This window comes from Bradyrhizobium sp. HKCCYLRH3073, assembly GCF_051167995.1.
GTDB lineage: Bacteria > Pseudomonadota > Alphaproteobacteria > Rhizobiales > Xanthobacteraceae > Bradyrhizobium.
This window is the reverse complement of sequence record NZ_JBNPUD010000027.1, coordinates 1-42,148: the sequence shown is the minus strand read 5'-3', so window position 1 is coordinate 42,148 and position 42,148 is coordinate 1. Positions and strand designations below refer to the sequence as shown.

Annotated in this window: 40 protein-coding genes, 1 pseudogene and 1 riboswitch; of the genes and pseudogenes, 25 read left to right on the top strand and 16 right to left on the bottom strand. The window is 65.5% G+C overall.

Annotation, left to right across the window (positions count from 1 at the left end):
- Window positions 1–164 precede the first annotated feature (164 nt).
- The 9 genes from ACQR1X_RS32125 to ACQR1X_RS32085 all read right to left on the bottom strand — a co-directional run bounded on the left by ACQR1X_RS32125 (window position 165) and on the right by ACQR1X_RS32085 (window position 10,165).
- A complete protein-coding gene (locus ACQR1X_RS32125; RefSeq protein WP_434900327.1) occupies window positions 165–1,202 on the bottom strand; it encodes an amino acid ABC transporter substrate-binding protein in 1,038 nt (345 codons plus the stop codon).
- A 66-nt stretch (window positions 1,203–1,268) separates the two neighbouring features.
- On the bottom strand, window positions 1,269–1,862 hold the full coding sequence (locus ACQR1X_RS32120) for a L,D-transpeptidase (protein ID WP_315717095.1): 594 nt from the start codon (window positions 1,860–1,862) through the stop codon (window positions 1,269–1,271).
- Between the two features lie 111 nt (window positions 1,863–1,973).
- Window positions 1,974–2,099 (bottom strand): DUF2474 family protein, encoded by a 126-nt coding sequence (locus ACQR1X_RS32115; RefSeq protein ID WP_315801641.1) that lies wholly within the window; start codon window positions 2,097–2,099, stop codon window positions 1,974–1,976.
- Window positions 2,099–3,109: a cytochrome d ubiquinol oxidase subunit II gene (cydB, locus tag ACQR1X_RS32110; protein ID WP_434891645.1), complete on the bottom strand. Its 1,011-nt coding sequence runs from the start codon at window positions 3,107–3,109 to the stop codon at window positions 2,099–2,101. The genes ACQR1X_RS32115 and cydB overlap by 1 nt, the downstream gene beginning before the upstream one ends.
- On the bottom strand, window positions 3,106–4,512 hold the full coding sequence (locus ACQR1X_RS32105; RefSeq protein ID WP_315801639.1) for a cytochrome ubiquinol oxidase subunit I: 1,407 nt from the start codon (window positions 4,510–4,512) through the stop codon (window positions 3,106–3,108). The genes cydB and ACQR1X_RS32105 overlap by 4 nt, the downstream gene beginning before the upstream one ends.
- 369 nt (window positions 4,513–4,881) lie before the next feature.
- A complete protein-coding gene (locus tag ACQR1X_RS32100) occupies window positions 4,882–5,493 on the bottom strand; it encodes a sigma-70 family RNA polymerase sigma factor (RefSeq protein WP_315801638.1) in 612 nt (203 codons plus the stop codon).
- 231 nt (window positions 5,494–5,724) lie between these two features.
- Window positions 5,725–6,468: a response regulator gene (locus ACQR1X_RS32095; RefSeq protein WP_315801637.1), complete on the bottom strand. Its 744-nt coding sequence runs from the start codon at window positions 6,466–6,468 to the stop codon at window positions 5,725–5,727.
- Complete coding sequence (locus ACQR1X_RS32090) at window positions 6,465–8,210, bottom strand: ATP-binding response regulator (RefSeq protein WP_316182052.1); 1,746 nt, start codon at window positions 8,208–8,210, stop codon at window positions 6,465–6,467. Before ACQR1X_RS32090 ends, ACQR1X_RS32095 begins: the two co-directional genes overlap by 4 nt.
- Window positions 8,180–10,165, bottom strand: a complete 1,986-nt coding sequence (locus ACQR1X_RS32085; RefSeq protein ID WP_434900328.1) for an ATP-binding protein — start codon at window positions 10,163–10,165, stop codon at window positions 8,180–8,182. The genes ACQR1X_RS32090 and ACQR1X_RS32085 overlap by 31 nt, the downstream gene beginning before the upstream one ends.
- 518 nt (window positions 10,166–10,683) lie before the next feature.
- Between ACQR1X_RS32085 and ugpB the strand changes: the two genes are divergently transcribed.
- The 10 genes from ugpB (at window position 10,684) to ACQR1X_RS32035 (ending at window position 21,648) form a co-directional block, all read left to right on the top strand.
- On the top strand, window positions 10,684–12,009 hold the full coding sequence (gene ugpB, locus ACQR1X_RS32080; RefSeq protein ID WP_434900326.1) for a sn-glycerol-3-phosphate ABC transporter substrate-binding protein UgpB: 1,326 nt from the start codon (window positions 10,684–10,686) through the stop codon (window positions 12,007–12,009).
- Window positions 12,010–12,036: 27 nt separating this feature from the next.
- Window positions 12,037–12,990 (top strand): aminoglycoside phosphotransferase family protein, encoded by a 954-nt coding sequence (locus ACQR1X_RS32075; protein ID WP_434900325.1) that lies wholly within the window; start codon window positions 12,037–12,039, stop codon window positions 12,988–12,990.
- A 213-nt stretch (window positions 12,991–13,203) separates the two neighbouring features.
- A complete protein-coding gene (locus ACQR1X_RS32070) occupies window positions 13,204–14,826 on the top strand; it encodes an ABC transporter substrate-binding protein (protein WP_434900324.1) in 1,623 nt (540 codons plus the stop codon).
- Between the two features lie 196 nt (window positions 14,827–15,022).
- Window positions 15,023–16,036, top strand: coding sequence for an ABC transporter permease (locus tag ACQR1X_RS32065; protein WP_434900323.1), 1,014 nt, complete (start codon window positions 15,023–15,025; stop codon window positions 16,034–16,036).
- Complete coding sequence (locus ACQR1X_RS32060) at window positions 16,033–16,932, top strand: ABC transporter permease (RefSeq protein WP_315801631.1); 900 nt, start codon at window positions 16,033–16,035, stop codon at window positions 16,930–16,932. The genes ACQR1X_RS32065 and ACQR1X_RS32060 overlap by 4 nt, the downstream gene beginning before the upstream one ends.
- A gap of 177 nt (window positions 16,933–17,109) precedes the next feature.
- Window positions 17,110–18,924, top strand: a complete 1,815-nt coding sequence (locus ACQR1X_RS32055) for a dipeptide ABC transporter ATP-binding protein (RefSeq protein WP_434900322.1) — start codon at window positions 17,110–17,112, stop codon at window positions 18,922–18,924.
- Window positions 18,925–18,950: 26 nt separating this feature from the next.
- Window positions 18,951–19,130, top strand: a complete 180-nt coding sequence (locus tag ACQR1X_RS32050; protein WP_315801629.1) for a DUF4089 domain-containing protein — start codon at window positions 18,951–18,953, stop codon at window positions 19,128–19,130.
- Window positions 19,131–19,140: 10 nt separating this feature from the next.
- Window positions 19,141–20,541, top strand: coding sequence for an AtzE family amidohydrolase (locus ACQR1X_RS32045; RefSeq protein WP_434900321.1), 1,401 nt, complete (start codon window positions 19,141–19,143; stop codon window positions 20,539–20,541).
- Complete coding sequence (gene hpxZ, locus ACQR1X_RS32040; protein ID WP_315801627.1) at window positions 20,522–20,914, top strand: oxalurate catabolism protein HpxZ; 393 nt, start codon at window positions 20,522–20,524, stop codon at window positions 20,912–20,914. Before ACQR1X_RS32045 ends, hpxZ begins: the two co-directional genes overlap by 20 nt.
- 2 nt (window positions 20,915–20,916) lie before the next feature.
- Window positions 20,917–21,648 (top strand): GntR family transcriptional regulator, encoded by a 732-nt coding sequence (locus ACQR1X_RS32035; RefSeq protein ID WP_315801626.1) that lies wholly within the window; start codon window positions 20,917–20,919, stop codon window positions 21,646–21,648.
- A 175-nt stretch (window positions 21,649–21,823) separates the two neighbouring features.
- Here the strand turns inward: ACQR1X_RS32035 and atzF are convergent, their stop codons facing one another.
- The 3 genes from atzF to ACQR1X_RS32020 all read right to left on the bottom strand — a co-directional run bounded on the left by atzF (window position 21,824) and on the right by ACQR1X_RS32020 (window position 25,214).
- Entirely contained in the window at window positions 21,824–23,611 is a 1,788-nt protein-coding gene (gene atzF, locus ACQR1X_RS32030; RefSeq protein WP_434900320.1) for an allophanate hydrolase, read from the bottom strand.
- 247 nt (window positions 23,612–23,858) lie between these two features.
- Complete coding sequence (locus ACQR1X_RS32025) at window positions 23,859–24,401, bottom strand: DUF805 domain-containing protein (RefSeq protein WP_434900319.1); 543 nt, start codon at window positions 24,399–24,401, stop codon at window positions 23,859–23,861.
- A 306-nt stretch (window positions 24,402–24,707) separates the two neighbouring features.
- Complete coding sequence (locus ACQR1X_RS32020) at window positions 24,708–25,214, bottom strand: MarR family winged helix-turn-helix transcriptional regulator (RefSeq protein ID WP_434900318.1); 507 nt, start codon at window positions 25,212–25,214, stop codon at window positions 24,708–24,710.
- Window positions 25,215–25,291: 77 nt separating this feature from the next.
- On the opposite strand from ACQR1X_RS32020, the gene ACQR1X_RS32015 reads away from it, so the two are divergent.
- The 9 genes from ACQR1X_RS32015 (at window position 25,292) to ACQR1X_RS31975 (ending at window position 33,391) form a co-directional block, all read left to right on the top strand.
- Window positions 25,292–26,527 (top strand): cytochrome P450, encoded by a 1,236-nt coding sequence (locus ACQR1X_RS32015; RefSeq protein ID WP_434900317.1) that lies wholly within the window; start codon window positions 25,292–25,294, stop codon window positions 26,525–26,527.
- Between the two features lie 8 nt (window positions 26,528–26,535).
- Complete coding sequence (locus ACQR1X_RS32010) at window positions 26,536–26,859, top strand: 2Fe-2S iron-sulfur cluster-binding protein (RefSeq protein ID WP_315801621.1); 324 nt, start codon at window positions 26,536–26,538, stop codon at window positions 26,857–26,859.
- A 46-nt stretch (window positions 26,860–26,905) separates the two neighbouring features.
- The gene (locus ACQR1X_RS32005; RefSeq protein ID WP_315801620.1) at window positions 26,906–28,126 is read left to right on the top strand and encodes an ABC transporter substrate-binding protein; all 1,221 of its coding nucleotides are present in this window, start codon (window positions 26,906–26,908) and stop codon (window positions 28,124–28,126) included.
- Window positions 28,127–28,389: 263 nt separating this feature from the next.
- Complete coding sequence (locus ACQR1X_RS32000) at window positions 28,390–29,559, top strand: ABC transporter substrate-binding protein (RefSeq protein ID WP_434900316.1); 1,170 nt, start codon at window positions 28,390–28,392, stop codon at window positions 29,557–29,559.
- Window positions 29,560–29,704: 145 nt separating this feature from the next.
- Entirely contained in the window at window positions 29,705–30,622 is a 918-nt protein-coding gene (locus ACQR1X_RS31995) for a branched-chain amino acid ABC transporter permease (protein ID WP_315801618.1), read from the top strand.
- Window positions 30,619–31,566 (top strand): branched-chain amino acid ABC transporter permease, encoded by a 948-nt coding sequence (locus tag ACQR1X_RS31990; protein ID WP_434874030.1) that lies wholly within the window; start codon window positions 30,619–30,621, stop codon window positions 31,564–31,566. The genes ACQR1X_RS31995 and ACQR1X_RS31990 overlap by 4 nt, the downstream gene beginning before the upstream one ends.
- Window positions 31,559–32,329, top strand: coding sequence for an ABC transporter ATP-binding protein (locus tag ACQR1X_RS31985; RefSeq protein WP_434838128.1), 771 nt, complete (start codon window positions 31,559–31,561; stop codon window positions 32,327–32,329). Before ACQR1X_RS31990 ends, ACQR1X_RS31985 begins: the two co-directional genes overlap by 8 nt.
- A 16-nt stretch (window positions 32,330–32,345) precedes the next feature.
- On the top strand, window positions 32,346–33,050 hold the full coding sequence (locus ACQR1X_RS31980; protein ID WP_315801771.1) for an ABC transporter ATP-binding protein: 705 nt from the start codon (window positions 32,346–32,348) through the stop codon (window positions 33,048–33,050).
- A gap of 188 nt (window positions 33,051–33,238) precedes the next feature.
- The gene (locus tag ACQR1X_RS31975; RefSeq protein WP_434900315.1) at window positions 33,239–33,391 is read left to right on the top strand and encodes a transporter; all 153 of its coding nucleotides are present in this window, start codon (window positions 33,239–33,241) and stop codon (window positions 33,389–33,391) included.
- A 10-nt stretch (window positions 33,392–33,401) separates the two neighbouring features.
- Here ACQR1X_RS31975 and ACQR1X_RS31970 read toward each other — a convergent pair whose 3' ends face one another.
- The gene (locus ACQR1X_RS31970; RefSeq protein ID WP_434900314.1) at window positions 33,402–33,737 is read right to left on the bottom strand and encodes a hypothetical protein; all 336 of its coding nucleotides are present in this window, start codon (window positions 33,735–33,737) and stop codon (window positions 33,402–33,404) included.
- Between the two features lie 219 nt (window positions 33,738–33,956).
- Window positions 33,957–34,058, top strand: a riboswitch (guanidine-I (ykkC/yxkD leader).
- Between the two features lie 74 nt (window positions 34,059–34,132).
- Between ACQR1X_RS31970 and ACQR1X_RS31965 the strand changes: the two genes are divergently transcribed.
- The 5 genes and pseudogenes from ACQR1X_RS31965 to ACQR1X_RS31945 form a co-directional block, all read left to right on the top strand.
- Window positions 34,133–35,203 carry a putative urea ABC transporter substrate-binding protein gene (locus ACQR1X_RS31965; protein ID WP_434882503.1) on the top strand — a complete coding sequence of 357 codons (1,071 nt, stop codon included), beginning with the start codon at window positions 34,133–34,135 and terminating at the stop codon, window positions 35,201–35,203.
- A gap of 146 nt (window positions 35,204–35,349) precedes the next feature.
- Window positions 35,350–36,171 (top strand): ABC transporter permease, encoded by an 822-nt coding sequence (locus tag ACQR1X_RS31960; RefSeq protein WP_434900313.1) that lies wholly within the window; start codon window positions 35,350–35,352, stop codon window positions 36,169–36,171.
- Complete coding sequence (locus ACQR1X_RS31955; RefSeq protein WP_315801611.1) at window positions 36,171–36,944, top strand: ABC transporter ATP-binding protein; 774 nt, start codon at window positions 36,171–36,173, stop codon at window positions 36,942–36,944. The genes ACQR1X_RS31960 and ACQR1X_RS31955 overlap by 1 nt, the downstream gene beginning before the upstream one ends.
- 40 nt (window positions 36,945–36,984) lie before the next feature.
- Window positions 36,985–38,190 (top strand): arginase family protein, encoded by a 1,206-nt coding sequence (locus ACQR1X_RS31950; protein ID WP_315801610.1) that lies wholly within the window; start codon window positions 36,985–36,987, stop codon window positions 38,188–38,190.
- Window positions 38,191–38,333: 143 nt separating this feature from the next.
- Window positions 38,334–38,702, top strand: a pseudogene (locus ACQR1X_RS31945) (hypothetical protein); the annotation flags it as partial.
- Window positions 38,703–38,704: 2 nt separating this feature from the next.
- Here the strand turns inward: ACQR1X_RS31945 and ACQR1X_RS31940 are convergent.
- From ACQR1X_RS31940 to ACQR1X_RS31930, 3 genes are all read right to left on the bottom strand, one after another.
- Window positions 38,705–38,962, bottom strand: coding sequence for a hypothetical protein (locus ACQR1X_RS31940; protein ID WP_434900312.1), 258 nt, complete (start codon window positions 38,960–38,962; stop codon window positions 38,705–38,707).
- A gap of 4 nt (window positions 38,963–38,966) precedes the next feature.
- Window positions 38,967–39,317: a PilZ domain-containing protein gene (locus tag ACQR1X_RS31935; RefSeq protein ID WP_315801608.1), complete on the bottom strand. Its 351-nt coding sequence runs from the start codon at window positions 39,315–39,317 to the stop codon at window positions 38,967–38,969.
- Window positions 39,318–39,444: 127 nt separating this feature from the next.
- On the bottom strand, window positions 39,445–40,365 hold the full coding sequence (locus ACQR1X_RS31930; RefSeq protein WP_316218744.1) for a helix-turn-helix transcriptional regulator: 921 nt from the start codon (window positions 40,363–40,365) through the stop codon (window positions 39,445–39,447).
- Between the two features lie 109 nt (window positions 40,366–40,474).
- On the opposite strand from ACQR1X_RS31930, the gene ACQR1X_RS31925 reads away from it, so the two are divergent.
- Window positions 40,475–42,013 carry a benzoate-CoA ligase family protein gene (locus ACQR1X_RS31925; protein ID WP_434900311.1) on the top strand — a complete coding sequence of 513 codons (1,539 nt, stop codon included), beginning with the start codon at window positions 40,475–40,477 and terminating at the stop codon, window positions 42,011–42,013.
- The last annotated feature ends 135 nt before the right edge of the window (window positions 42,014–42,148 follow it).

Here is a 42,148-nt window from a genome sequence, read left to right as displayed (position 1 = left end):
AGCGATCGATTTGCGTGACCCCAAAAGTGTCAACCATGTCCCCGAACAGGTGTAAGCTATGTCTCCGGGCTAAACACAAGCGAAGCAATCCAGAGTCTCTCTGACGATCCTGGATCGCTTCGTCGCGTTGCTCCTCGCGATGACGGCGAGGGGGGCGGAAACTCCTACCTGATCGGCGGCGCGTACTGGACGCCGCCGGCGTTCCAGAGCTGGTTCATGCCGCGCGGGATCTTCAGCTTGGACTCGCTGCCGACATTGCGCTCATAGACCTCGCCGTAATTGCCGACGTGACGGATCACGCGCGCCGCCCAATCCTTCGTCAGCCCGAGGTCCCCGCCGTAGCTGCCCTCGTTGCCGACCAGCCGCATCACGTCCGGCTTCTTCGACTTCAGCGCCTCGTCGATGTTCTTGGAGGTGACGCCGAGCTCCTCGGCATTGATCATCGCGTACAGCGTCCACTTGACGATCATCATCCAGTCGTCGTCGCGCTGGCGCACCACGGGCGCGAGCGGCTCCTTGGAGATCAGGTCGGGCAGGATGTCGTGATCGCCGGGCTTCGACAGCGTCAGTCGCAGCGCGTAGAGCTGCGAGACGTCGGCGGTGAAGGTGTCGCACTTGCCGCTGTCATACGCCTTGATGACGTCGTCGAGCTTCGAAAACTTCACCTCCTCATACTTCATGTTGTTGGTGCGGAAATAGTCGCCGAGGTTGAGCGCGTTGGTGGTGGAATCCTGCACGCAGACCTTGCTGCCGTTGAGGTCGAGCGCCGTCTCCAGCTTGCGCGACCGCGGCACCATGAAGCCCTGGCCGTCGTAATAGGCGACTGCGGGGAAATACAGGTCGTAGTTCTGCTCGCGCGCCATCGACCAGGTGGTGTTGCGCGAGAGGATGTCGACCTTGCGGCTCTGCAGCTCCTTGAAGCGCTCACTGGCGTCGAGCGGCACGAACTTCGCCTTCTTCGGATCGTCGAAGATCGCGGCGGCCACGGCGCGGCAGAAGTCGACGTCGAAGCCGCTCCAATTGCCCTTGTCATCGGGAATCGAGAAGCCGGGCAGGCCGGCATTGACGCCGCACAGCACCTCGCCGCGGCGGATGGTCCGCTTCAGCGTGCGGGTGTCGTACATCTCATAGGTGACGGCGAGCGCCGCGACGAGGACGGCGACGGCGAGCCCGATCAGCAGGCCGCCTCGGAAAGTGCGCATGGTCAATCTCTTTCAAAAAATGTCAGGACGAAGCGATGGCTGAATGTCGGGCGGCGGGCGCCGCCGTCACAGTTCCGGCTTCTGCCGCACCACGACCTTGGTGCCGACCGGCACGCGGTCGAACAGGTCGGCGACATCGGCATTCACCAGGCGGAAGCAGCCCGAGGAAATCTTGCTGCCGATCGTCCAGGGCTGGTTGGTGCCGTGGATGCGGTACACGGTGGTGCCCAGATACATCGCGCGCGCGCCCAAGGGGTTGCCGGGGCCGCCGGCCATGAAGCGCGGCAGATAGGGCTGGCGCTGGATCATCTCCGGCGGCGGCGTCCAATCCGGCCACTCGGCCTTCTTGGTGATCGACAGCAGCCCCTGCCACTGGAAGCCGTCACGGCCGACGCCGATGCCGTAGCGGATGGCACGTCCGCCCGGCTGCACGAGATAGAGGTGGCGTTCGGCGGTGGACACGATGATGGTGCCCGGCGGCTCGGTGGTGCGGAAATAGACCACCTGCTTGCGCCATTCGGGATCGAGCTCGTAGCCGTCATCGGCGACGAGGCCGGGCTGATCGCCGGGGTCCTCGGACTGGGCAAAACTATGCGATGTGGACAGTGCCAGCGCAATGATGGCGCTGGCCGCACACAGCAGGCGACGGAAACTCGGCATTCAAAGCTCTCCTCGACGGACCCCTGCGAAGCTTGCCCGATCAAATCCACCCGCCAAATTTCAGGAGCATATTCGCAGCAAAGTCAAGGTGAGCGCAGGGCGCACCCGCTGTCATCCGAGCTTCATCCAGAGCCGCAGCAGGAAGGCCACCGCGCCGACGGTCGCCACGCCGGCGAGCCACAGCGCAACGAACCAGGCGAGGCGCTTCGCGAGTGGGGCAGGCTGCTCGGAGGGCATCAATGATAGCCGCTGTCGTGCCCGACCTTGCCGCGAAACACCCAATAGGCCCAGCCGGTGTAGCCGAGGATCAGCGGCACCAGCACCAGCACGCCCGGCAGCATGATCAATTGGCTGCGTTCGGGTGCTGCCGCCTGCCAGATCGTGATGCTCTGCGGCACGACGTAGGGATACATGCTGATGCCGAGGCCGGCGTAGGACAGCAAGAACAGCGCGAGCGCGAGAAAGAACGGCCAGCCATCGCGCTTCTGGGCGAGGTTCTTCATCATCAGCACGGTGACGCCAATGACGGCGAGCGGCACCGGCGCGGTGAGAATGATCGCCGGCCACCTGAACCAGCGGTCCGAATATTGAATGGTGAGCAGCGGCGTCCACAGGCTGACGGCGGCAATGGCGAGCAGCATCGCGAACAGCAGGACCCAGCTGATGCGGTAGGCCTTGTCGCGCAGGTCGCCCTCGGTCTTGAGGATCAGCCAGGTGGCGCCGAGCAGCGCATAGCCGATCACGAGCGAGACGCCGGTGAGCAGGCTGAACGGCGTCAGCCAGTCCCACCAGCCGCCGGCATAGTTACGCCCCTCGACATGCACGCCCTGCAGGATGGCGCCGAGCGCGATGCCCTGCGCCAGTGTCGCGACCCAGGAGCCGCCGGCAAAGGCGATGTCCCACAGATTGCGCTGGGCGCGGGTGCGCCAGCGGAATTCGAAGGCGACGCCGCGGAAGATCAGGCCGACCAGCATCGCGATCAGCGGCGCATACAGCGCGGGCATCAGGATCGCATAAGCGAGCGGGAACGCGGCCATCAGGCCACCGCCGCCGAGCACCAGCCAGGTCTCGTTGCCGTCCCACACCGGCGCCACGGTGTTGGTGATGACGTCGCGGTCCTGCCTGCCGGGAAACAGCGGGAACAGGATGCCCAAGCCGAGATCGAAGCCGTCCATCACGACGTAGATGAACACGGCGAGCGCGATGATGAACGCCCAGAGGGTGGCGAGATCGACGGTGACGCTCATGATCCGACGGCTCCCTGCACGACACCGGCGGCCGGCGTGATGCCGGCGGTGCGGACCGGCTGCTCGCTGCTCGGGCCCGGCTCGCCGGGATGCGGCGGCTCAGCCATCAGGCGCAGGATGTACATCACGCCGGCGGCAAAGATGATGAAATACACGACGATGAAGGCGAGCAGCGACGTGCCGACGGCCGGGGCGGCGAGCGGCGACACGGAATCCGCGGTGCGCAGCAGCCCGTACACCGTGAACGGCTGGCGGCCGGTCTCGGTGGTGATCCAGCCGGCCATGACGGCAATGAACCCCGCCGGTCCCATCGCAATCGCGAAGCGGTGCAGGCCGCGGTTGATGTACAGCCGGCCGCGCCAGCGCTCCCACAGGCTGAACCCGCCGAGCGCCAACATCAGCAGGCCCAGGCCGACCATGATGCGGAACGACCAGAACGTGATCGGCACCGGCGGCCAGTCCTGCCGCGGCACGGTGTCGAGCCCGGCCATCGGAGCGTCGATCTGGTGCTTGAGGATCAGCGAGCCGAACTTGGGGATGCCGAGCGCCCATTTCAGCTCGCCCTTGGCCTGGTCGGGCCAGCCGAACAGGTACAGCGGCGCGCCGTCCTTGTGGCTCTCGAAATGGCCTTCCATGGCCATGATCTTCACCGGCTGGTGCTCGAGCGTGTTGAGCCCATGCTGATCGCCGACCAGGATCTGCAGCGGCGCCACCAGGGCGGCCATCCACATCGCCATCGAGAACATCACGCGCGGGCCCGGCAGGTGCGGATTGCGCAGCAGATGCCAGGCGCCGACGGCGCCGACCACGAGCGAGGTGGTCAGATAGGCCGCGAGCACCATGTGCACGAGGCGATAGGGGAAGGACGGGTTGAAGATGACTGCGAGCCAGTCGACCGAGACGAACTGGCCGTCGGCGTTGACGGCATAGCCGGCCGGCGTCTGCATCCAGGAGTTGGCCGAGAGGATCCAGAATGCCGAGATCAGCGTGCCCACTGCGACCATCAGGGTGGCGAGGAAATGCAGCTTCGGGCCGACGCGCTTCAGGCCGAACAGCATGACGCCGAGGAAGCCGGCCTCGAGGAAGAAGGCGGTCAGCACCTCATAGGCCATCAGCGGGCCGATCACCGGGCCGACCTTGTCGGAATACACCGACCAGTTGGTGCCGAACTGGTAGGACATCACGATGCCGGAGACGACACCCATGGCAAACGCGATGGCGAAGATCTTGAGCCAGTAATTGAAGACGTTGAGATAGACGTCGCGTCCGGTCCACAGCCACAGCGCCTCGAGCACGGCGAGGTAGGACGCGAGCCCGATCGAGAAGGCGGGGAAGATGATGTGGAAGGTGACCGTGAAGGCGAACTGCGCGCGCGCCAGCTCAACCGCATCCAAACCGAACATCAGCACCGTCCGTCATTGCCACGGGGCTTGTAGCATCGCCCCATGACGGAAGATTGCACCGGCAACGCACGATATCAAATGGTCAAATCGCCCTATTGGCGGCGTGAGCGATCCCAAACGACGAAGACCCGGCAGGGGCATCCGCCGGGTCTTCGGAGCAACCTTGGAAGGTGGAGGTAACCTTGAATTTGCTCGCTCCAAACCGAGATCAGCTGGGGGACTGAGGCTCGGCTGATGGATAACGTTCTAGCGGCCGAAATTTTCCAGGTGATTTCGCCGATTGTTTCAATTGTTTCGTTCGGCAATTTTCTCGATGTCGTCGTCACGGGAACCCGCCGGGACCTTGGTCCCGACGAGAATGAAGGTGAATCAGGCGGCGAGGCTGTGCACGCCGGCGCCGCGCAGCAGTTCGGCGAGGTGCTTGCGGGCGTAGAACATGCGGGTCTTCACCGTGCTCTGCGGGATGCCGATGATCTGGCCGACCTCCTCCACGGACTTCTCGTGGTAGTAGATCAGGGTGATGATCTCGCGATGCGCCGGCGACAGCTTGGCGACGCAGGCGCGCAGGATGGCGCTGGTCGTCGAACGCTCGAGCGACGTTTCCGGGGTGTCGGAGTCGTCGGCGATCTCGCGCACCTCGTCCTGGTCGATGTCCTCGAAGCGGCGCTGGCGCAGTGCGGTCAGCGCCTTGAAGCGGGCGATCGAGAGCAGCCAGGTCGACACCTGCGAGCGGCCCTCGAACTGCTTGGCGGTGCGCCAGACGTCCAGGAACACCTGGCTGACGAGGTCCTCGGCGATCGTGGTGTCGCGCACGATGCGCAGGATGAAGCGATAGACCCGCACATTGTGGCGCGCATAAAGCGTGTGCATCGCGGTGCGATCGCCATCGGCAATGCTCTCCAGGAGCATGTCGTCCGTGGTCGCCTGGGCTGCGATGATGCCCTGGCTGGCTGCGGAATTGATGGCAACGACGTTCTGCATGGCACTCTCCCGTTCCGCCGCCCCCTTGCGGCGTTTCGACGGGATGGATTGTTAAGGAGCGCCCGTTTCGGGACGTCTGCACGAAAACAGGAAAATGGTTTCGTGCGCCTGCGGAAATGTTTCGTCGCGCCGCACATCGCGAAACAGTCGTGGCGGAATTGTGCCTTATTCCAATTTGCGGAACGAAATGCGGGCGAACAGGTCGCTACGGCTGCCGCCGGCTGGCCCGCTTCAGGCCTTGTCGCCGGCCGGGGAGAACAGGTAGCCGCCGCCGCGAATGGTCCGGATCACGGCCGGTTTGGTCGGATCGGGCTCGATCTTGCGGCGGATCCGCATGATTCGCAGGTCCACGGCGCGGTCGAAGGCCTCGGCATCGCGGGCATTGGCGAGCTCCAGCAGCCGCTCGCGCGACAGCACCCGCTTCGGGTTGGCGGCGAACACTTTGAGCAGGCCGTACTCGGAAGCCGTCAGCGGATGCTCGTTGCCTTCGTCGTCGCGCAGCGCCTGGGCATCGAGATCCAGCCATTTGGTGCCGAACCGCACCAATTGCGGGTTTTTGGCCTGGGCCGGAGCGGTCTCCGTGACGGCCGCCGCAGCCTTGGCTGGACCGCTGCGTCGCAGCACGGAGCGGATCCGGGCCATCAATTCACGCAATTCGCACGGCTTGGCGACGTAATCGTCGGCCCCGAGCTCGAGCCCGACCACGCGGTCGATCGGGCTGGCGGTGGCCGTCAGCATGATCACGGGGATGTTGGTGCGGCCCTTGAGATCGCGGATGATCGACAGTCCGTCCTCTTCGGGCATGTTGAGGTCGAGCACGACGAGATCGGCCGGGCCGGTTTCGATGGCGCTGCGCAGGCTCTTGCCGCCATCGCACAAGGTCACGGTGAAGCCGTGCATCTTGAGGTAATCACCCACCATTTCGCGGGCGGGCGCCTCGTCGTCGACGATGATGATGTGCTGGCTCTGACTCATGACAATTCGGCCGCCGGCAGTGTGATGGTGAAGGTCGATCCGGATCCCGGCCCTTCGCTCCTGGCCGTCACCTCGCCACCATGCATGTCGACGATGCGTTTGACAATCGACAGGCCGAGCCCGGTCGAGCTCTCGCCCGCGGTCGGTTTGGCCGACAGCCGCTGGAACCGGCCGAACAGCCGGCCGAGATCCTCCGGCGAGAGGCCAGCGCCCTGGTCGGTGATGCCGATGATGGTGTTGTCGCCATCGTCCGAGGCATTCACGATGATCCTGCCGCCGATCGGGCTGTACTTGATGGCGTTGCTCAAGAGATTGTCGATCGCTTCGCGGATCCGGTCGATGTCGCACATCGTCGACAGCAGCGTCGGCGCCGAGACCTCGATGACCTGTTGCTTGTTGAGGGCGAGCGGCTGGTTGGCCTCGACCACCTCGTGGATCAGGGCTGTGATGTCGACCGGCTCGCGGCGGATGGTGATGTCGAAGGCGTCGGCCATCGCATCCGAGATCAGATGGTCGACCATCGAGGTCAGCCGCTTGGCGGCATCACGGATATGTCCGACCTGGCTGGTGATGCCCTCGGCGGATGCACCGGTTGCGATCAACTCGGTCAGCATTTCCGTGCGGCCGAGAATGACGCCCAGCGGATTCTTCAGGTCATGGGCGACGGTGCCGAGAATCTCGTTCTTGAAGCCGTTGGCGCGCTGCAGCCGCAGCCATTGCGCCGACAGCCGCCGGTTGGCCTGCATCAGCGCGCGGGTGCGCTGGGCGACGCGGTCCTCGAGCTGGGTGTTGGCCTCATGCAGCTGCTGATAGAGGATCACGTTGTCGAAGGCGATCGACAGCCGGCTGGAGAAGATCTCGACCAGCGAGCGGTCGGTCTCGGACAGCGGCCGCTCCGCCTGCAGCAGCACCACGACCTCGCGCCCCGAGCCGGTGCGGACATAGAGCACGGTGCGATGGTCGGCGAATTCGTTGCTGCGCTGCCTGAAGGCGGCCTCGACCATGTCGCGCAGGTCGGGATCGAGCGAGCGCGAGGTGACGGCGCCGGAGAAGCGGCTGTAGCAGCCGGAGCCGGCCAGCACCGAGAAATCCTCGGTCTGGCTGCCGTCGTCGCGCAGCACCAGGATCCCGGCGCAATCGACGTTGAGCAGCGACGCGATCTGGGTCAGCACGCCCTCGGCCAGCCGCTGCATCGACTTGAAATCATACAGCGTCGAGGCGGCGTCGATGATGATCTCCAGGCCGCGCCTTGTCTGCACCATGCGCTCGAGCTGCTGGTAGCTGCGCAGCGCTGCCGTCAGCGAGGTGAACAGCTTGTCGGCGGTGAGCTCGGTCTTGGCCTTGTAGTCGTTGATGTCGTACTGGACGATGACGCGCCGCTCCGGCGCCTGGCCGGGCTGTCCGGTCCGCAGGATGATGCGGACGGTCTCGTTCTTGATCTCGTTGCGGATGTATTCGACGAGCTCGAGCCCGGCGACGTCGGTCTCCATGATGACGTCGAGCAGCACCGCTGCGACGTCGGTGTGCTCCCGCATCAGGGCGCGGCCCTCGGCCGCCGAATAGGCGGAGAGGATTTCCAGCCCCTGGCCGTTCAGGCTGTAGTCCGACAGCGCAAAGCGGGTGCCTTCGTGCACGGCATGGTCGTCGTCGATGACGGCGATCTTCCATTTCCGGGCCGAACGGTCGTCCTCGTCGAAACCGGTATCCTCGATCAGTTGGAGGACATCGTCCTGTTCGGCCATTGCGTCGTTCCGTCACCCATTGCTGTCTCGGCGCCGCCCTTGGCGACCCGCGGCATGATAATCCGAAAGGTGGTGCCTTGTCCCTCGCGGGATTCCAGCATCATGCGGCCGCCAAGCTGCTGCGTCACCAGATTGTAGACGATATGCAGCCCGAGCCCCGTTCCCCCTTCGTTGCGGCGTGTCGTGAAGAACGGATCGAAGGCCTGGCGCTGCACGTCGGGGGTCATGCCGGCCCCGTTATCGGCGAAAATGATCTCGATGTCATCCGCGCCGCGCGGCCGCGCCGTGATCGAGATGGTGCCCGCGCGGCCGTCGGCAAAGGCATGGTTGACGGCGTTGAGGAACAGGTTGGTGAGAATCTGACCGTAGAACCCGGGATAGCCGTCGATGAAGAGCCCTTCGGGGACGTCGACCGCCAGCGTGATCGGCGCGCGCTTGAGCACCGGCTTGAGGCTGGTGATGATCTGATCGGTCGCCTCGCTCAGGACGAAGGTCCGTCGCTCCGCATGGGAGCGGTCGACCGCGACCTGCTTGAACGACTGGATCAACTCGCCGGCGCGCTGCAGATTGGCCACCAGCTGCTCGGACGCATCGCGCGAGGTGCGCACGAACTCCTCCAGCTGCGACCGGCGCAGGCCGCCTTCGGGCGACCGCAGCGCCGCCTCGAACATCTCGACCCGGCGCGCGAAGCTGGAGGCCACCGTCAGACTGATGCCGATCGGATTGTTCACCTCGTGGGCGACGCCGGCGACGAGCCCGCCCAGCGCCGCCAGCCGCTCGGCATCGATCAGGTTGCGCTGTGCGGCGCTGAGTTCGAGCAGCGCGCTCTCGGCCTCTTCCTTCGCGGCGCGGAGCTCGTCCTCGGTCTTGCGCTTGGCGATCGCGTTCTCGCGGAAGGTCTCGACGGCGCGGGCCATCGCGCCGACCTCGTCGCGCGCCTCGGTGCCTTGGACCTCGCGGTCGTAGTCGCCCAGCATGATCGCGCGCATCGAGGCCATGATCTGCTGCAGCGGCAGCCGGATCGACAAGGCGATCAGCACGCCGGCGGACAGGATGACTCCCAGGAAGATCACCGCGATCGAGAGGACGCGGCGGGAGATGTCCTTCAACGTCCGATCGAACGTCGCCTGCGCCTTCTGCTCGTGCTGGCGCATCTTCACCGACAGGCCGTCGATGGCGCCGATGGTCTCGGCCTGGCTCGCATCGATGGTGTTGCGCAGCAGCTCGGTGCGGTTGGTGAGCTGATCGGTGAGCTTGGAGAATCCCGCGCGCAGCGCCGCGGTCCGGGCCGACAGCCGCTGCAGCGCCAGGCGCTGCAGATCATTGTCCGCAAGGCTCGACATCACCGGAATGGTCTTCTCGATCGTCTCCGTGTTGCGGCGCGCGTCGTCGGCGGAGGCGGGCGCGAGCGACAGATAGTAGGAATTGGCCGCGACCAGCATGGCGGTGAACGCCTCGCGCGATTTGCCGAGCGAGGGCCAGATCTGCGCGTCGCGATGGCCGGTCGCACCTTCGATCACCGAATACAGCCCGGCGATGTCGCGGGCTGGGCCGAGGACCTCGTCCTCATAGGTCTTGGAGATGGTCGCCTGCAGGCTGCGCAGCTCGCCGAAGCCGTCCAGAAAGCGCACGGTGACGCGCTCCAGCTCCTCGACCGACCCCGACAGCATCGGGTCGGTCGAGGCGCGCGTCGTCAGCGTCCCGAGCACGGCCTCGCGCAGCAGCAGGATCTCGGCGAACAGCTCCGGGCTCGGCTGATTGATGTAGCGATGGATGAGGTTATGCAGCCGGCTGGTCTCGCTTTCGAGCAGGGCCAGGACCTTGTCGGATTCGCGGACCTGGCGGACGTCGTCCCAGGCCGTGCCGAGCACCGTCGCGCCATTCCAGATCAGCGCCGCCAGAACGATGACGACCGCCGAGTTCAGCGCGGCGATCGAGAGGATGCGCCAGCGGATCGGAACCGCCCGCAGCGCGCGCACGATTCGTGCCCGCCCCAGGACCGCCAGGCTGAGCGGCCGCGCGACGGATTTCCGCTGCTCGGATCGCGCCACGATCGCTACCTCGGACCGGGCTTACGGAACCGGCCTGCGCGCGATCCGCCGCGGGCACCCGGATTTGTATGCTGCGGCGCATTTAACCGCGCCGCGGAGTACGGGAGGCGTAAAAGGGACGAGCGGTACCGCGCGCCCGCCTCAGCGCGCATCAGCACCGGCGTGACGTCCACTCTCGAGATCGACGAAAGATGGGCGCGGTACACAGGCAACACTTTCCCCTTGATGATGAGGTCGGCCCGGATGTGAAAAGGTTCAATGCTCTCCCGAACAGGTGCTATAAGTCCATTCTGACGTCAAAGCGATACGCGTCAATGGTTTGTTGATAGTTTGTTGCAGCTCTGGGTTGCTGGGCCCCATTTTCGGTCCGATTGCGATCTCAGCCCAGGCAGATTCATCCATGGAATTGGAGTTGGCTCCCGGTGACGGTCCTCTGGCGTTCTGTTTCGTCTGCAATCCTGCTCTGGACGGTTGTTTGTGCAAGCACGGCCCAGGCCGCGACCGAGGTCGTGTGGTGGCATGCGATGTCGGGCGAGCTCGGCAGGCAGGTCGACAGGCTGGCCGCCGACTTCAATGCTTCGCAGTCCGACTATCGCATCGTGCCGAGCTACAAGGGCAGCTATACGGAGACCGTGACGGCGGCCATCTTCGCGTTCCGCTCGCGCAGCCAGCCGGCCATCGTGCAAGTCAACGAGATCGCGACCGCGACGATGACGGCGGCCAAGGGCGCGATCTACCCGGTCTACGAGCTGATGCGCGACGAGCAGGAGAGCTTTTCGCCGTCGGCCTATCTGCCCGCCATCGCCGGCACCTATGCCGACGCCGACGGCAACATGCTGTCGTTTCCGTTCAACGCCTCCACGCCCATCCTCTACTACAACAAGGATCAGTTTCGCGCGGCCGGGCTCGATCCGGGCGCGGCGCCAAAGACCTGGCCCGAGCTCGGCAAGGCCGCCCGGCGGCTGCGCGACAATGGCGTTGCCTGCGGCTTCACGACGTCGTGGCCGGCCTGGATCAACGTGGAGAATTTCTCCGCCTTCCACAATCTGCCGATCGCCACGCGGGCCAACGGCTTTGCCGGACTGGACGCGGTGCTGACGTTCAACAATCCGCAGGTGATTCGGCACATTGCCCAGCTCGCGGAATGGCAGAAGAGCAAGGTCTTCGACTATGGCGGCCGCGGTCAGGCCGCCGAGCCGCGTTTCCAGAAGGGCGAGTGCGGCATCTTCATCGGCTCTTCGGCGACGCGCGCCGACATCAAGGCGAACTCGAAGTTCGAGGTCGGCTACGGCATGATGCCGTACTGGCCCGATATTGCGGGCGCGCCGCAGAATTCGATCATCGGCGGCGCGACGCTGTGGGTGCTCCGCGACCGTCCGGCGGCCGAGTATAAGGGCGTGGCCAAGTTCTTCGCCTATCTGTCGCGGCCCGATGTTCAGGCCGCCTGGCACCAGAATACGGGCTATCTGCCGATCACGCGGGCGGCCTTCGATCTGACACGCGCGCAGGGCTTCTACGACCGCAATCCAGGCGCGGCGATCTCGATCGAGCAGGTGACGCTCAATCCGCCCACGGAAAATTCGCGCGGCCTGCGGCTCGGCTCATTCGTGCTGATCCGTGATTCCATCGAGGACGAGATGGAGCAGGCCTTCAGCGGCCGCAAACCGGCGCAGGCGGCGCTCGATGCCGCCGTCGAGCGCGGCAACCGTCTGCTGCGGCAGTTCGAGCGCGCGAGCCCGGATCGCTGATGACGGCGTTGCACGTGTGAGCGACTGATGGGCCGATTGCCGGACATCACTGCGGGCGCCGAGCTGCGCGGCCTTCGCGCTGATGTCGCAGCATGGCTGCCGGTGGCCCGCGATATCGTCCGCCGTCACGGTTGCGAGCATCCGGGCCTCACTCCCTTTGCAGCCGGCACCAACCTCGTCGCGGGAATCGGCGGCGAGCTGATCCTGAAACTGTTTCCTCCGTTCCATCGGCGCCAGTTTCTGTCCGAGCGGAGTACGCTGCGCGTGCTCGCCGGACGCTTGAAGCAGGTCGCCACGCCCGAGTTGCTGCACGAAGGCGACCGCGACGGCTGGACCTATCTGATCATGACGCGGCTCGACGGCATTCCGGCCGCTGAGGTCTGGCCCGGGCTCGACGAGCGCGGGAAGCAATCCTTGCTGAGAGACGTCGGAGAGCTGATTGCGGAGGTGCAGCTTGTGCCCCCTGGCGAACTGCTCGCGATCGGCCCGCGCTGGTCCGACTTCCTGCAAGGGCAGTTCGCAGGCTGCCGCGCCCGCCATCAGCGGCTCGGTCTGCCCGAGGCGCTGCTGGCTGGCCTGGATGATCTCCTGCGCGACGCCGCCGCGCTGCTGCCTCCGGACCCACGGCCCGTCATCCTGACCGGCGAATACATTCCGGAGAACTTTCTCGTCTCTCGCCATGGTGACGACTGGCGCATCAGCGGTCTGTTCGATTTCGGCGACGTCATGGCCGGCTTCGGTGAATACGACCTGCTCGGGCCGAGCGCCTTCATGGCCGCGGGCCATCCGGACCGCGCGCGCGCGCTGTTCGCGGGATACGGATTTGCGCCGGCCGACGTCACCTGGCAGCTGAAGCGGCGGCTGCTGGTCTTGATGCTGCTGCATCAGGCCAGCGATCCTGTCCGGCACATCTGCATTCCCGATTGGCCCAGCAGGGTCCGCAACTTCGATCAGTTGCAGGCCCTGATCTGGCCGGACTGATGTTCCGGTGTCCCGCCTGCGTAAATCGGTCGCATGGCATATTGAGAGACTATAATTTGTGCAAATTCGCACTTATGTATGCAATTCTGCATGGAGGTGACGCGACGTTTGAGGTCGTGAGACCCGCAATTTCAACGGCTTAGTCGATCGTGAGGCTTGGCACGAAGCTTGCGATCATCGTTCCCGCCGGTCGTATTCTGGTGGGAGCATTTGATGAAGCGTCGCGATTTTCTGAAATCCGTGTCCGGTCTGGCTGCGGGAGCCGCGCTGCCAATGGCGCCGGCGATCATGTCGTCCGCCAAGGCCGATGCGCGGTCCGAGACGCTGCTGATCGTGTCCGAAGGCGGTCCCAACAACCTCGACATCCACGGCGTCGGCACCAACGTGCCCGGCTATGAGGTCTCGTGGAATTGCTACGACCGCCTGATCAGCCACGAGATGAAGAGCGGCCCGGGCGGCGTGCCGTATTACGACCGCGACAAGTTCAAGCCCGAGCTGGCCGAGGACATGACCATCGGCGACATGTCCGCCACCTTCAAGCTCCGCAAGAACGCCAAATTCCACGACGGCACGCCGGTCACCGCCAAGGACGTGAAGTGGTCGCTCGATCGCGCCGTCAGCGTCGGCGGCTTTCCGACTTTCCAGATGAGCGCGGGCTCGCTGACCAAGCCGGAGCAGTTCGTCATCGTCGACGACCACACGGTGCGGGTCGATTTCCTGAAGAAGGATCGGCTGACGATCCCAGATCTCGCCGTCATCGTGCCCTGCGTCGTGAACTCCGAACTGGTGAAGAAGAACGCCACCGACAAGGATCCGTGGGGACTCGAATACACCAAGCAGCAGACCGCGGGCTCCGGCGCCTACAGGGTGACGAAGTGGACCGCCGGTACCGAAGTGATCATGGAGCGCAACGACGACTGGGTGTGCGGTCCGTTGCCCAAGATCAAGCGCGTGATCTGGCGCATGGTGCCGCAGGCCGGCAACCGGCGCGCGCTGCTCGAGCGCGGGGATGCCGACATCTCCTATGAGCTGCCGAACAAGGACTTCCAGGAGATGAAGTCGAACGGCAAGCACACCGTGATCTCATTGCCGATCTCCAACGGTATCCAATATATCGGCATGAACGTGACCAAGCCGCCGTTCGATAATCCCAAGGTTCGGCAGGCGCTCGCCTATGCAATGCCCTATCAGAAGATCATCGATGCCGTGATGTTCGGCCTGGCCAATCCGATGTTCGGTGCGCCAGCCGACAAGGCGACCGAGGTGGCGTGGCCGCAGCCGACCAAGTACTTCACCGACATGGAGAAGGCCAAGGCGTTGCTGGCGGAAGCCGGCTACGCCAACGGCTTCGAAACCACGATCTCCTTCGACCTCAATTTCGCGCAGGTCAATGAGCCCTTGTGCGTGCTCGTGCAGGAGAGCCTCGCCCAGCTCGGCATCAAGACCACGATCAACAAGGTGCCGGGCGCCAACTGGCGCACCGAGCTGAACAAGAAGGAGATGCCGCTCTTCACCAACATCTTCTCGGGCTGGCTCGATTACCCCGAGTATTTCTTCTACTGGTGCTATCACGGCAACAATTCCGTGTTCAACACGATGAGCTACAAGTCGCCGGTGATGGACAAGTTCATCGACGGCGCGCGTGACGCCGCCGCGGCCGGGGACAAGGCGACGTATGATGCCGATGTGAAGGGCTTCGTCGACCTCGCCTTCGCCGAGGTGCCGCGCATCCCGCTGTATCAGCCGTTCGTCAACGTCGCGATGCAGAAGAACATCTCCGGCTATCAGTACTGGTTCCACCGCCGGCTGGATTATCGCGCGCTGGTGAAGGGATGAGCTGCGTGAGCTGCCTTGGTTATGTGAGCCGAGCTCTCTCACTCCCTTCCCCCTTGTGGGGGAGGGGCGGGGAGGGGGGTAGCCCCACCCACCGCCGCCGCGGCTCACCCCCCACCCCAGCCCTCCCCCACAAGGGGGGAGGGAGCAGACTGCGTATTGCCGTGGGAGCGGTGGAAAATCCGGCGAGGCCTTGGCCATGCTGATGCTCATCGCCAAGCGCCTCGCGTTCGCGATCCCCTCGCTGATCGGCGTCGTGATCGTTACCTTCCTGCTCACCCGCGCCTTGCCCGGCGATCCCGCCGCGTACTTTGCCGGACCTGCCGCTACCAAGGAGGCGGTGGAGCAGATCCGCAAGAAGCTCGGCTTCGACAAGCCGCTGATCGAGCAGTTCTTCCGCTACACCGTCGATCTCGCCCATGGCGACCTCGGTAGTTCGCTGACCACGGGCCAGCCGGTCGCCACTGAGATCCGCAACCGCCTGCCGGCTTCGGCCGAGCTGACTTTGCTCGGCCTGTTGGTGTCGGTCGCGATCGCACTGCCGCTCGGCGTGCTCGCGGCGACGCGGCCGGGGTCGTGGATCGACCATACCTGCCGTATTGTCACGACCGCGGGCGTCTCGCTGCCGGTGTTCTTCACCGGTCTGGTGCTGGTGTATGTGTTCTATTTCCGGCTCGGCTGGTCGCCGGCGCCGCTCGGCCGGCTCGACGTGTTTTATAGCGCGCCGGATCCCGTGACCGGCTTCTACCTCATCGATACGCTGATCGCGCGTGACGGTGAGGCGTTCCGCTCGGCGCTGAGCCAGTTGATTCTGCCCGCCGCGTCGCTGGCGATCTTCTCGCTGGCGCCGATCGCGCGCATGACGCGCGCCTCGATGCTCTCGGTTCTGTCGTCGGAATTCGTGCGCACGGCGCGCGCCTCGGGGCTGTCGCCCTCGACCGTCACCGTGACCTACGCGTTCCGCAACGCCATGCTTCCGGTCATCACCACGCTGTCGATGGTGTTCTCCTTCCTGCTCGGCGCCAACGTACTCGTGGAGAAGGTGTTCGCCTGGCCCGGCATCGGCTCCTACGCGGTCGAGGCGCTGATCGCCTCCGACTTCGCGCCGGTGCAGGGTTTCGTATTGACGATGGCCGTGATGTACGTCGTCCTGAACCTCGTCATCGACATTCTCTATGGCGTCATCGATCCCCGTGTGAGGCTGGAAGGATGAGCACCGTCGCGCCGACCCTCGAGCCCGCTGTCTCCGCCCGCACCTCCGGTCTCATGGCCCTGATCGGGCACACGCGCTATGTGCTGGCCGAGAACAAGGTCACGGGCTTCGCCTTCGGGCTTCTGGTCGTGATCCTGTTTGCTGCGATCTTCGGCCCGTGGATCGTGCCGTATGATCCGTTGGCCAGCGACACGGCGTCGGCGCTGAAGCCGCCATCGGCGGCGCATTGGTTCGGCACCGATCAGCTCGGCCGCGACATCTTCAGCCGCGTCGTGGTCGCGACCCGGCTCGACACCTTCATCGCGGTCGCATCAGTGGCGCTGGTGTTCTTCATGGGCGGACTTGCCGGCGTCGCCGCCGGCTTCTTCGGCGGCTGGACCGATCGCATCGTCGGCCGGATCGCCGATACCATCATGGCATTCCCGCTGTTCGTGCTGGCGATGGGCATCGTCGCCGCGCTCGGCAACACCGTGCAGAACATCATCATCGCCACCGCGATCGTGAACTTCCCGCTCTATGCGCGCGTCGCTCGGGCCGAGGCCAATGTCCGCCGCAACGCCGGCTTCGTGCAGGCGGCGCGGCTGTCGGGCAACAGCGAGATGCGCATCCTGCTCGGCCACATCCTGCCGAACATCATGCCGATCATGATCGTGCAGATGTCGCTGACCATGGGCTACGCCATCCTCAATGCCGCCGGCCTGTCCTTCATCGGCCTTGGTGTGCGGCCGCCGACGGCGGAATGGGGCATCATGGTTGCCGAGGGCGCCTCCTTCATGGTGTCGGGCGAATGGTGGATCGCGCTGTTTCCGGGCCTTGCGCTGATGATCGCGGTGTTCTGCTTCAATCTGCTCGGCGATGGCCTGCGCGACATCGTCGATCCGCAGCGCAGGACGTAATGGGATGAGGGTGTCCCAACAAAACTCCGTCACTGCCGGGATTGACCCGGCAATCCATCCCCTCAAGCGAGACTTCGTCGGTCTGATGGATGCGCGGGCCTTCGCCGCGCCGAAGGGGCTTCGGCCCCGCAGGCGGGTCAAGCCCGCGCATGACGATGGGAATACGCGGAGCCACACATGACCGCCCAGCCGCTGCTCGACGTCCGTGATCTCACGGTCGAATTCTCCACCCGGCGCGGCGTCGTCAAGGCGGTGCAGCATGTCGATATCTCCGTCGCCAAGGGCGAGACGCTCGCGATCGTCGGCGAGTCCGGCTCGGGCAAGTCGGTGACGTCGTATGCGGTGATGCGCATCCTCGATCGCGCCGGGCGCATTGCCGAGGGATCGGTGATGTTCTCCGGCGTCGACGTCAGGGCGGCCGAGGAAAGCGCGATGCGCGATCTGCGCGGGCGCGAGATCTCGATGATCTTTCAGAACCCGCGCGCGGCCCTCAACCCGATCCGCAAGGTGGGCCAGCAGATCGAGGACGTGCTGAAACAGCACGCCCAGGCGGCCGCAACCGATCGCGCCGAGAAGGCCATAGCTGCGCTCGAGCAGGTCAAGATCGCGCGCCCGCGCGAGCGCTACCACGCCTATCCGTTCGAATTGTCCGGCGGCATGTGCCAGCGCGTCGTCATCGCGCTGGCGCTGGCCTGCAACCCGCAGCTCCTGATCGCCGACGAGCCGACCACCGGCCTCGACGTCACCACGCAGAAGGCGGTGATGGACCTGGTCGTCGAGCTCACCAAGAGCCGGGGCATGTCGACGATCCTGATCACGCATGATCTCGGTCTCGCCGCGGCCTATTGCGATCGCGTGGTGGTGATGGAGAAGGGCCGGGTGGTCGAGACCGCCAAGGCCGCCGACATCTTCGCCAACCCGCAGCATCCCTACACGCGCAAGCTGATGCGCGCGACGCCGCGCCTCGGCGTGTCGCTGCGGGATCTGCTGCCGGAGGAGGAGGCGCTGGCGGCGCCTAGTACTCTCTCCGTCATGGCCGGGCTTGACCCGGCCATCCATCCCACTTCGCAGGACTCGCTCCAGGCGATGGACCCCCGGGGCAAGCCCGGGGGTGACGAGCGGAGTGGGGAGAGCGAGCGGAGTGCGGGTAGCGTTCGGCCGCTCCTGCTCGTCGACAAGCTGGTCAAGGAATATCCGCGCCAGGGCGCTACCGCGACACTGTCAAAGCTGTTCGGACGGAGGCCGGCGGTCGAGCCGGAGGTGTTCCGCGCGGTCGACGGCATCAGCTTCACGGTCGGTCATGGCGAGAGCGTTGGCCTGGTCGGCGAATCCGGCTGCGGCAAATCGACCACGTCGATGATGGTGATGCGGCTGCTCGACCAGACGTCGGGCCGCATCAGCTTCGATGGTGAGGAGATCGGCAACATCCTGCCGCAGGCGTTTGCCCGGCTGCCGCTGCGCAGCCGGATCCAGATGGTGTTCCAGGATCCGACCGATAGCCTCAACCCGCGCTTCACCGCAGCGCGCGCCATCGCCGATCCAGTCCTGCAGCTCGGCGATATCAGGGGCCGCGACGCGCTTCGTGCGCGCTGCGAGGAGCTCGCGACCATGGTCGGTCTGCCGCTCAACCTGCTCGACCGCTTCCCGCATCAATTGTCCGGCGGCCAAAAGGCCCGCGTCGGCATCGCGCGCGCCATCGCACTGCACCCGAAGCTCGTCATCCTCGACGAGCCCACGGCGGCGCTCGACGTCTCCGTGCAGGCGGTCGTGCTCAATCTGCTGCAGGACCTCAAGCAGCAGCTAGGTATGAGCTATCTGTTCGTCTCCCATGATTTGAATGTGGTGCGGCTGTTGTGCGATCGTGTGATCGTGATGCGGTCGGGCCGAATCGTCGAGGAGGGCACCTCCGAACGTGTGCTAGGTGATCCGCAGGATGCCTATACGCGGGAGCTGCTGACGGCGATTCCGCACCCGCCATTGCCGGCGCATTGAGCGTGAAAGCTTGAAGGGAAAAGCTGATGGCGGAGCCATTGGACGACTACATCGACGCAGTCGGGCGTGCATTGGCCCTGCCGATCGAGGACGCGTGGCGCCCGGCGATCCGGGCCAATCTCGAGGTCTCGCTGAGGATGGCGAAGCTGGTCGACGAATTCTCCCTGCCTGACGAAGCCGAGCCTGCCAGTGTCTTCACCGCTTAGTTCTCCCGAGATGACCGCGAGCGCCGTCGCCGCCGCGGTCGCCGCCGGCAAGCTCACCGCCGTCGAGGCGACCGACGCCGCGCTGGCGCGGATCATGGCCCGCGATGGTGTGCTCAATTCGTTTACCGACGTCACCGCCGAGCGGGCGCTCGCGAAGGCCCGCGCCGTGGATGCCGACATTGCGGCCGGGAAGCCGGTTGGTCCGCTCGCCGGCGTGCCGTTCGCGGTGAAGAACCTGTTCGATGTCGAGGGGCTGCCGACCCGCGCCGGCTCCAGGATCAACCGCGATCGCACCCCGGCGACACGCGATGCGACGCTGATCGCGCGCATGGAAGCCGCCGGCGCCGTCCTGGTCGGTGCGCTGAACATGGGCGAATACGCCTACGACTTCACCGGCGAGAACGTCCATGACGGTCCGTCGCGCAATCCGCACGATCCGACGCGGATGAGCGGCGGTTCGTCCGGCGGCTCGGGCAGCGCTGTCGGCGGCGGCCTGGTGCCGATTGCGCTCGGCTCCGATACCAACGGCTCGATCCGCGTGCCGTCGTCGTTCTGCGGCATCTTCGGCCTCAAGCCGACCTACGGCCGGCTGTCGCGGGCGCGCTCGTTTCCGTTCGTCATGAGCCTGGATCATCTCGGTCCGTTCGCACGCTCGGTCGAGGATCTCGCGCTCGCCTATGACGTGATGCAGGGGCCAGATGCGGACGACGCCGCGTGCACCGCGCGTGCGCCGGAGCCGGTCTCCGGCCAGCTCTCGCAAGGCATCGGCAGTCTGCGCATCGCCCTTGCCGGAGGGCACTTCCAGACGAATCTGTTTCCTGAAGCCGCCGAAGCGGTCGCTCGTGTCGCGGCTGCGCTAGAGGTCACCGAGGTGGTCGAGGTGCCCGAAGCGGCGCGCGCCCGCGCCGCGGCTTATGTCATCAGCACCACCGAGGGCGCCTCGCTGCATCTCGACCGGCTGCGCACGCGCGCGGGTGATTTCGATCCGGCGGTGCGCGACCGCCTGATGGCGGGTGCGATGATTCCGGCGCCGATGGTGGACCGCGCGCAGAAATTCCGCCGCTGGTATCGCGGCAAGGTGCTCGAACTCTTCAAGTCTGTCGACGTGCTGATCGCGCCCGCAACGCCCTGCGTTGCGCCCAGGCTCGGGCAGGCGACCTTCGTGCTCGACGGCGTCGAGCTGCCGGTGCGCGCCAATATCGGCATTCACACGCAGCCGATCTCGTTCATCGGGCTCCCCGTCGTCGCCGTTCCGATTCCGCTCGAGCCGATGCCCATCGGCGTGCAGATCATCGCGGCGCCCTGGTGCGAACATGTCGCATTGCGTGTGGCCCACGCCTTGCAACAGCTTGGCGTCGCCGCTGCGCCGGCCCCGAGAGGAGTTCTGGAGAATGGAAGTCGATCTGCCTGACGTCGTCGCGGAAGTCACCGCGCAGTTCCAGCGCTATGAACAGGCGCTGGTCCGCAACGACGTCGCCGTGCTCGACGAGCTGTTCAAGCAGGACTCCCGCACGCTGCGCTACGGCATCGGCGAGAACCTCTACGGCTACAGCGAGATCGCGGCGTTTCGCGCCGCGCGCTCGCCGGCTGGACTGATGCGGCGGACCGCGCGCACCGTGATCACCACCTACGGCCGTGACGCTGCGGTTGCCTCGACGCTGTTCTATCGTGACACCGCGCCCGGCAAGGTCGGACGCCAGATGCAGACCTGGGTCCGGTTTCCGGAAGGCTGGAAGATCGTCGCCGCCCATGTCAGCATCATCGACGAAGCAAAGGGCGGCTGAAGATGAGCCTGGACGATCTACCGCCGCGAACGCGCCAGCGGCCCGCCCGCGAGTCCGAGATCAAGCGCATCGACCGCGCGCCGCCCGCGGTCGCGAAGATCACGCGCGCGGAGGAGCTGCGCCTGCAACTCGCCGACGATATCGTGCGCGGCGCGCTGGCGCCGGGGGCGCCGCTGGACGAGACCGAGATCGCCAAGCGCTTCAACGTCTCGCGCACGCCGGTGCGCGAGGCGCTGCGTCAATTGGCGACGTCCGGGCTGATCGAGGCGCGTGCGCATCGCGGCGCCGTCGTGGCGCGGCCCTCGGCCGACCGCCTCACCGGCATGTTCGAGGCGATGGCCGAGCTCGAGGGCCTGTGCGCCGGTCTCGCGGCGCAGCGCATGACGCCGGTCGAGCGGCAGCGGCTGGAAGCCATCCACGAGGAGCTGCGCAATCTCAGCCACGCCGGCAATCCCGAGCGCTTCCACGAGGTGAACGAGCGCTTCCACAACGCGATCTATGCCGGCGCGCACAATGCCTACATCGCCGAGATCACCCTGGCGACGCGGGTGCGGGTGCAGCCGTTTCGCCGCGCTCAGTTCCGCAATCTCGGCCGCCTTGCCAAGTCGCATGCCGAGCACGACCGCGTTGTCGTCGCCATCCTGCGCGGCGACAAGGCCGGCGCGGCGAACGCGATGCGTGCCCATATCGAGCTGGTGCGCGGCGAATACGAGATCTACGCGGTGTCGGTGTAGGTTTTCGTTCGAGCGGTAGGGTGGGCAAAGCAGCCGCCGTTCGGCGGCAGCGTGCCCACCGTCCCACGGCGAGCTGATCACCAGCGGCATGGTGGGCACGGCGCCGCTGCTATCTCGCTCGGCGAGAGCGTGTGAACGCGCCTTTGCCCACCCTACGATTTTGCGCGTGGAGCCGTCAGTCCTTCTGCGCCATATACGCGCGCCAGCCGCCGAACTCGGAGATGTCGCGCGCACCACCGAGCGCGGCGGGCTCGACGAGGAATCCTTTGGCGGTGCGGCCATCCGCCAGCCGGATGGTGCCGATCGACAGTGGCGGCGGGATCAGGTTGACGAATTGGCCGAAGCCGGCGGCCGACAGCGCCCAGATCTCGACCGCCATGGCGCTGCCCTTGCCATCGTCGATGCGCAGCATGCCGGGCTTGGGCGGCGTGGTCGACAGCGCATAGAGCTTGTAGTCCGGCGCGGTGGTCGTCGCCTCGAGCAGACGCCCGCCGAGGCTGGTCAGTTCGTGGTTCAACGCCATGCCCGAGAGATGCGCGCCGACGACGACGATGGCGATCTCGTCGCCATGCAGTGACGGTGACACAGGCGCGAGCGGCGGCAGCGGGATCGACTTGGCGCCGACCGGCAGCGCCGTGTCGGCATGAAAGGCGCGCCCGAGGCTGGCGAGCGCCGCATCGCGCCCGGCCGGCGCGAGCAGCGTGACGCCGAACGGAATGCCGTCGCTGCGCATGGCGGCAGGCACGGCGAGCCCGCAAAGATCGAGCAGGTTGACGAAATTGGTGTAGGTGCCGAGCCGGCTGTTGAGCTCGATCGGGTTGGCGAGCACGTCCGCGGTGGTGTAGGCGGTCGGCGCCGTCGGCAGCACCAGCGCGTCGACGTCTGCGAACGTGCGCTCCGCCACCTTCCGCAGCCCCTGCAGACGATACAGCGCGGCAAACGTGTCGGCCGCGCTGCCGCGCGCGCCGCCGATGGTGATCTCGCGCGTCACTGGATGGATCGCGTCGGGATCGGAGGCGAGAAGATCGCGGATCACGAGATAGCGCTCGGCCACCCACGGGCCTTCGTAAAGCAGCCGCGCGGTCTCATAGAACGGCTCGAGGTCGAATTCGACGAGCTCGGCGCCGAGCTTGGCGAAGCGTGCGGCCGCGGCGGCATAGGCTGCTTCGGCGGCCTTGTCGCCGAAGAAGATCAACTGGCCCGAACGGGGAATGCCGAGCTTCACGCCCTTCGGAAAGGCCGTCACAGCGGCCACGGGGCGGTCGCGCGAAAACGGATCGAGCGGATCGGGCGCTGCCATCACCGACAGCGCCGCGACCGCGTCGTCGACCGTGAGCGAGAACACCGAGATGCAGTCGAGCGTGCGGCACGCCGGCACGAGGCCCGTGGTCGAGATCATGCCCAGACTCGGCTTCAGCCCGACGATGTTGTTGAGCATCGCCGGCACGCGGCCGGAGCCCGCCGTATCCGTTCCGAGCGACAGCGGCACGAGACCGGCCGAGACGGCCACGGCAGAGCCGGAGCTCGATCCGCCCGGCACGAGATCGGCGCGCACCGGGTTCTTCGGAATGCCATAGGGCGAGCGCACGCCGACGAGGCCGGTGGCGAACTGGTCGAGATTGGTCTTGCCGACGATGATCGCGCCGGCCGCGCGCAGCCGCGCCACCGCGGTGGAATCGCGAGATGGCGTGTACGCGAAGGCCGGGCAGGCGGCGGTGGTCGGCAGGCCCGCCACGTCGATGTTGTCCTTCACCGCGACAGGCACGCCGTAGAGCGGCAGCGATCTGTCCTTGTCGGCGAGGGCTTCGGCCTCCGCGAGCGCGTCCTCTTCGCCGCGCAGGCTGATGAAGATGGCGGGGTCGTTGTGCGCGCGAATCCGGGCGTAGTAGCGCGCGATCGTGTCGCTTGGCGCTGTCAGGCCGGCGCGATGGGCGGCGACGATCTCGGCAATGGTCTCGGTCACGCGGCGCTCCGCGTCTCGTCCGAGCCCCGACTCTGGCCTGCCATTCCATTGCGCTCCGCTTCGCCAATCCTGCTGCGAACGTAGCAAGCCATGTGCCATTGTGTACACGGCCGGAATGCCGGCCAGATAAAGGAAAAATCTTGAAAGTCAGTGGGTTGGTGTGACGTCCGACAAGCCGTCGGGCGATCGGACGCGGTAGCCGAAGGCGATTTGCCTAATAGATGAGCAGATTGGGCGCCCCCGCCACCTAGTATCCGCGTCGTTCGGCCTCCCCGCCGGTGATGCGCGCGAGCCGTGCCTCCGTGGCCGAGCCGGCGCCGCGGGCTGACCGGAACGTTGCAGGCGGCGGTCGGCTCACGGTGGCCCCCGACGATGGTGCGTCGTCAGCTCCGCTCGGGAAGAACAGCAGCGCAACGCTCAGGCCGAGATTGATCAGCGCGCCCACCCAGGTGCCGTGATGCGATGACGTCGCCGCGTATTCGGGAAACCGGCCGGCCACCACGTAGTCCAGGACCATGACGGCGATCCAGGCCGGGATCACGCAGACCGGGTCCCAGCCGATGTCGCGAAAGCGCATCGCCTGCAGCATCAGATTCGCAGTCAGGAACAAGCCGATCATCGCGATGATCGGCCAGCTGATCGCCAGAGCGGAGCTCTGCGGGCTCACAGCCGCAAGCCCGACGGCCATCACGATCGCCAGAACGACGAAGACAGCGCCGAGACCGAGCGAGGCGAGGAAATAGTGCAGGCGCCCAAGGCGCATATTGAAACCGAAGATGAATCCCAACATCCGCCTCTCCCGCCTGCCGCCCGATCAGGTCATAGCAGCGCGGGATTTCCGGCCGCCTTCGAGGATGGCTAAAAGTTGAGGCATCACGCAGCGGCGGACGGCGTCGGCAAGTTTATGGTTGCCAAAGCAACTATTCTATGAAACGATCGAGGCCATGAAGAACTACGGTGTGGGATGCCTGCGCCGCAAATCAGGGATGGAAACGTCATGCGCAGCCTGCTCGCCGCAGGCGTGGCCGCTCGCCTGCGCGCGAATTGGTCGCCTGGTCGAACCGCTCAGTCGGTCGGTCGGTCTCGTTGCGTGGAATCAGCTCGCGCCGGTCACGGCGTCGAGGTTGTCGTGGATCCGGCGCAGCAGCGTGATCAGCACTTCCTGCTCGTCCTTGCCGAGGCAGGCCAGCAGGCGCCGCTCGCGCTCGAGCGCGGCGATGATGACCTTGTCGTGGGTCGCGCGGCCCTTGGCGGTGAGCGAGATCGAATGGCTGCGGCCGTCCTCCGGATCGTTGCGGATCGCGATCAGGCCGCGGCCCTTCATCAGCGCCAGGGTGCGGCTGACCGGCCCCTTGTCGAAGCCGATCACGCTGCAGATGCGCGAGGCCGGGATGCCCGGCTCGATCGCCAGCAGCGACATGATCCGCCATTCGGTGACGTTGACGCCGAAATTGCCCTGATAGAACGCTGTGGCGCTGTTCGACAGCTTGTTGGCGATGAAGGTGATGAAGGCCGGCACATAGCGGTCGAGATCGAGCGTGAGGCCGTGCCCCTCAGGCTCGCGCGGCGGTGCTTTGCGCGGCGTCCCGGATTTCTCGCTCATGATCCCCAGCGTCTATGCATCGCCACTCATACGGATAGGAAAAGCCGCATGACAAGGCCAAACTTCGGGAGCTCCGCATGAACCCAACAGGTCTTTCCCCCGCTGCCGGCGGGGCGCCGGCGATCCCGCACCTCGCCATCGACCCGTTCTCGCATGAATTCTTCGACGATCCCTATCCGGCGCATCAGGAGATGCGCGAGGCCGGCCCCGTCGTTCATCTGGACGCATGGAACGTCTACGGCGTCGCCCGCTATGCCGAGGTCTACGCCGTCCTCAACGATCCCCAGACGTTCTGCTCCAGCCGCGGCGTGGGCCTGAGCGACTTCGCCAAGGAAAAGCCGTGGCGGCCGCCGAGCCTGATCCTCGAGGCGGATCCGCCAGCGCATACGCGCACCCGCGCGGTGCTGAGCAAGGTGCTGTCGCCGGCCGTCATGAAGCGGCTGCGCGACGGCTTCATGGCGGCGGCCGAGGCCAGGATCGACGAACTCGTGGCGCGCGGCACCTTCGACGCGATTCCGGATCTCGCCGAAGCCTACCCTTTGTCGGTGTTCCCCGATGCGCTCGGGCTGAAGCCGGAGGGGCGCGGGCATCTCATCCCCTATGCGAGCCTGGTGTTCAACGCCTTCGGGCCGCCGAATGAGCTGCGCCAGCAGGCGATCGAGCGCTCGGCGCCGCATCAGGCCTATGTCACGGAGCAGTGCCAGCGCGACAATCTCGCGCCCGGCGGCTTCGGTTCCTGCATCCACGCCTTCAGTGACAGCGGCGAGATCACGCCGGCCGAGGCGCCATTGCTGGTGCGCTCGCTGCTCTCGGCCGGCCTCGACACCACCGTCTACGGCATCGGCGCCGCGGTGTATTGCCTGGCGCGCTTCCCCGACCAATGGGCGCGGCTGCGCGCCGATCCGTCGCTGGCGCGCAACGCGTTCGAGGAGGCCGTACGTTTCGAAAGCCCGGTGCAGACCTTCTTCCGCACCACCACGCGTGATGTCGAACTCGGCGGCGTCACGATCCCCGAAGGCGAGAAGGTGCTGATGTTCTTAGGTAGCGCCAATCGCGACCCGCGCCGCTGGGAGCAGCCCGACGCCTACGACGTCACCCGAAAAGTCTCCGGCCATGTCGGCTTCGGCTCGGGCATCCACATGTGCGTCGGCCAGCTCGTCGCACGGCTCGAAGGCGAGGCGGTGCTGACGGCGCTTGCGCGCAAGGTCGGGAGCATCACGATGAGCGGCCAGCCGAAGCGCCGCTACAACAACACGCTGCGCGGGCTGGAGAGCCTGCCGGTGACGTTCACTCCAGCCTGCACTCCAGCCTGAGTCATGCCATGACGACGATCACTTTCCTTCACCCCGACAACCGCAGCGAAAGCGTGGAGGCCGAGGACGGCGCCAGCGTCATGCTCGCGGCGCTGACCCACGGCATCGATGGCATCGTCGCCGAATGCGGCGGCAATGCCGTCTGCGCCACCTGCCACGTCTATGTCGACGACGCCTGGACAGCGAGGCTCGATCCGGTCTCCGACGACGAGGATGCGCTGCTCGATGGCACGGCGGCGGAGCGGCTGCCGAACAGCCGCCTGTCCTGCCAGATCAAGGTGCAGCCGGCGCTGGCCGGTCTGGTCGTGCGTATCCCGGACAAGCAGAGCTGACGGCTTCGACAACAATCAAAACAAGCAACACATGGGGAAGGAACACATGAAGCAACTCAGGACCTGTGCGCTCGCGCTGGCCGCATCATTGGGCGTCTCGGCCGGAGCATCCGCCGGCGAGATCTCAGACAACGTCGTGCGCGTGGGCGTGCTCAACGACATCTCCGGCATCTTCCAGGACACCAACGGCATGGGCTCGGTCGAGGCCGCGCGCATGGCGGCGGAGGATTTCAACGGCGGCGGCAAAGGCATCAAGGTCGAGATCGTCTATGCCGATCACCAGAACAAGGCCGATGTCGGCTCGGCGATCACGCGGAAATGGCTCGATGTCGACAAGGTCGATGCCGTCGTCGACGTGCCCAACTCGGCCGTCGGCCTCACGGTCAACGAGCTGCTGCGCAACAGCCGCATGACTTTCCTGGCCTCGTCGACCGCAAGCTCCGATCTCACCGGCAAGGCGTGCTCGCCCAACACCATCCAGTGGGTCAACGACGCCTGGGCGACCGGCAACACCACGGCGGCCGCGATGATGGGCCGTGGCGGCAAGGACTGGTACTTCATCACGGTCAACTACGCGCTCGGCCAGGGCATCGAGGCGGAGGCCACCAACTACATCGAGAAGCACGGCGGCAAGGTGCTGGGCTCGGCGAAGCATCCGCTCGGTACGACGGACTTCGCCTCGTTCCTGCTGCAGGCGCAGGGCTCCAAGGCGAAAGTCATCGGGTTGGCGAACGCTGGCGGCGACACCATCAACGCGGTCAAGCAGGCGTCCGAGTTCGGCATCCAGCAGGGCGGTCAGTCGCTGGTCGCGTTCCTGCTCTTCATCAACGACATCCACGGCATGGGCTTGAAGGCGGCGCAGGGCCTGCAACTGCTCGAAGCGTTCTACTGGGACATGGACGACGACACCCGCGCCTTCGCCAAGCGCTTCGCGGCGCGCCCCGGCATGAACGGCAAGATGCCGAGCGGCAACCAGGCCGGCGTCTATGCCTCGACGCTTGCCTACCTCAATGCGGTTGCGGCCACCGGCAGCGACGATGCCAAGGACGTCGTTCCGCAGATGAAGACGGTGAAGGGCAAGGACAAGCTGTTTGGCGACACCATGATCCGCGCCGACGGCCGCGTGGTGCATCCGATGTATCTGTTCGAGGTGAAGAAGCCGGAGGAGTCGAAATATCCGTACGACTACTATCGTCTGGTCTCGACGATCCCGGCCGAGCAGGCGTTTCGTCCGATCGCTGAAGGTGGTTGCGCGCTGGTGAAGTGACGCTCTTTGCGGGTGCCATGACGAGCATCCCAGCCGGCCGTGTCATGCTGACGCGGCCGGCTTCTGCTGTGCTGCAGTATCCTTAACAAGCACTATAGTTCTTGCCTTTGCCCGTTTCCGGGAATTATGGTGCATGGGCCGATCGCGCGCAGGATGAGCACCGCGCGACGGATGCTGCGGCGAAACGCCGCCGCGGGTCGTGCTGCTGCGTGGCGGCGACGAAACAACGATAAGAACGAATTTGTTTGAGGGGAGGGAAGACCATGAAGAGCTTCTGGCTGGCGAGCGCCGCGGCACTGCTGTTTTCGAGCACGGCCTTTGCCGGCGACACCATCAAGATCGGCTTCGTCTCGACGTTCAGCGGTCCGACCGCCGTGATCGGCAACGACATGCGCAACTCGTTCGAGCTCGCGCTCGACCATCTCGGCCGCAAGATCGACGGCAAGCCGGTCGAGGTGATCTACGAGGACGACCAGCAGAAGCCTGACGTCGGCAAGCAGAAGACCGAGAAGCTGGTGCAGTCCGACAAGGTCGACTTCATCGTCGGCTACATCTGGTCGAACGTGCTCTTGGCCTCGCTGAAGACCGCGGTGGATTCCCAGACCTTCCTGATCTCGGCCAATGCCGGCCCGTCGCAGCTCGCCGGCGAATTGTGCTCGCCTTACGTGTTCTCGACCTCCTGGCAGAACGACCAGACGCCCGCCGCGATGGGCCTCTACATGAACCAGAAGGGCGTCAAGTCGGTGTTCCTGATCGGCCCGAACTATGCCGCCGGCAAGGACATGCTGGCCGGCGTGAAGAGCACCTTCAAGGGCCAGGTCGTCGGCGAGGAATACACGGTGTGGCCGAGCCAGCTCGACTTCTCCGCCGAGCTCTCCAAGGCGCGCGCCTCCGGCGCCGAGTCGATCTTCGTGTTCTATCCAGGTGCGGCCGGCGTGCAGTTCCTCAATCAATACGCGCAGGCCGGGCTCAAGGAGAAGATGCCGCTCTACACCGCCTTCACCGTCGACGAATTGTCGCTGCCGCTGCAGAAGGACAATGCGATCGGCGTGCCCGGCGCCCAGGAATGGGTCAACGACCTGCCGAACGAGCAGAACAAGAAGTTCGTCGCCGACTACCGCAAGAAATACACCGGCCTGCGTCCGACCTATTACGGCGCCCAGGCCTATGACGCGGCCCAGCTGATCAACAGCGCCGTGGTTGCGGTCAAGGGCGACACGTCCAAGAAGGACGCGATGAAGGCCGAGATGGAGAAGGCCAACTTCAAGTCGCTGCGCGGCTCCGTCAAATTCGGCAACAACCACATCCCGATCCAGAACTTCTACCTGCAGGACGTGGTCAAGGACACCGACGGCCAGCTCTCGCTGAAGACGGTCGCCACCATCGTCGAGAACGACCAGGACCGCTTCCACGACAAGTGCCCGATGAAGTGAGCGAAAAGAATTCCGAGCCAGCGGCCGAAACAGGCCTGGAATTTGCTTGAAGCTTAAAACATCTCCGGCCTAAGATCGGGACGGACATGGCGGCAGCGCCTGGAACGGGTTCTGCCGCCGTCTTTTTAAGCGTGAAGTGAGGGGCATGCTTCTCGTCGTCGAACAATTCCTGAACGGGCTGCAGTTCGGACTGCTGCTGTTCCTGCTGGCCGCCGGCCTGACGCTGGTGTTCGGCATCATGGACTTCGTGAACCTCGCCCACGGCTCGCTCTACATGATGGGCGCCTATTTCGCGGCGACGTTCGTGGCCTGGACCGGCAGCTTCGTGCTCGGTGCGGTCATGGCGCTCGGAGCCACGCTTCTGCTCGGCATCGTGCTCGAATTCACGGCACTGCGCCATCTCTATGGGCGTGATCACCTTGACCATGTGCTCGCGACGTTCGGCCTGATCCTCTTCTTCAACGAGGCCGTCCGGCTGATCTGGGGCCCGGCGGGACTGGCGCTGCCGCTGCCGTCCTGGCTCGCCTTCCCGGTCACGATCCTGCCCGGCATCCAATATCCCGCCTATCGGCTCGCCATCATCGTCGTGGCGCTCCTGGTGGCGCTGCTGCTCTATCTCGGGGTGATGCGGACGCGGATCGGCATGCTGATCCGCGCCGGCGCCTCCAACCGCGAGATGATCGGTGCGCTCGGCATCAACATCAAGCTGCTCTATACGCTGGTGTTCGGCCTCGGCGCCGCGCTCGCGGGCCTCGCCGGGCTGATGCAGGCGCCGATCCTGACCGTGCAGATCGGCATGGGCGAGAACATCCTGATCCTTGCCTTCGTCGTGATCGTGATCGGCGGCATCGGCTCGATCCGCGGCGCCTTCATCGCCGCGATCATGATCGGCCTGATCGACACGATGGGCCGCGCCTTCCTGCCAAACCTGTTGCGCCAGGTGCTGAACTCGGCGGCGGCGTCCACGGCGGCACCGGCGATGTCGTCGATGCTGATCTATCTCCTGATGGCGATCGTGCTGGTGGCGCGGCCTGAAGGTCTGTTTCCGGCCAACCGCAGATGAAATCACAGCTCAACGTCTCAAGCCTCGTGGCCGCACTCATCGTGGCCGGCCTGGTGCTGCTGCCGGTCTATTCCAACCTCTCCGGCAACATTTTCATCCTCACGCTGTTCACCCGCATCGTGATCCTGGCGCTGGCGGCCGTCAGCCTCAACCTCATCATGGGCTATGGCGGCATGATGAGCTTCGGCCATGCCGCCTATCTCGGCATCGGCGGCTACGCCGTCGGCATCCTGGCGCAGGAAGGCATCGGCTCCGGCTGGGCGCAGTTCGCGGTGGCGATCGCGGTGTCGGCGCTCTATGCGCTGGTGATCGGTGCGCTTTCCCTGCGCACCCGCGGCGTCTATTTCATCATGATCACGCTGGCTTTCGCGCAGATGGCCTACTACGTCGCGTCCGGCCTCGCCCGTTACGGCGGGGATGATGGGCTCACCGTCTACAAGCGCAGCGATTTCGGTGGCCTGATCAACCTCGGCAACCGCGTGCAGTTCTATTATCTCTGCCTGTTCTGCCTGCTTGCCGTCGTGGTGCTGATCTGGCGCATCGTCAATTCGCGCTTCGGCCTCGTGCTGCAGGGCCTGCGCTCCAACGAGCAGCGCATGCAGGCGATCGGCTTCCCGTCGAAGCGGTACAAGCTGGTGTGCTTCGTCATCGCCGGCATGCTGTGCGGCCTGTCCGGCGCACTGCTTGCCAACAATACCGATTTCGTCAGCCCTGCCGTGATGTACTGGACCCGCTCCGGCGATCTCATGGTGATGGTCATCCTCGGCGGCATGGGCACCCTGATGGGGCCGGTCGTCGGCGCGGTGGTGTTCCTCGTGCTGGAAGAGGTGCTGTCGCAGATCACCGAATATTGGGCGCTGATCATGGGGCCGCTGCTGCTCCTGATCGTGCTGTTCGGCCGCGGCGGCATCATGGGCATGCTCGGGAGGTTGAACCGTGGCTGAGCCGTTGCTTCGCGTCGACAATCTCGTGCGCCGGTTCGGCGGCATCGTCGCCACCGATCACGTCTGCCTGGACGTTGCCAAGGGCGAGATCCACGCCATCATCGGGCCGAACGGCGCCGGCAAGACCACGCTGATCAGCCAGCTCACCGGCCACCTGGCGCCGCATGCGGGGCGCATTTTCTTAGGTGGCCGCGACATCTCGCATTTCCCCGCCTATAAGCGCAGCGCACTGGGGCTGGCGCGTTCGTTCCAGATCACCTCGCTGCTGACCGACTTCACCGCGGCCGACAATGTCGCGCTGGCGGCGCAAGCCCATGACGGCAAGCACTCGTTCCGTTTCTTCGCAGCCGCGCGCAAGGACAAGCCGCTGCGCGCCGCCGCGCACGCCGCGCTGGAGCGCGTCGGTCTCGGCCATCGCGCCGACGTGCTGGTCTCGAAGCTCAGCCATGGCGAGCAGCGCGAGCTGGAGCTCGCGGTCGCGCTCGCGACCAAGCCGCAGCTCCTGCTGCTCGATGAGCCGATGGCCGGCTTGGGGGTGACCGAGTCGCAGCGCATGGTGAAGCTGCTCAATGAGCTGCGCGACGAGGTCTCGATCGTGCTGGTCGAGCACGACATGGAGGCGGTGTTCGCGCTCGCCGACCGCATCTCGGTGCTGGTCTATGGCCGCATCATCGCCTCGGGCAAGCCGGACGAGATCCGGCAGAACGAGGAGGTCAAGCGCGCCTATCTCGGCGATCAGCATGTGGTGGTCGGCCATGGTTGATCTGGGGACAAGCGCCATGCTGCTCGAGGTCGACGGCATCGAGACCTGTTACGGCCTGAGTCAGGTCTTGTTCGGCCTGTCGCTGGCGATCCGTCCCGGCGAGATGGTCTCGCTGATGGGCCGCAACGGCATGGGCAAGACCACCACGATCCGATCGATCATGGGCCTGACCCAGGCGCGCGCCGGCCTGATCCGCTTCAGCGGCCAGGAGACGCGAAAGCTGCCGTCCTACAGGATCGCCCAGCTCGGCATCGGCCTGGTGCCGGAGGGACGGCAGATCTTTCCGAATCTGACCGTCACCGAGAATCTCGTAGCGGCTTCGGCCAACCGGCTCGGCGCGTCCGATCCTTGGACGCTCGACAAGATCCACGCGCTGTTTCCGCGGCTCGCCGAACGCGGCAGCAACATGGGCAACCAGCTCTCCGGCGGCGAGCAGCAGATGCTGGCGATCGGCCGGGCGCTGATGACCAACCCAAAACTCCTCATTCTCGACGAGGCGACCGAGGGGCTGGCGCCGTTGATCCGCGAGGAGATCTGGAACTGCCTGTCGCTGCTGAAATCGCGCGGGCAGTCGATCCTGGTGATCGACAAGAATGTCGAGCATCTGACCCGCATCTGCGACCGCCACTACATCATCGAGCGTGGCCGCACCGTGTGGCACGGCACGTCGGACCAACTGATGGCCGAGCCGGAGCTGCAGCACCGTTATCTCGGTATTTGAGGGCGGCGCGCTGCCGGCGATGACGACGTGGAAGCGGATTGACTCAAATCAAGATCGCGTCGCGCAAGGAGCGTAGATTTCATGGGCGTGCTGACATGCGCTGATTTTTTCCGCATTGAGGCACGGCGTGGACGAGACTATTCTTCAGGGTAGTATTTTGTTTTGCCTTTTTACCAGAGGTTGAGCAAATGCGTGCACCTCATCTCCGAATCGAAGCACCGAAAAAGGCCGCGGCCAGTCTGCGCAGCTTCTGGTCTGCTCATTCCGACCTCGAGACGGCGCTTTGTCTCGCCTTCATGCTGATCGTCGGAGTCATCGTGAAGATGACGCCGCCGCTCTAGGCCTCCGCGCTCATCGCGCGAACGGGATGTACTTCTGGTACTCCTTCGGCACCCGGCTGCGATAGCGCGACGGCACCGTGCCGCTGCGCAGGGAGTCCTCGACTTCCTTGCGCGTGCTGGTCCTCGTTCGCTTCTTCTTCGGTGCGGTCGCCTCGCCGGCGGGCTTGGCGTCGCCGGGCTTCTCGGTCGAAGCGGCCGGCGCGGGAGTGGCTGCGGGGGCAGGGCTCGCGGCGGGAGCCGGTTGCGTCGGCGTATCGGGAGCGGGCGCGCTCTGCGCGAAGGCTGCATCGGCGGCGAAACTGAGAGCCAGAATGATTGCCAATGCGATCCCGGAAGACCTGATCATATCAACGAGACTCCAACCACTGCGACTGACGTGCCGGCCTGATAATGTCGCCCCCGTGCGCCGGACGGTTCATGCTGTCGTTGCATGGCCGGCGTCGGCTGATGCGCCACCTCGCCCAAGAACAATTCTGAGTGCCGGATTTTTGAGCATAGCGTGCCGCCGGTTCCGTTGAATCGCAAGCATTTTTCCCTGGCACGCGGATTGCTCCCCTCGTTGCCTAGAGTTGGCAGCTAGGGTTCCGGTTCTCGGTCGAGAACGCTGGTCCGAGAGCAGCCGCCAGGGGAGAGCCCTGGTGCACGGCGGGATAAAAACCCGGGAGACCTCAGTGGCCGCGCTTGGCAGGCACGAGGTTCTTCATGCCAGTCCGCGGTCAGAAAACCGATGAGGGACTGGACATGTTCAAAGCGCGAAATCTGTTTGTTGCCCTGCTCGCGGCATCGACGCTGGCGACCGCGTCGCTGTCACCAGCGTCAGCCGAGAAGAAGAAGGAATTCAACATCGCCTGGACGATCTATGTCGGCTGGATGCCGTGGCCCTATGCGGCCGAGTCCGGGATCGTCAAGAAGTGGGCCGACAAATACGGCATCACGATCAAGGTCACGCAGATCAACGACTACGTCGAATCGATCAACCAGTATACCGCCGGCAAGTTCGACGGCGTCACCGTCACCAACATGGATGCGCTGACCATCCCCGCTGCCGGCGGCGTCGACACGTCGGCCATCATCATGGGCGACTACTCCAACGGCAATGACGGCGTCGTGCTCAAGAAGGGCAAGACCATGGCCGACATCAAGGGCCAGAAGGTCAACCTCGTCGAGCTCTCGGTGTCGCATTATCTGCTGGCGCGCGGCCTCGAGACCGCGAAGCTGTCCGAGAAGAACATCAAGACGGTCAACACCTCGGACGCCGACATCGTCGCCGCCGCGAAGTCGCCGGACACGACGGCCGTGGTCACCTGGAATCCGCAGCTGCTGGAGGTGAAGGCCGAGCCTGGCGCGACGCTGGTGTTCGACTCCAGCAAGATCCCCGGCGAGATCGAGGATCTCATGGTCGTCAACAGTGCGACGCTCAAGGACAATCCCGAGCTCGGCAAGGCGCTGGTGGGCATCTGGTACGAGACCATCGCGCTGATGAAGGACCAGAGCGAGAAGGGCAAGGCCGCGCGCGAGGCCATGGCCAAGCTGTCGGGCACCGATCTCGCCGGTTTCGAGACCCAGCTCAAGACCACGTTCATGTATTATGAGCCGAAGGACGCGCTCGCCTTCGTGACCGGACCGGAATTGCCGAAGATCATGGATCTCGTGCGCACCTTCTGCTTCGATCACAACCTGCTTGGCGAGAACGTGAAGTCGAAGGACGCGGTCGGCATCTCCACGCCAACGAAGACGCTGGGCGCGGCCGGCAATGTCAAGCTGCGCTTCGATCCGACCTTCATGAAGATGGCCGCCGACGGGAAGCTCTGAGCCGTCTGTCCGCTGCGCAACTCGTGTCACCCCTCACCCTGAGGAGCTTGCGTCAGCAAGCGTCTCGAAGGGTGAGGCCGAGGTGGGCCTCATGGTTCGAGACGGCGCTGCGCGCCTCCTCACCATGAGGAGTTAGGGAGCCATCCATGACGCGTGCGATGAACGTCGTCCCGAACCGGGGCAGCCGGCTGTTGCTGGCGCTGCTGCCGTTCCTGCTGATCGCGCTGATCTACGTGGTGGGGTCGGCGCAGCGGCGTGCGGACAATCCGGACGACAAGCTGCTGCCGCCGGTCTCCGAGATGGTCGCGACCTCGAAGCGGCTCGCGACCGAGCCGGATCGTCGCTCCGGCGACTACGTGCTGTGGTCGGACACGGCCGCGAGCCTGCAGCGGCTCGCGCTCGGGCTCGGCATTGCCGCCGTCATCGGCCTCGTGCTCGGACTCGCCATCGGCTTGCTTCCGATCGCCGGCGCCGGCTTCGACACGCTGATTGCGGTACTGTCGATGATCCCGCCGATGGCGGTGCTGCCGGTTCTGTTCATCGTGTTCGGCCTCGGCGAGCTGTCCAAGGTGGTGCTGATCATCATCGGCGTTACGCCGACCCTGGTGCGCGACCTCTCGCTCGAGGTGCAGAACATGCCGCGCGAGCAGCTGATCAAGGCGCAGACCCTGGGCGCCTCGACCTGGCAGGTCGCGATCCGCGTCGTGCTGCCGCAGATCATGCCGCGGCTGATCCAGGGACTGCGGCTGATGATCGGTCCGGCCTTTCTGTTTCTGATCTCGGCCGAGGCGATCGCCTCCGATGTCGGGCTCGGCTACCGCATCTTCCTGGTCCGGCGCTATCTGTCGATGGACGTGATCCTGCCTTACGTCGTCTGGATCACGCTGCTCGCCTACATCTTCGACTATGCGCTGGTCTGGTTCGGACGGCGCGCCTTTCCCTGGGCCTATGCGCGAGGGAGCCGCTGATGAGCACGCTGTCCTTCCGCAACGTCTGGGTCGAATATGGCAACCAGGTCGTGCTCGAGCGCATCAATCTCGAAATCGCCTCCGGCACCTTCCTGTCGATCGTCGGCCCTTCAGGTGCAGGCAAGAGCACCTTCCTGCGCCTGATCCTCGGCCAGGAGAGGCCGACCCAGGGCGCGGTGCTGCTCGATGGACAGCCGTTTCCGGCCGAGCCGGGGCCGGACCGCGGCATCGTGTTCCAGCGCTACTCGGTGTTCCCGCATCTGACCGTGCTCGGCAACGTGCTGCTCGGCTATGAGCTTGCCGGCAGCCCGTTCACGGCGCGGCTATTCGGGTCGGCGCGCAAGGAGGCGATGGAGAAGAGCCGCGCGCTGATCGAGGCCGTCGGCCTGGCCGAGCATCGCGACAAATATCCGAGCGCGCTGTCCGGCGGCATGCAGCAGCGGCTGGCGATCGCGCAGGCACTGGCGAAGCAGCCGCGCGTGCTGCTGCTCGACGAGCCCTTTGGCGCGCTCGATCCCGGCACCCGTGCGCAGATGCATGGGCTGATCAAGCCGTTGTGGCGCGAGCACAACATGACCATCGTGATGGTCACCCACGATATCAAGGAGGCGTTCGGCCTCGCCACCCGGTTGATCGCGCTCGACCGCCCGCGCAAGGATCCGCAGGCGCCCGAGCGCTTCGGCGCGCGCATCACCTACGACCTCGATCTCACCCGCGACAGCGCCGTGCCGGTGCTCGGATTCATCCGCGCCAGCCTGCAGGCGGCGCAATAGTCAGTTCAAGAAACGTCGAAAGAAACGAAGGAGAGTCTCCATGTCATTCCCACTCATGCGCCGGTCGCACCGCGCCGGATTGCACGCGCAGCGCCGGCTCATGCGGCGTCACCATCCGGACTTCGACAAGATGGCGACGCAAGGCTGGCAGGCGCTGGAGGCCGAGGGCAGGCTGCCGAGCAACGGCTGGCGCAGGGAGAAGCAATGGGCGCTCGACATGGGTTTGCCCGGCGCCGACACGCTGACGGATCGCGAGATCCCGACCTTTGCGCGCGGCGAGCTGCCGCATTTCGCCGGGATCAACACCTTCATGAAGGCGCCGTATGTCGAGAACGTCCGCGACGTCGGCAAATACGACGCCGCGGTGATCGGCATCCCCTTCGATTCCGGCACCACCTATCGGCCCGGCACCCGCTTCGGGCCGCAGGGCATCCGCCGCATCTCGGCGCTGTACACGCCCTACAACTACGAGCTCGGCGTCGACCTGCGCGAGCAGATGACCCTGTGCGATGCCGGCGACGTCTTCACCATCCCCGCCAATCTGGAAAAGAGCTTTGACCAGATCAGCCGCGGCGTCGCGCATGTGTTCTCGTCCGGGGCGCTGCCGATCATGCTCGGCGGCGACCATTCGATCGGCTTCCCCTGCGTTCGCGGCATCGCGCAGTGCACCGACAAGCGCATCGGCATCATCCATTTCGACCGCCACATCGACATCCAGGAGAAGGATCTCGACGAGCGCATGCACACCACGCCCTGGTACTGGGCGACCAACCTGCCGAACGTGTCGCCGACCAATCTTGTGCAGCTCGGCATCGGCGGCTGGCAAGTGCCCCGCGAGGGCGTCGAGGTCGCGCGCAAGCGCAACACCAACGTGCTGACCATCGCCGACATCGAGAAGATCGGCCTGGAGAAGACCGCCGAGATCGCGCTGGAATTGGCCTGGAAGGATGCCGACGCGGTCTACATCTCGTTCGACGTCGACTCCATCGATTGCGGCTTCGTGCCCGGCACCGGCTGGCCGGAGCCCGGCGGCTTCCTGCCGCGCGAGGCGCTGAAGCTGCTCGGCCTCGTCGCCGCCGAGGGCCTGTGCGGGCTCGAAGTGGTCGAGGTCTCGCCGCCCTACGACACCTCGGACATCACCGCGCTGATCGGCGTGCGCGTCGTCGTCGAGGCGCTCGGCTCGATGGTCGCCCACGGCAAGCTCGGCAGCCACAAGTCCATCATCAACAAGCCGGTCAGCTTCTGAGGCTCGCGATGCGTCATCATCACCACCATCATGGCCATCATCATCACGATCATGGCCATGCGCATGATCATGATCACCACCATGACCACGATCACCCCCCGCACGGTCCCGGTCACAACCATCCCCACGGCGGCCGCTCGCCGGTACAGTGGCAGACGCCGCATCAACCGGACGGCGCCAAGCCCGCCGCGGCGGCCGAACCGGATCTCGACAAGGTCGAGGCTGCCTTTGTCGACGGCTTCATCGCCGCGCCGGATCCGACCAGCTTCCTGCGGTTGGCGCGGGTTCCGTTCGAGATCCTGCGCGACGGCACGAGCCTCAAGCTGCTGCGCGTCGAGATCGACGCGCTGACCGATGTCGGCAGCCTGACGCCGCATCTCGGCGGCGGCACCTTCCGCTACGATCCGCTGCCGTCGAACTTCGTCTCACGCCGCCGCCGGTTGCGCTTCGTCTATTTCGATGGCGCCAGCCTCAAGCCGCTCACCTACGCGGAGCTGCGGGAAATGGAATGAGCTTACCGCAGCGGCGTTCGCTTGAGCGCCGCTGCGAGGGCCTCGAAGCGGTCGACGACCTCCGGCAGCACATAGGATCGCACGGTGGACGCCGCTGCGATGCCGATCAGCAGCATGATGACATATTGAGCGGCGAGCAGGAGGGCGACGCGCCGCAGCCATGCCAGCCGCGGCCGGCGCTCGGCAGCGCGAGCGGGGCTCTGCGGCGCATCGGGAGCTGCAAGCAGCAGGTCGTCTCGGTCTCGCGAGACCTCGGACATCAGCTCAGTACCCCGACAGAATCTGTTCGAGGCGGGATTTGAGCCGCTTGTTGGTGCGTTCGCGGTCGCGCAGCGTGCGAGCCCATTCCAGCGAGACGACCTCGCTCTCCTTGTCGAAGGCGAGGCCGGCGCCGGCACCGTCGCGCCACACCATGCGGGCCGGCCGCGACCATCCGCGCCGTTCGATCGTGACGTCGACGCGGTCGGGCAGCAGCACGCTCCCTTCCAACTCGATCTTGATGCCTCGGTTGTTGAAGTTGCGCACGACGCAGGCGAGCGTCGAGCAGCCGGCGTTGAATGTCAGAACGCCGCCATAGTAGACGCGTTGGCGGGCCTCGTTGCGACGGTTGTCCATGACACGTCCTCCAGTCACTTAACGATCTATTAAGCAATCGGAGGGTGTGTGGCCACCATCGGCGGTATGAAAATGACGGCGGTGGTTAACGCATGCCGGGATGTGCCGGCATTGACGTTGCGCGCGTTCACCCTCGCGCAAACATCCTGGCCTCTTTGGCGATGACCGGCTTCACAGCTTCCCCCAGCCGCGCGGCGGCCGCGTCGACCGACAGGCCCGCTGTATCCACGACGGCGTTGGCCCTTGCGTACAGCGGCTCGCGGCTGGCGAGGATGTTGCGCAGCTCGGCCATCGCCGAGCGGTCGTCGGCCATCGGGCGGAGGTCGCCTTGTTTGCGCACGCGCCCCATGTGCTCCTCCGGCTCGGCCTTCAGCCAGATCGTGTAGAACGAGGTCAGGATCAGGTCGAAGGTCACCGGCTCCGAGACGATGCCGCCGCCGGTCGCCAGCACCATCGGCTCCTTGCGCGCGAGCAGCTGCACCAGCGCGGCCTGCTCCATGCGGCGGAAGCCTTCCTGGCCGTAGAGCGCGATGATCTCGGCGACCGATAGCCCGTTCTGCCGCTCGATCTCCTTGTTCAGCTCGACGAAGCTCCAGCCGATCCGCTCCGCCAGCATCTTGCCGAGCGTCGACTTGCCGGCACCGCGCAGGCCGATCAGCGCAATGCCCGAGAACGAACGCCGCAGGGGCGCCGATGCGCCGCCGGCAAGCAGCTCCTTGACCTCGGCGATCTGGCTCGGGCTCGCCTTCTTCAGGAGATCGCGAATGACTGGCCAGTCCGGCGATGGCTCGCCGCCGGGGATGATGTCGTCGAGCGGCGCGTTGATCGCGTTGGCGATGCGGCGCAGCAGCACGATCGAGACATTGCCCTTGCCGCTCTCGAGCTGGGCGATGTAGCGCTCGGAAATCCCGGAGACCTCGGCCAGCACCTTGCGAGACATGCCGGCGAGGCCGCGCATCCGCCGCACCCGCTGGCCCAGCTGGTCGAGGAAATCCGTCTCGGCCGCGGACTGGCCGTCGTCGCGCGGGGCATCGCTGTGTGGCGTCATATCCCTGAGGTACTCTTTTGAGCAGGAAACATAATGCCGGGGAGGATTGACAGCAAGCGATGTTGGTGGCCTTGTATGAATTATAATTCAAAAATCCGGGGAGAATGCCGTGAAGTCGTACAATGCGGTATCGTGGTTGCTTGACCGCAATGTCGAGGCGGGGCGCGGCGACAAGCTCGCCTACACGGACACGGTCTCCGAGCTGAGCTATCGCGGTTTGCAGCAGCAGACCTGCCGCGTCGCCAACATGCTGCGTCGCCTTGGCGTCCGCCGCGAGGAGCGCGTGGCGATGATCATGCTCGATACGGTGGATTTCCCCGCGGTGTTTCTTGGCGCCATGCGCGCGGGCATCGTCCCGGTGCCGCTCAACACGCTGCTGACCTCGGAGCAATACGCCTATGTGCTGGCCGACTGCCGCGCCCGCGTGCTGTTCGTGTCCGAGGCGCTGTATCCGGTGGTGAAGGACATTGTCGGCCGGATGCCGGATCTCGATTGCGTCGTGGTCTCCGGCGCCAATGCCTTCGGCCACAAGCTGCTCACCGAGGAGCTCGCGCGCGAGAGCGATCAGTTCGACACGGTCGCCACCCACGAGGACGAGCCGGCGTTCTGGCTGTATTCGTCGGGCTCGACCGGCATGCCCAAGGGCGTGCGCCATCTGCACGGCAATCTCGCCGCGACGGCGGAGACCTATGCCAGCCAGGTGCTCGGCATCCGCGAGAGCGATGTGTGTCTGTCAGCCGCAAAGCTGTTCTTCGCCTATGGCCTCGGCAATGCGCTGACTTTCCCGCTCTCTGTCGGTGCCACCACGATCCTCAATTCCGAGCGTCCGACGCCGGCGCTGATGTTCAAGCTCCTCAACCGCTACAATCCGACCATCTTCTACGGCGTGCCGACCTTGTTCGCCGCGATGCTGCACGATGAGTCGCTGCGCCATGAGAAGGCCGGCAGCGCTCTGCGCATCTGCACCTCGGCCGGCGAGGCGCTGCCGGAATCGGTCGGCAATGCCTGGAAGGCGCGTTTCGGCGTCGACATTCTCGATGGCGTCGGCTCGACCGAGCTGCTGCACATCTTCCTGTCCAACGTGCCCGGGGACATCAAATACGGCTCATCGGGCCGCCCCGTGCCGGGCTATCAGGTTCGTCTTGTCAACGAGGCCGGTGAGGGCGTGCCGGACGGCGAGGTCGGCGAGATGCTGGTGCATGCGCCGTCCGCCGGCGAGGGCTATTGGAATCAGCGCCACAAGACCCGCTCGACGTTCGAGGGCTATTGGACGCGCACCGGCGACAAATATGTCCGCGACGCCGATGGACGCTACACCTTCTGCGGCCGCTCCGACGACATGTTCAAGGTCTCCGGCATCTGGGTGTCGCCGTTCGAGGTCGAGAGCGCCCTGATTACGCATCCCTCCGTGCTGGAAGCCGCCGTGGTGCCGGAAGCCGATCAGGAAGGCCTGCTGAAGCCGAAGGCCTATGTCGTGCTGCGCCCGAGCGTCGATCGCTCGACCCTGCATGAGGCACTGAAGGAGCACGTCAAGCAGAAGATCGGCCCGTGGAAATATCCGCGCTGGATCGAGGTGGTGGAATCCTTGCCGAAAACCGCAACCGGCAAGATCCAGCGCTTCAAGCTGCGCGAGGGGGCGAACCAATAGTTGGTCTTCCTGCCCGTAAGTAGGCCCTGCTTTTAGTTGTCGTCATGGCCGGGCTTGACCCACGACTGTCCGGTTCAGCTTCCGCATATTGCGAGGCTCAACTGTTGTGGGTTTTTGGCAAGTTGGGGTGGCCCC

Coding starts and splice junctions, on each gene's coding strand:
- hpxZ (WP_315801627.1), top strand. CDS start 20,522: ATGGAAGTCGATCTGCCTGACGTCGTCGCGGAAGTCACCGCGCAGTTC.
- ACQR1X_RS31960 (WP_434900313.1), top strand. CDS start 35,350: ATGACGCGTGCGATGAACGTCGTCCCGAACCGGGGCAGCCGGCTGTTG.
- ACQR1X_RS32055 (WP_434900322.1), top strand. CDS start 17,110: ATGACCGCCCAGCCGCTGCTCGACGTCCGTGATCTCACGGTCGAATTC.
- ACQR1X_RS31990 (WP_434874030.1), top strand. CDS start 30,619: ATGAAATCACAGCTCAACGTCTCAAGCCTCGTGGCCGCACTCATCGTG.
- ACQR1X_RS32045 (WP_434900321.1), top strand. CDS start 19,141: ATGACCGCGAGCGCCGTCGCCGCCGCGGTCGCCGCCGGCAAGCTCACC.
- ACQR1X_RS32000 (WP_434900316.1), top strand. CDS start 28,390: ATGAAGAGCTTCTGGCTGGCGAGCGCCGCGGCACTGCTGTTTTCGAGC.
- ACQR1X_RS32125 (WP_434900327.1), bottom strand. CDS start 1,202: ATGCGCACTTTCCGAGGCGGCCTGCTGATCGGGCTCGCCGTCGCCGTC.
- ACQR1X_RS32025 (WP_434900319.1), bottom strand. CDS start 24,401: ATGTTGGGATTCATCTTCGGTTTCAATATGCGCCTTGGGCGCCTGCAC.
- ACQR1X_RS32015 (WP_434900317.1), top strand. CDS start 25,292: ATGAACCCAACAGGTCTTTCCCCCGCTGCCGGCGGGGCGCCGGCGATC.
- ACQR1X_RS31950 (WP_315801610.1), top strand. CDS start 36,985: ATGTCATTCCCACTCATGCGCCGGTCGCACCGCGCCGGATTGCACGCG.
- ACQR1X_RS32100 (WP_315801638.1), bottom strand. CDS start 5,493: ATGCAGAACGTCGTTGCCATCAATTCCGCAGCCAGCCAGGGCATCATC.
- ACQR1X_RS31935 (WP_315801608.1), bottom strand. CDS start 39,317: ATGGACAACCGTCGCAACGAGGCCCGCCAACGCGTCTACTATGGCGGC.
- ACQR1X_RS31965 (WP_434882503.1), top strand. CDS start 34,133: ATGTTCAAAGCGCGAAATCTGTTTGTTGCCCTGCTCGCGGCATCGACG.
- ACQR1X_RS31955 (WP_315801611.1), top strand. CDS start 36,171: ATGAGCACGCTGTCCTTCCGCAACGTCTGGGTCGAATATGGCAACCAG.
- ACQR1X_RS32090 (WP_316182052.1), bottom strand. CDS start 8,210: ATGGCCGAACAGGACGATGTCCTCCAACTGATCGAGGATACCGGTTTC.
- ACQR1X_RS32105 (WP_315801639.1), bottom strand. CDS start 4,512: ATGTTCGGTTTGGATGCGGTTGAGCTGGCGCGCGCGCAGTTCGCCTTC.
- ACQR1X_RS32010 (WP_315801621.1), top strand. CDS start 26,536: ATGACGACGATCACTTTCCTTCACCCCGACAACCGCAGCGAAAGCGTG.
- ACQR1X_RS31940 (WP_434900312.1), bottom strand. CDS start 38,962: ATGTCCGAGGTCTCGCGAGACCGAGACGACCTGCTGCTTGCAGCTCCC.
- ACQR1X_RS32005 (WP_315801620.1), top strand. CDS start 26,906: ATGAAGCAACTCAGGACCTGTGCGCTCGCGCTGGCCGCATCATTGGGC.
- ACQR1X_RS32115 (WP_315801641.1), bottom strand. CDS start 2,099: ATGCCCTCCGAGCAGCCTGCCCCACTCGCGAAGCGCCTCGCCTGGTTC.
- ACQR1X_RS32075 (WP_434900325.1), top strand. CDS start 12,037: ATGGGCCGATTGCCGGACATCACTGCGGGCGCCGAGCTGCGCGGCCTT.
- cydB (WP_434891645.1), bottom strand. CDS start 3,109: ATGAGCGTCACCGTCGATCTCGCCACCCTCTGGGCGTTCATCATCGCG.
- ACQR1X_RS31995 (WP_315801618.1), top strand. CDS start 29,705: ATGCTTCTCGTCGTCGAACAATTCCTGAACGGGCTGCAGTTCGGACTG.
- ACQR1X_RS31975 (WP_434900315.1), top strand. CDS start 33,239: ATGCGTGCACCTCATCTCCGAATCGAAGCACCGAAAAAGGCCGCGGCC.
- ACQR1X_RS32020 (WP_434900318.1), bottom strand. CDS start 25,214: ATGAGCGAGAAATCCGGGACGCCGCGCAAAGCACCGCCGCGCGAGCCT.
- ACQR1X_RS32065 (WP_434900323.1), top strand. CDS start 15,023: ATGCTGATGCTCATCGCCAAGCGCCTCGCGTTCGCGATCCCCTCGCTG.
- ACQR1X_RS32095 (WP_315801637.1), bottom strand. CDS start 6,468: ATGAGTCAGAGCCAGCACATCATCATCGTCGACGACGAGGCGCCCGCC.
- ACQR1X_RS32120 (WP_315717095.1), bottom strand. CDS start 1,862: ATGCCGAGTTTCCGTCGCCTGCTGTGTGCGGCCAGCGCCATCATTGCG.
- ACQR1X_RS32060 (WP_315801631.1), top strand. CDS start 16,033: ATGAGCACCGTCGCGCCGACCCTCGAGCCCGCTGTCTCCGCCCGCACC.
- ACQR1X_RS32050 (WP_315801629.1), top strand. CDS start 18,951: ATGGCGGAGCCATTGGACGACTACATCGACGCAGTCGGGCGTGCATTG.
- ACQR1X_RS31980 (WP_315801771.1), top strand. CDS start 32,346: ATGCTGCTCGAGGTCGACGGCATCGAGACCTGTTACGGCCTGAGTCAG.
- ACQR1X_RS32070 (WP_434900324.1), top strand. CDS start 13,204: ATGAAGCGTCGCGATTTTCTGAAATCCGTGTCCGGTCTGGCTGCGGGA.
- ACQR1X_RS31930 (WP_316218744.1), bottom strand. CDS start 40,365: ATGACGCCACACAGCGATGCCCCGCGCGACGACGGCCAGTCCGCGGCC.
- ACQR1X_RS32035 (WP_315801626.1), top strand. CDS start 20,917: ATGAGCCTGGACGATCTACCGCCGCGAACGCGCCAGCGGCCCGCCCGC.
- ACQR1X_RS31970 (WP_434900314.1), bottom strand. CDS start 33,737: ATGATCAGGTCTTCCGGGATCGCATTGGCAATCATTCTGGCTCTCAGT.